The sequence below is a fragment of the Erwinia pyri genome, assembly GCF_030758455.1.
Taxonomy (GTDB): domain Bacteria; phylum Pseudomonadota; class Gammaproteobacteria; order Enterobacterales; family Enterobacteriaceae; genus Erwinia; species Erwinia pyri.
Genome location: NZ_CP132353.1, coordinates 743,284 through 800,141 on the forward strand (window position 1 = coordinate 743,284; position 56,858 = coordinate 800,141).

52 protein-coding genes (1 of these 52 running past the window's edge) are annotated in these 56,858 nt (G+C 57.6%); 29 read left to right on the forward strand and 23 right to left on the reverse strand.

Annotated features, from left to right (window positions below; genetic code table 11):
* Position 1: 1 nt before the first annotated feature.
* Both Q3V30_RS03500 and Q3V30_RS03505 read left to right on the forward strand, forming a co-directional pair.
* Positions 2-2,128: a putative bifunctional diguanylate cyclase/phosphodiesterase gene (locus tag Q3V30_RS03500; protein ID WP_306210513.1), complete on the forward strand. Its 2,127-nt coding sequence runs from the start codon at positions 2-4 to the stop codon at positions 2,126-2,128.
* Between the two features lie 57 nt (positions 2,129-2,185).
* A complete protein-coding gene (locus Q3V30_RS03505; RefSeq protein WP_306210515.1) occupies positions 2,186-3,595 on the forward strand; it encodes an aminotransferase-like domain-containing protein in 1,410 nt (469 codons plus the stop codon).
* A 90-nt stretch (positions 3,596-3,685) separates the two neighbouring features.
* Here Q3V30_RS03505 and Q3V30_RS03510 read toward each other — a convergent pair whose 3' ends face one another.
* On the reverse strand, positions 3,686-4,168 hold the full coding sequence (locus Q3V30_RS03510; protein WP_306210518.1) for a YlaC family protein: 483 nt from the start codon (positions 4,166-4,168) through the stop codon (positions 3,686-3,688).
* Between the two features lie 291 nt (positions 4,169-4,459).
* Here Q3V30_RS03510 and Q3V30_RS03515 point away from each other — a divergent pair, with 291 nt between their 5' ends.
* The 5 genes from Q3V30_RS03515 to Q3V30_RS03535 all read left to right on the forward strand — a co-directional run bounded on the left by Q3V30_RS03515 (position 4,460) and on the right by Q3V30_RS03535 (position 9,122).
* On the forward strand, positions 4,460-5,047 hold the full coding sequence (locus tag Q3V30_RS03515; protein WP_306210520.1) for a cupin domain-containing protein: 588 nt from the start codon (positions 4,460-4,462) through the stop codon (positions 5,045-5,047).
* Between the two features lie 191 nt (positions 5,048-5,238).
* On the forward strand, positions 5,239-6,675 hold the full coding sequence (locus tag Q3V30_RS03520) for a circularly permuted type 2 ATP-grasp protein (RefSeq protein WP_306210521.1): 1,437 nt from the start codon (positions 5,239-5,241) through the stop codon (positions 6,673-6,675).
* On the forward strand, positions 6,669-7,598 hold the full coding sequence (locus tag Q3V30_RS03525) for an alpha-E domain-containing protein (RefSeq protein WP_306210522.1): 930 nt from the start codon (positions 6,669-6,671) through the stop codon (positions 7,596-7,598). The genes Q3V30_RS03520 and Q3V30_RS03525 overlap by 7 nt, the downstream gene beginning before the upstream one ends.
* Positions 7,595-8,392, forward strand: coding sequence for a transglutaminase family protein (locus Q3V30_RS03530; protein ID WP_306210524.1), 798 nt, complete (start codon positions 7,595-7,597; stop codon positions 8,390-8,392). The genes Q3V30_RS03525 and Q3V30_RS03530 overlap by 4 nt, the downstream gene beginning before the upstream one ends.
* 19 nt (positions 8,393-8,411) lie before the next feature.
* On the forward strand, positions 8,412-9,122 hold the full coding sequence (locus Q3V30_RS03535) for a proteasome-type protease (protein WP_306210526.1): 711 nt from the start codon (positions 8,412-8,414) through the stop codon (positions 9,120-9,122).
* Positions 9,123-9,229: 107 nt separating this feature from the next.
* Here the strand turns inward: Q3V30_RS03535 and Q3V30_RS03540 are convergent, their stop codons facing one another.
* Positions 9,230-10,426, reverse strand: a complete 1,197-nt coding sequence (locus tag Q3V30_RS03540; protein ID WP_306210528.1) for a serine hydrolase domain-containing protein — start codon at positions 10,424-10,426, stop codon at positions 9,230-9,232.
* Between the two features lie 217 nt (positions 10,427-10,643).
* Positions 10,644-11,381: a phosphate/phosphite/phosphonate ABC transporter substrate-binding protein gene (locus Q3V30_RS03545; RefSeq protein WP_306210530.1), complete on the reverse strand. Its 738-nt coding sequence runs from the start codon at positions 11,379-11,381 to the stop codon at positions 10,644-10,646.
* 381 nt (positions 11,382-11,762) lie between these two features.
* Here Q3V30_RS03545 and mdcA point away from each other — a divergent pair, with 381 nt between their 5' ends.
* The 8 genes from mdcA to mdcH all read left to right on the forward strand — a co-directional run bounded on the left by mdcA (position 11,763) and on the right by mdcH (position 19,037).
* A complete protein-coding gene (gene mdcA / locus Q3V30_RS03550; RefSeq protein ID WP_306210532.1) occupies positions 11,763-13,418 on the forward strand; it encodes a malonate decarboxylase subunit alpha in 1,656 nt (551 codons plus the stop codon).
* A complete protein-coding gene (locus Q3V30_RS03555; RefSeq protein WP_306210534.1) occupies positions 13,418-14,278 on the forward strand; it encodes a triphosphoribosyl-dephospho-CoA synthase in 861 nt (286 codons plus the stop codon). Before mdcA ends, Q3V30_RS03555 begins: the two co-directional genes overlap by 1 nt.
* A 9-nt stretch (positions 14,279-14,287) precedes the next feature.
* Complete coding sequence (gene mdcC / locus Q3V30_RS03560) at positions 14,288-14,587, forward strand: malonate decarboxylase acyl carrier protein (protein ID WP_306210536.1); 300 nt, start codon at positions 14,288-14,290, stop codon at positions 14,585-14,587.
* Entirely contained in the window at positions 14,580-15,413 is an 834-nt protein-coding gene (locus Q3V30_RS03565) for a biotin-independent malonate decarboxylase subunit beta (protein WP_306210538.1), read from the forward strand. Before mdcC ends, Q3V30_RS03565 begins: the two co-directional genes overlap by 8 nt.
* Positions 15,413-16,213 (forward strand): biotin-independent malonate decarboxylase subunit gamma, encoded by an 801-nt coding sequence (gene mdcE / locus Q3V30_RS03570; protein ID WP_306210540.1) that lies wholly within the window; start codon positions 15,413-15,415, stop codon positions 16,211-16,213. Before Q3V30_RS03565 ends, mdcE begins: the two co-directional genes overlap by 1 nt.
* 132 nt (positions 16,214-16,345) lie before the next feature.
* Positions 16,346-17,305 carry an AEC family transporter gene (locus Q3V30_RS03575; protein ID WP_306210542.1) on the forward strand — a complete coding sequence of 320 codons (960 nt, stop codon included), beginning with the start codon at positions 16,346-16,348 and terminating at the stop codon, positions 17,303-17,305.
* Position 17,306: 1 nt separating this feature from the next.
* Complete coding sequence (locus tag Q3V30_RS03580; RefSeq protein WP_306210544.1) at positions 17,307-17,921, forward strand: malonate decarboxylase holo-ACP synthase; 615 nt, start codon at positions 17,307-17,309, stop codon at positions 17,919-17,921.
* A 210-nt stretch (positions 17,922-18,131) separates the two neighbouring features.
* On the forward strand, positions 18,132-19,037 hold the full coding sequence (gene mdcH, locus Q3V30_RS03585; RefSeq protein WP_306210545.1) for a malonate decarboxylase subunit epsilon: 906 nt from the start codon (positions 18,132-18,134) through the stop codon (positions 19,035-19,037).
* On the opposite strand, the gene Q3V30_RS03590 is transcribed toward mdcH, so the two are convergent.
* A complete protein-coding gene (locus Q3V30_RS03590; RefSeq protein WP_306210547.1) occupies positions 19,012-19,950 on the reverse strand; it encodes a LysR family transcriptional regulator in 939 nt (312 codons plus the stop codon). The genes mdcH and Q3V30_RS03590 overlap by 26 nt on opposite strands.
* A gap of 212 nt (positions 19,951-20,162) precedes the next feature.
* Between Q3V30_RS03590 and Q3V30_RS03595 the strand changes: the two genes are divergently transcribed.
* The 5 genes from Q3V30_RS03595 to Q3V30_RS03615 all read left to right on the forward strand — a co-directional run bounded on the left by Q3V30_RS03595 (position 20,163) and on the right by Q3V30_RS03615 (position 26,423).
* Positions 20,163-21,236, forward strand: coding sequence for an ABC transporter ATP-binding protein (locus Q3V30_RS03595; protein ID WP_306210549.1), 1,074 nt, complete (start codon positions 20,163-20,165; stop codon positions 21,234-21,236).
* Positions 21,237-21,258: 22 nt separating this feature from the next.
* Positions 21,259-22,239, forward strand: coding sequence for an ABC transporter substrate-binding protein (locus tag Q3V30_RS03600; protein ID WP_306210551.1), 981 nt, complete (start codon positions 21,259-21,261; stop codon positions 22,237-22,239).
* Between the two features lie 3 nt (positions 22,240-22,242).
* Positions 22,243-23,982, forward strand: coding sequence for an ABC transporter permease (locus tag Q3V30_RS03605; RefSeq protein ID WP_306210553.1), 1,740 nt, complete (start codon positions 22,243-22,245; stop codon positions 23,980-23,982).
* Positions 23,970-25,040, forward strand: a complete 1,071-nt coding sequence (locus Q3V30_RS03610; RefSeq protein ID WP_306210555.1) for an MBL fold metallo-hydrolase — start codon at positions 23,970-23,972, stop codon at positions 25,038-25,040. Before Q3V30_RS03605 ends, Q3V30_RS03610 begins: the two co-directional genes overlap by 13 nt.
* Positions 25,041-25,151: 111 nt before the next feature.
* Entirely contained in the window at positions 25,152-26,423 is a 1,272-nt protein-coding gene (locus Q3V30_RS03615; RefSeq protein ID WP_306210557.1) for an acid phosphatase, read from the forward strand.
* A gap of 35 nt (positions 26,424-26,458) precedes the next feature.
* Here the strand turns inward: Q3V30_RS03615 and abgT are convergent, their stop codons facing one another.
* The 3 genes from abgT to Q3V30_RS03630 all read right to left on the reverse strand — a co-directional run bounded on the left by abgT (position 26,459) and on the right by Q3V30_RS03630 (position 29,551).
* Positions 26,459-27,988: a p-aminobenzoyl-glutamate transporter gene (gene abgT, locus Q3V30_RS03620; RefSeq protein ID WP_306210559.1), complete on the reverse strand. Its 1,530-nt coding sequence runs from the start codon at positions 27,986-27,988 to the stop codon at positions 26,459-26,461.
* Between the two features lie 106 nt (positions 27,989-28,094).
* Complete coding sequence (locus Q3V30_RS03625) at positions 28,095-28,235, reverse strand: hypothetical protein (protein WP_306210561.1); 141 nt, start codon at positions 28,233-28,235, stop codon at positions 28,095-28,097.
* Positions 28,235-29,551 carry an amidohydrolase gene (locus Q3V30_RS03630; RefSeq protein WP_306210563.1) on the reverse strand — a complete coding sequence of 439 codons (1,317 nt, stop codon included), beginning with the start codon at positions 29,549-29,551 and terminating at the stop codon, positions 28,235-28,237. The genes Q3V30_RS03625 and Q3V30_RS03630 overlap by 1 nt, the downstream gene beginning before the upstream one ends.
* 270 nt (positions 29,552-29,821) lie before the next feature.
* Between Q3V30_RS03630 and Q3V30_RS03635 the strand changes: the two genes are divergently transcribed.
* Positions 29,822-30,745 carry a LysR family transcriptional regulator gene (locus tag Q3V30_RS03635; RefSeq protein WP_306210565.1) on the forward strand — a complete coding sequence of 308 codons (924 nt, stop codon included), beginning with the start codon at positions 29,822-29,824 and terminating at the stop codon, positions 30,743-30,745.
* Between the two features lie 92 nt (positions 30,746-30,837).
* Complete coding sequence (locus Q3V30_RS03640; protein ID WP_306210567.1) at positions 30,838-31,338, forward strand: GNAT family N-acetyltransferase; 501 nt, start codon at positions 30,838-30,840, stop codon at positions 31,336-31,338.
* Positions 31,339-31,487: 149 nt separating this feature from the next.
* Here the strand turns inward: Q3V30_RS03640 and ftnA are convergent, their stop codons facing one another.
* The gene (ftnA, locus tag Q3V30_RS03645; protein WP_306210569.1) at positions 31,488-31,997 is read right to left on the reverse strand and encodes a non-heme ferritin; all 510 of its coding nucleotides are present in this window, start codon (positions 31,995-31,997) and stop codon (positions 31,488-31,490) included.
* A 644-nt stretch (positions 31,998-32,641) separates the two neighbouring features.
* On the reverse strand, positions 32,642-32,860 hold the full coding sequence (locus Q3V30_RS03650; RefSeq protein ID WP_306210571.1) for a helix-turn-helix domain-containing protein: 219 nt from the start codon (positions 32,858-32,860) through the stop codon (positions 32,642-32,644).
* 126 nt (positions 32,861-32,986) lie between these two features.
* Between Q3V30_RS03650 and Q3V30_RS03655 the strand changes: the two genes are divergently transcribed.
* Entirely contained in the window at positions 32,987-33,202 is a 216-nt protein-coding gene (locus tag Q3V30_RS03655) for a helix-turn-helix domain-containing protein (RefSeq protein WP_306210573.1), read from the forward strand.
* Between the two features lie 86 nt (positions 33,203-33,288).
* Here Q3V30_RS03655 and Q3V30_RS03660 read toward each other — a convergent pair whose 3' ends face one another.
* Positions 33,289-34,494: an MFS transporter gene (locus Q3V30_RS03660; protein ID WP_306210575.1), complete on the reverse strand. Its 1,206-nt coding sequence runs from the start codon at positions 34,492-34,494 to the stop codon at positions 33,289-33,291.
* Positions 34,495-34,589: 95 nt separating this feature from the next.
* Between Q3V30_RS03660 and Q3V30_RS03665 the strand changes: the two genes are divergently transcribed.
* On the forward strand, positions 34,590-35,525 hold the full coding sequence (locus Q3V30_RS03665; RefSeq protein ID WP_306210577.1) for a LysR family transcriptional regulator: 936 nt from the start codon (positions 34,590-34,592) through the stop codon (positions 35,523-35,525).
* Between the two features lie 105 nt (positions 35,526-35,630).
* Here the strand turns inward: Q3V30_RS03665 and Q3V30_RS03670 are convergent, their stop codons facing one another.
* The 8 genes from Q3V30_RS03670 to Q3V30_RS03705 form a co-directional block, all read right to left on the reverse strand.
* Positions 35,631-37,286: a methyl-accepting chemotaxis protein gene (locus tag Q3V30_RS03670; protein WP_306210579.1), complete on the reverse strand. Its 1,656-nt coding sequence runs from the start codon at positions 37,284-37,286 to the stop codon at positions 35,631-35,633.
* 167 nt (positions 37,287-37,453) lie between these two features.
* A complete protein-coding gene (gene pqqF / locus Q3V30_RS03675; RefSeq protein ID WP_306210581.1) occupies positions 37,454-40,108 on the reverse strand; it encodes a pyrroloquinoline quinone biosynthesis protein PqqF in 2,655 nt (884 codons plus the stop codon).
* A gap of 2 nt (positions 40,109-40,110) precedes the next feature.
* Positions 40,111-41,250, reverse strand: coding sequence for a pyrroloquinoline quinone biosynthesis protein PqqE (gene pqqE / locus Q3V30_RS03680; RefSeq protein WP_306210583.1), 1,140 nt, complete (start codon positions 41,248-41,250; stop codon positions 40,111-40,113).
* Positions 41,237-41,521: a pyrroloquinoline quinone biosynthesis peptide chaperone PqqD gene (gene pqqD / locus Q3V30_RS03685; RefSeq protein ID WP_306213058.1), complete on the reverse strand. Its 285-nt coding sequence runs from the start codon at positions 41,519-41,521 to the stop codon at positions 41,237-41,239. The genes pqqE and pqqD overlap by 14 nt, the downstream gene beginning before the upstream one ends.
* Positions 41,521-42,288, reverse strand: coding sequence for a pyrroloquinoline-quinone synthase PqqC (pqqC, locus tag Q3V30_RS03690; RefSeq protein WP_306210584.1), 768 nt, complete (start codon positions 42,286-42,288; stop codon positions 41,521-41,523). The genes pqqD and pqqC overlap by 1 nt, the downstream gene beginning before the upstream one ends.
* Before the next feature lie 10 nt (positions 42,289-42,298).
* Entirely contained in the window at positions 42,299-43,210 is a 912-nt protein-coding gene (gene pqqB, locus Q3V30_RS03695) for a pyrroloquinoline quinone biosynthesis protein PqqB (protein WP_306210586.1), read from the reverse strand.
* Between the two features lie 55 nt (positions 43,211-43,265).
* Entirely contained in the window at positions 43,266-43,337 is a 72-nt protein-coding gene (gene pqqA, locus Q3V30_RS03700; protein ID WP_071822147.1) for a pyrroloquinoline quinone precursor peptide PqqA, read from the reverse strand.
* 182 nt (positions 43,338-43,519) lie between these two features.
* Positions 43,520-44,566, reverse strand: a complete 1,047-nt coding sequence (locus tag Q3V30_RS03705) for a dipeptidase (protein ID WP_306210588.1) — start codon at positions 44,564-44,566, stop codon at positions 43,520-43,522.
* Positions 44,567-44,800: 234 nt separating this feature from the next.
* On the opposite strand from Q3V30_RS03705, the gene yghX reads away from it, so the two are divergent.
* The 3 genes from yghX to Q3V30_RS03720 all read left to right on the forward strand — a co-directional run bounded on the left by yghX (position 44,801) and on the right by Q3V30_RS03720 (position 47,495).
* Entirely contained in the window at positions 44,801-45,688 is an 888-nt protein-coding gene (yghX, locus tag Q3V30_RS03710; RefSeq protein ID WP_306210590.1) for a YghX family hydrolase, read from the forward strand.
* Positions 45,689-45,794: 106 nt separating this feature from the next.
* Positions 45,795-46,739 (forward strand): extracellular solute-binding protein, encoded by a 945-nt coding sequence (locus Q3V30_RS03715; RefSeq protein ID WP_306210592.1) that lies wholly within the window; start codon positions 45,795-45,797, stop codon positions 46,737-46,739.
* A complete protein-coding gene (locus Q3V30_RS03720; protein ID WP_306210594.1) occupies positions 46,740-47,495 on the forward strand; it encodes a molybdate ABC transporter permease subunit in 756 nt (251 codons plus the stop codon).
* Between the two features lie 113 nt (positions 47,496-47,608).
* Here Q3V30_RS03720 and Q3V30_RS03725 read toward each other — a convergent pair whose 3' ends face one another.
* Positions 47,609-48,583: an AraC family transcriptional regulator gene (locus Q3V30_RS03725; protein ID WP_306210596.1), complete on the reverse strand. Its 975-nt coding sequence runs from the start codon at positions 48,581-48,583 to the stop codon at positions 47,609-47,611.
* A gap of 110 nt (positions 48,584-48,693) precedes the next feature.
* Between Q3V30_RS03725 and Q3V30_RS03730 the strand changes: the two genes are divergently transcribed.
* Entirely contained in the window at positions 48,694-49,881 is a 1,188-nt protein-coding gene (locus Q3V30_RS03730) for an MFS transporter (RefSeq protein ID WP_306210599.1), read from the forward strand.
* Positions 49,882-49,990: 109 nt separating this feature from the next.
* On the opposite strand, the gene Q3V30_RS03735 is transcribed toward Q3V30_RS03730, so the two are convergent.
* From Q3V30_RS03735 to mrdA, 3 genes are all read right to left on the reverse strand, one after another.
* The gene (locus tag Q3V30_RS03735; protein WP_306210601.1) at positions 49,991-50,272 is read right to left on the reverse strand and encodes an Rdx family protein; all 282 of its coding nucleotides are present in this window, start codon (positions 50,270-50,272) and stop codon (positions 49,991-49,993) included.
* A 119-nt stretch (positions 50,273-50,391) separates the two neighbouring features.
* A complete protein-coding gene (locus Q3V30_RS03740; RefSeq protein ID WP_306210603.1) occupies positions 50,392-52,533 on the reverse strand; it encodes a putative bifunctional diguanylate cyclase/phosphodiesterase in 2,142 nt (713 codons plus the stop codon).
* A 245-nt stretch (positions 52,534-52,778) separates the two neighbouring features.
* The gene (gene mrdA, locus Q3V30_RS03745; RefSeq protein ID WP_306210605.1) at positions 52,779-54,674 is read right to left on the reverse strand and encodes a penicillin-binding protein 2; all 1,896 of its coding nucleotides are present in this window, start codon (positions 54,672-54,674) and stop codon (positions 52,779-52,781) included.
* A gap of 260 nt (positions 54,675-54,934) precedes the next feature.
* Between mrdA and Q3V30_RS03750 the strand changes: the two genes are divergently transcribed.
* Positions 54,935-56,035 (forward strand): NADH:flavin oxidoreductase/NADH oxidase, encoded by a 1,101-nt coding sequence (locus Q3V30_RS03750; RefSeq protein ID WP_306210606.1) that lies wholly within the window; start codon positions 54,935-54,937, stop codon positions 56,033-56,035.
* A 36-nt stretch (positions 56,036-56,071) separates the two neighbouring features.
* Here Q3V30_RS03750 and Q3V30_RS03755 read toward each other — a convergent pair whose 3' ends face one another.
* Positions 56,072-56,858, reverse strand: partial view of a mandelate racemase/muconate lactonizing enzyme family protein gene (locus tag Q3V30_RS03755; RefSeq protein ID WP_306210608.1) — the 3' portion only. It continues 377 nt past the right edge of the window; only the last 787 of its 1,164 coding nucleotides appear in the window; the start codon falls outside the window, past its right edge; the stop codon is at positions 56,072-56,074.

The window sequence follows — 56,858 nt, forward strand, 5'->3', positions numbered from 1 at the left end:
TATGCTTATGAGCTCCTACGACCAGCTGCTGGTCATTGTCTCCATTTTTGTTGCCTTCCTGGCTTCCTATACCGCGCTGGATATGGCGGGCAGGGTCGCCACCTCGACGGGCAAAGTTGCTCAAATCTGGCTAATCGGCGGCGGGTTCGCTATGGGTGTGGGCATCTGGTCGATGCATTTTATCGGCATGCTGGCGATGAATATGGCGATGGTGATGAGTTACGATCCCACCTTGACCATTATATCCATGGTAATTGCCGTAGCGGCCTCCGTCTTCGCGCTGTGGATTGTCTGTTATGGCGAGCTGCCGCTTCACCGTCTGATGATCGGGGCGCTGGTACTGGGTAGCGGCGTAGTCGCCATGCACTATACCGGCATGGCCGCACTGATGTTTGAGCCGGGTATCGTCTGGAACTGGAACTGGATCATCCTTTCGGTGGTGATTGCGCTGGTCGCCTCCACGGCCGCTTTGTGGCTGGCATTTAAGCTTCGCCAGGGCGGCGGCGGGGTGGCCCTGCTGCGCGCTGGCGCGGCGACGGTGATGGGCGCGGCGATTGCAGGGATGCACTACACCGGCATGGCCGCGGCCTCCTTCCCGATGGGGAGCCAGGCAACAGAAATGGGCGTCAACAGTAACTGGCTGGCGGTGGTGGTAGTGGTGGTCACGCTGTCGATTCTGGGTATCACGCTGGTTGTCTCCACCCTGGATGCGCGGCTACAGGCGCGGACGTCGGTGCTCGCTTCATCGCTGGCGGATGCTAACCGTGAGTTGGCTCAGCTGGCGCTTCACGATAACCTTACCCGTCTGCCAAACCGCATCCTGCTGGAAGACCGGCTCGACCAGGCGATAAATAAAGCCGTGCGGGAAGGCACCTCCTTTGCGCTGATGTTTATGGATCTTGACGGCTTTAAGGCGGTCAACGACGCTTTTGGTCACCATATTGGGGACAATCTGCTGGTGGCCGTCACCGACAGAATGAAAAGTCTGCTGAAAGAGCATCACACGCTGGCAAGGCTTGGCGGTGATGAGTTTGTGCTGCTGGTGGAGATCAACGAGCCCAACGATGCAGCCACCACTGCCGATATGCTGGTAAAAGCTATTGACCGGCCGTTTGCTATCTCCCGTTATGAGCTGGTGGTGTCGCTGAGTATCGGCATCGCCGTTTTCCCGGGCGATGGCGAAGATGAACGCGAGCTGATGTTCAACGCCGATGCGGCGATGTACCACACCAAAAATAATGGCCGTAATGGCTACAGCTTTTTCCAGCCCTCGATGAACACCCTGGCGCAGAACCAGCTTCAGCTGATTAACGATCTCTGGGCGGCGCAGCAGCATAACGAACTGCGTCTCTTCTACCAGCCAAAGTTCTGTGCACCGCAGGGTCCAATTCTGGGCTTTGAAGCGCTTATCCGCTGGGAGCATCCGCAGCGCGGCCTGCTCTCTCCGGACGTGTTCCTGCCGATTGCTGAAAAAACCGGTCTGATCGTCAGCATTGGCAACTGGGTGATCAATGAAGCCTGCCGTCAGCTGCGCGTCTGGCATCTGCAGGGCAACCCGCACTGGTCGGTAGCCGTCAACCTCTCAGCGCTGCAGTTTGAGCAGCCGGGGCTGGTAGAGACGGTGTTGAAGGCGCTGGAAACGCACCATATACCTGCGGAATTGCTGACGCTGGAAGTGACTGAGACTACCGCCATGCGCGATCCGGATGAGAGCATTCGTATTCTTACCCAGCTTACCGACCTGGGCGTGAAGGCTTCGATCGATGATTTCGGCACCGGCTATTCGAGTCTGTTGTATCTGAAACGTCTGCCGGCAAGCGAGCTGAAGATTGACCGCGCTTTCGTGAACGAACTGCAGGCGCACAGTGAAGATGCCACCATTGTCACCGCCATTGTGGCTCTGGCGCAGACGCTGAATCTGAAAGTGGTGGCCGAAGGCGTGGAAACAGCGGAGCAGCAGGCTTTCCTGACCAGCCTGGGCTGCAATTCGCTACAGGGTTATCTGCTGGGAAGGCCGATCCCGCCTGACCAGGTCCCTGATCTGAAGCACTACGTCGGTGAAACGGAGAGGGAAGTCCTGCCTTCGCTTAAAAAAGAGCGGGTAGCAACGATGCAGGACGCTGTTTAATCTGCCGCATCGCACCTATAATAGTTGCCGGATACCCGACCTGGATATGTAACAGTTTTGGCAAAATACCAGCAGCTTATCGATCGGCTCCAGCAGCAGATTTCTCAGGAAATCTGGCTGCCCGGGGAAAAACTGCCCTCCCTGCGTGAGCAAGCCGCCCTGAGCGGCATGAGCCTGATGACGGTGATGCACGCCTATCAGGTGCTGGAGAGCCAGGGCTGGATCCAGTCCCGGCCGCAGTCGGGCTACTACGTGGCCCCGCGAGCGGAGTTTCTCAGCCAGCCCGCCAGCCACCAGAAGGTGCAGCTGGCGGAATCGGTCGATATCAACGAATTTATCTTTGATGTGCTGCAGGCGTGCCGCGATCCGCATATCCTGCCGTTTGGCTCCGCCTTCCCCGATCCCGAACTGTTTCCGCAGCGCCAGCTTATGCGCTCGCTCTCTGCCGTTTCCCACACGCTTAAACCAGCCGATGCGCTGAATAACCTGCCGCCCGGTAACGAAGCCTTGCGCAAAACGCTGGCGCAGCGCTATGCCCTGCAGGGCATTCAGGTTTCGCCGGAGGAGATTGTTATCACTAACGGCGCAATGGAAGCGCTGAATCTGAGCATGCAGGCGGTCACCGAACCTGGCGACTGGGTGGCCATTGAGAACCCCTGCTTTTATGGCGCGCTGCAGGTAATAGAACGGCTGAAGCTGAAGGCGGTCGCTATTGCCACCGATCCGCAGCACGGCATGGATCTGGAGGAGCTGGAGCGGGCGCTGGAGCGCTGGCCAGTCAAAGCCTGCTGGATGATGACCAACCAGCAGAATCCTGTGGGGCATACGCTCAGCAAAGAGAAGAAGCAGCGGCTGGTCTCGATTCTGACGCAGCATCAGGTGACGCTGATTGAAGATGATGTCTACAGCGAGCTCTGGTTTGGCAGTGAAAAGCCGCTGCCGGCGAAAGCGTTTGAGCAGCAGCAAAGCGTGCTGCACTGCTCCTCATTTTCGAAAAACCTGGTAGCGGGCTTTCGCGTTGGCTGGGTAGCGGCCGGGCAGCACGCACAGCGTATCCAGCGTCTGCAGCTGATGAGCACCCTCTCTACCAGCGCGCCGATGCAGCTGGCGCTGGCGAACTATCTGATGACCCGCAGCTACGACAGCCATCTGCGCAGGCTGCGGCTGGTGCTGGAGCAGCGCAAGAATCAGGCGCGGCAGTCGCTGAAGCGTCATCTGCCCGGCGAAGCCAGAATCAATGATTCCCAGGGCGGCTATTTTCTCTGGATTGAGCTGCCACGACAGGTCAACACCACCGAACTCTATTACCGCGCGCTGGATCTTAATATCAGTATTGCACCCGGTAAGATGTTCTCTTCTGGCGAGCAGTACGCCAACTATTTCCGCTTTAATGCCTCCTGGGAGTGGGGGGAGACGCAGGAAGCGGCAGTGGCTATGTTAGGCGGGTTGATCGCGGAGATGCTCTGAGTGCGGGCTGAGCCATGACGTTGTTGTTATGACAGGCAGGTTTCAGGGAAAGAGGATAGCAACAGGGCCAGCAAGCTGGCCCTGACGGAATCAGACGGTAGAGGCGCGTTTCTGACCCCAGGTGAGGTGGTAGACGTCATAAAAATCGACTTTGCCCTTCAGCGAAAGCAGTTTTTTAATGCCCTGCTTAACGGAGTCGGTCACTTTGCTGCTGGTAAGGATCTCCTGCACCGCTTGTTCGGAAAGCGTACGGTCATAATACCATTCGCCGTTGTAGCAGACGCGCAGATCCAATGTGTCGATATCCTCAAACCGGTAGCGCGGATTGACGTCCAGCAGCATCAGGCCGCTCATCAGCAGGACAAAAATCGTCGCTCCCCAGAAGGCAGGCCAGCCGAGGAATTCCGTGGTGAAGATCAGCGCCACGGTCAGCGCATAGCAGACATACATTGATGCCCACAACCCGGGATGATTTTTAAGAAACGTAAAGCTAAAGCGCGGCTTGTTATCGCGCTTCTCTTCGCGGTTTAACGTGTCGATCTCGCGCAGTAATATCTGTTTTACATCTTCCATTTTTTTCACCTCATTCGTGACTACCGCCAGTAGACCACAAAACGCAAACCCTTAGCAGTCACAGTTATTCACCATCTGGCTATAACAGTTTATCGGTTTCTGTTCTGAACCCGCAGCGGCAGAAGCGTCTCGGCAACAAAGCGGGAACGCCAGAAGCGCGTTAACGGGATTGATTTGAGTTAAGTTCCGTTAAATTAGTGAGTTATGTGATCGCTCCTCTGCTGGCGACGTTGCAAATCCTCTATTATTTGCCACAATTGATTAACACTTTCCCCCTGCAGGAGACGGCGTATGCTGCCGCAATCTGGTTGTTTGCTTACTCTGATGTCGTTTGCCGCCGGAACCTTCTCGTCCGGGACCTCGACTAATCCGCAATATATGACGTTTCAGCCTGCCAGCGGCGTACCCAATAATCCCCTGCCGCTGATCATCTATCCTCAGGTCGCCTCTGAGGAAGTGGAAGATATGGCCCGCTTTTTTGAAGACCTTTTCGCCAGCCATCAGTGGCTGCCACGCTGGCGCTATCCGATTTTCCCCTATACCCACTATCATCCCAATACCCATGAACTGCTGGGCATTGCCGCCGGATGGGCGCAGATCCTGTTTGGCGGAGAAACGGGCAGGGCGGTAACTCTCTATGCGGGCGATGCGGTGCTGATCCCGGCAGGCGTTGGTCATCAGCAGCTGGCCGCCAGCGAGGATTTCTTTGCCGTAGGCGCTTACCCACGCGTAATGCAGCCAGAAACCCGCCGTGACGAGCAGGAACCGCTGGACCAGGCTGTAGCAGAAATTAAGCGGGTTCCCATGCCTCAGCACGATCCCATTACCGGTGGGGAAGGTGCCGTCACCGAAATCTGGCACCCGCTGGAAACCCATTAATCGCCGCAGCGGAACGCACTGATTTGGTGCGCTTCTGCTTTTTCACTCTGTTCCCACCTTTACGTCAGACCTCCTGACGCCAAAATTAATCAGCAAAGTGTTGCAGCCGCCACAGACTTGCGCCTTCTGCCCGGCAACTGGCACGGTTTGTGCAATTCAGTAATGAGTTCACCGACAGTGGAAGGGAAATCATGAATCAAGGCTATCAGGCAGCATCCCCCTTTTATGATGAAATGCTGCTGGGAAACGGTCAGCATCGCCCGCACTATCGCGACTACTGGCACTGGCTGCAAAAAGCCGATCGGGAGGCTATCGCCCGCAAGCGGGAAGAGGCTGAACTGCTGTTTCACCGCGTAGGGATCACCTTCAATGTCTATGGCCAGGATGGCGGTGCCGAGCGGCTGATCCCGTTTGACAGCGTGCCGAGGATCATCCCCGCCAGCGAGTGGGCGATGCTGGATAAAGGCATCCGTCAGCGCGTTCAGGCGCTTAACGCCTTTCTGCACAACATCTATCACGATCAGCAGATCCTCAAAGCGGGGATCGTTCCGGCGGAGCAGGTGCTGGTAAACGATCAGTATCAGCCCTGTATGCAGGGCATTAACCTGCACCGTGATATCTATGCCCACATCTGCGGCGTCGATATGGTTCGCAACAGCGATGGCGAATACTACGTGCTGGAGGATAATCTGCGTACCCCCTCCGGCGTCTCCTACATGCTGGAAAACCGCAAAATGATGATGCGGCTCTATCCGGAGCTGTTCGCGCAGCAGCGTATTGCCCCCGTTGAACGTTACCCCTCGCATCTGTTGCAAACCCTGCGTGAAAGCTCGCCAGTAAACGATCCGATAGTGGTGGTACTGACGCCGGGCCGCTTTAACAGCGCCTATTTCGAGCACAGTTTCCTGGCGCAGCAAATGGGCGTTGAGCTGGTAGAGAGTGCCGATCTCTTCGTGAAGGATGGCGCCGTGATGATGCGTACCACCGCAGGCCCCTGCAAAGTGGACGTGATCTATCGCCGCGTGGATGATGCTTTTCTCGATCCGCTCGCCTTCCGGGCCGATTCGATGCTGGGCGTACCGGGGCTGCTTTCCGTTTATCGCGCCGGAAACGTGGTGCTGGCAAACGCTATCGGCGCTGGCGTGGCTGATGATAAATCGATCTATCCTTACGTGCCGGATATGGTGAGGTTTTACCTTGCGGAGGAGCCGATCCTGAATAACGTGCCAACCTGGCAGTGCCGTCGGCCTGACGAACTCTCCTGGGTGCTGGCAAATCTGCCAAAATTGGTGGTGAAGGAGGTTCACGGCGCTGGCGGGTACGGCATGCTGATTGGCCCGGTCGCCAGCCAGAAGCAGCTTGAGGCGTTTCGCTCGTTGCTGATTGCCAGGCCGCAAAACTACATTGCGCAACATACCCTGGCGCTCTCTACCTGTCCCACGTTTGTGGCGCAGGGGTTGGCACCGCGCCATATCGACCTCAGACCTTTTGCCCTCAGCGGCGCGGAGATCCGTCTGGTGCCGGGCGGGCTGACCCGCGTGGCGCTGACGGAAGGGTCGCTGGTGGTGAACTCATCGCAGGGCGGCGGCACGAAAGATACCTGGGTTCTGGAGGATGACGCATGCTGAGTCGCACAGCCAGTGGCCTCTACTGGATGGCGCGCTATTTAGAGCGTGCCGAAAATATAGCGCGGGTGCTCGACGTGACCAACCGGCTGTCGCTGATGCCGGTTCGCAGCACCCATGATGACGAACTGCGCGTTCCGCTCAATCTCACCAGCACCGGCGAGCTGTTCTGGACGCTGAATGACCGGCTGGCGATGCCGCAGCTGTTCAACTTTTTTGTGCTGGATGAGCGCAACCCTGGCAGTATCTTTTGCTGCTGGGAAGCGGCGTGGAATAACGCTCATGCGGTACGCGGCAGCCTCTCATCCGAGGTGTGGGAAAGCATTAACTCAAGCTGGATAGAGATGCGCAAGCTGCGGCGGCAGGGGGTCAGCAGCATCGGTGCCGATGCGTTTTTTGACTGGGTAAAAGAGCGTTCGCACCTGTTTCGTGGCGCGATGTTTGGCACGCTGATGCGCGGCGATGCCATGAGCTTTATCCGGCTGGGCACGCTGCTGGAGCGGGCTGACTGTACCGCGCGCCTGCTCGACGTCACGCATGCGCTTACCGAACAGGATGACGATTCGGTGCGGGAGTACTACCGGCTGGATACGCTGCTGCGATCCGTCTCGGCCCGCGAGGCTTATCACACCATCTATAAACAGGCGTTAGTCAGCGACAGCGTTAACGAAATGCTGATCCTGCGCGAAGAGAGCCCGCGATCCCTGCGATCCTGTATCGACGAGATCGCCAACCAGCTCAATCTGATTGGCGGCAGCGGAGAGAACCGTCCCCGGCGGCTGGTCACTGTACTGGATGCCGGGCTGCGCTTTACCTCTTATGAATCGCTGGTCAGTGAAGGGATCCACATCTGGCTGCGCGATTTTCTGGGCGATCTGGGCACCATTGCGGAGAGCATTCAACAGACCTACCTGGAGGCGAAATGAAACTCGATATTGCGCATAAAACCTGCTTCAGCTATCAGACGCTGGTGAAGCAAAGCACGCAGTACCTGCGGCTGACGCCGCAGAACTCCGTGCATCAGCAGATCCTCTCCTGGGATCTGGTTCTGCCCGATCGGGCGATCTGTACCACGGATACTTACGGCAACGTGCTGCATGTGCTGACGCTTGATACGCCGCACCAGTCGATTGAAATTGAGGCGCGCGGGGTGGTGGAAATCACGGAGGAGGAGAGGTCACCAGAACAGGACAGCTGTCTCTCACCTCTGGTGTTTCTGCGCATCACGCCGCTGACTCAGCCCGATGGCGCCATCCGCGATTTTGCTCTGCGCTATTTCCGGCCTGAAGCCCCGCTGGCCGCGCTGGAAAGGTTAATGGGTGAGCTGCTGGTTAAAATGCCCTATCAGCCCGGCAGCACCACGGTGACCGACAACGCCGCAAAAGTCTTTGCCGCAGGCACCGGCGTTTGTCAGGATCACAGCCACGTGTTTCTGGCCTGCTGCCGCAGCCTGCATATCCCTGCTCGCTATGTAAGCGGATACCTTTATACTGATACTGTTGAACATGTAGCCACGCATGCCTGGGTAGAGGCTTGGGTGGATGGCAGCTGGCACAGTTTTGACATCACCAATAATACCCGCAGCACGCGTCAGCATCTCAAGCTGGCGGTGGGCGTGGATTATATGGATGCCTGCCCGGTGCGGGGTATGCGGCTGGGCGGAGGCAGTGAAGAGATGTCAGCGGTGGCTGCGGTGCACCTGGTGAATTCGCAGCAGTGATTATTTTATCGGGCAAACTATGACTTACTGTGTGGCAATGCGTTTAGCGTCAGGGATGATTTTTGTTTCCGACTCCCGTACCAATGCGGGCGTTGACCATATTTCCTCCTTCCGCAAGCTTCATGTTTTCCAGCAGGATGATGAGCGCACGCTGGTTCTGCAAAGCGCTGGCAACCTCGCCACCACGCAAAGCGCCCTCAGCCTGCTGCGGCGCGGGTGTGAAGATGCCAGAAGACCCAACCTGATGAGCTGCAAAACAATGTATGACGTCGCTCTGCTGGTCGGGGAGACACTGCGGGAGGTGATTAAGCGGGATGGCGAAGAGTTTGGCGGAACGCTGATGCTGGGCGGCCAGATCAGGGGCGAAGAGCCGCGCCTGTTCCAGATCTATCCTCAGGGCAACTTTATTGAATCCAGTACCGACACGCCCTATTTCCAGATTGGCGAGAGCAAATATGGCAAGCCGATCATCGACCGCGTCCTGCGTTTTGATACGCCGCTGGACCAGGCGATGCAGTGCGCGCTGATCTCAATGGACTCCACGCTGGCGAGTAACATCTCGGTGGGGCTGCCGTTAGATGTGATGATCTACCCGGCGGACAGTTTCAGCACCGCTCAGCAGTACCATCTGACCGATAAACATCCCTACTATTCCCAGATCCGCCAGCTCTGGAGCGCGGGCTTACTCAGCGTGTTCGCCCAGCTTCCGCCTTTGCAACTGGACGACTGATCCTCCGCCAGCATCCATCTCTGTTCAGGTCGCGCTGTTTGTATCCGGCGCTGAACAGAATCGCTTTCCCGGGGCGCTATGCCGTCAGCGTATCTGGCACCCCCTCTTCAGGGCTGGCAGGCCGCCTGGCCATCGTCACTGCTGGCCAGCCGCAGCAGCATGCGGTGGCCGATATCGTTGTCCCAGTTAAAGCTGTTTTGCAACACCACAATAGCGGTTTTATGCCTGATATCCATACCGATATAGCTGGCGAAGCCGCCAATAAAGCCGGACTGATAGAGCAGGCTCTGAGCGTTAAAATCATTGCTCAGCCAGGCCAGCGCGGAGGAGTCATACTCGGGCTGTCTGAAGCGCACAGTGGTGGCGTCCTTAAAGGCGCGGTCCAGGCTGGCGTCGCCGCTGCCGTTGAGATGGGCAGCAAGATAGCTCAGCAGATCGTTGGCGCTGGACCACAGCGAAGCGGCACCCACCATATAGCCGGTAAAATGCCAGTCCGGCACCGCCTCACCCCGGCGCATAAATTTAGGCTGATCCCCGGCATGTCCCCGGGCGCGTGACGGGTAGCCTGGCAAAATTTCAGGATGGTAGCCGGTATGGGTCATGCCCAGCGGGGCAATAATTTGCTGGCGGGCGATCGCCTGCGGCGTCTGGCCGCTCTGCTGAGTAATGACGTAATCCAGGATGGAGTAGCCCAGATTGGAGTAAACTACCTCGTGATGAGCAGGGCGCTGAAAATCCGGCAGATAATCCAGAAACTCGCCGCGATCCAGATCGTCATAGAAGGGATGGCCGGTAAACAGATAGTCGCTGAGTCTGCTCAGCATATGCAGCGTGGTCATCTGCCGTGGCAGGCCGGAGGTGTGGGTAGCGAGCTGCAGCAGAGTGATCTGCCCGGCATCGCGGCTTAACGACACCTCTTTACCGATTGTTTCACGCAGCGTGCTGCTCCATTTCAGCTTACCTTGCTCCACCAGCAGCGCGGCGCTCTCCGCCGTAAACCCTTTGGTTACCGATCCAACGGCGAACAGCGTGTCACCACTCATGGGGATAAGGCGATCGGTATCAGTAAAGCCATAGCTGAACACCTGACGCTGCCCATGATGCAGTAATGCGACCACCACGCCGGGCGTGCGGTGACTGTTGATCAGCGGCAGGGCCAGCGCATCAATCTGCTGTTTAACCGTTACGTGGCAGGTCGCCACCAGGCTTGCCTGTGGAGAGGAGTCGATACTGTTACTGGAGAGGGAGGCACAGCCGCCCAGCAGCAGAGACCAGCACAACAACAGGGGTTTCAGGGGAGTCATAATCTATGCCGTACTGATGATTTCGGCTGCCGCGTGCTTTTTAGCTTCATCAATAAGACATCGGCACGATTTTCCACGCCAGATTTCCGTTAATGCCAAAGATAAACGTCTGCAGGTGAATAAAATTATTAATAAAAATAATGATTTATATAGCGAGGCATTTTACCCTGGCGACATTGTGTACGGCAAGAATAAGGCGCATTTCGTGCGAAAATTCTTACCTTGGTCGAAAAAGCTGTTGCCAGGCGGAACGCGGGAGTGGCTCAAAATCGGCGATCAGCAGCGCCGCAAGCAGCGCACGATTTGCCGGATCCCGCACGACCTGAGTCAATGCCTCACGCAGATCCTGCAAATGTTCAGGCGGGGTCGCGGCGGCGGTAATCAGCGGCAGGCCCGGCACGCTGGCCGTCTGGCCAATAATCTTTAAACCATCGACCTCTTCAGTGAAATCTCGCTTCAGCAGTGCCCAGCTGACACAGTCGATGGCGGCAATATCCGCTCTGCTGCTGCGTAGCAGTTGCAGGGACCGGCGGTGGCCGCCGGAGGCGACGGCTGAGCAGAAGAACGCCGGGCCACCGGTGATGTTCATCAGGCTGTGATAGCCGGAGTACGAATCTTGGCTGTTGAATACCAGTTTTCGTCCCTGAAAATCTGCCAGCGTCTGGCCGCTCTCCTGTTCCCGCACCGCTATCCAGCTGCGATAGTTCGGCCCTTCGCAGCCCGGGGCTGAATAGTGAAACGCCCCCACCACCTGGACTTCCGGCAGCAGCGTCATCAGCGGATAACCGCAGGTCTGGCTCAGCAATAAATCGGTATGCTGCCAGTGCGGCAGCAGGGGATCGGGCCAGCTCAGTGTTTCCGGCAGGGGGCGTGAAGAGAGAGCAGCACGCACCTTCTGCCAGAATGCTTCGACATCCTGAGGCGTGAAGGAGTACATCGGCAGGGACGCTAACATCGGGAGGCCCTTTTTCTGGCTGAAACAGGAAAGCATAGACTCAGAGCATCCTTCTGCAAGCAGCCAGAAAGAAGAGTTCCTGGGCGACTGTTTATTACCGTGTGATTTAATGGAAACAAAAGCATGGCCAACAAACCAGATAACCGACCGCAGGCGTATGACATATCTGTTTAGCCGCGATGAACTCTTTATTTCACCCGACATTCTTGTGAACCAACCTGGCCGGAAAGCAGATTAATCTACTGATTTTAATAGAGTATTAAAAAACGTTACTCTCAAGCTAACGTTCCTGCCCCCCGCTTTATTGATGCCTCCCCGCCTGAAGCTCAGACTTGCTAACCAGACCCTTATGACAAATCAGGGACCTTACTGGAGGCAACTATGTTATCTGGACAACCATCCACCCGAGCCTGGGACAGCCGCCGCAGCGAAAAACGGCGCCGCATCGACTCCCTCGGCCTCAGCGGCAAAGTACTGCCGACTGACGATCTGGTGGCTATGCTCGAAAAACTGATCGCCCCTGGCGACCGCGTGGTAATGGAAGGCAACAATCAGAAGCAGGCCGATTTCCTTTCGCGCTCGCTGGCTGAAGTTAACCCCGCTGTACTGCACGATCTGCATATGATCATGCCAAGCGTGGGCCGCAGCGAACACCTCGATATTTTTGAAAAGGGCATCGCCCGCAAGCTCGACTTCTCCTTCTCCGGCACGCAAAGCCTGCGCATCTCGCAGCTGCTGGAAGATGGCCTGCTGGAGATCGGTGCGATCCACACCTACATCGAACTCTACTCTCGCCTCTATGTGGATCTGGCGCCTAACGTGGCGCTGATTGCCGGTTTCAAAGCGGACCGCAAAGGCAATCTCTATACCGGCGCCAGCACCGAAGATACGCCAGCGCTGGTTGAGGCCGCCGCGTTTCATGACGGCATCGTCATTGCTCAGGTGAATGAGCTGGTGGATGAGGAGTGCGATCTTCCCCGCGTGGACATTCCCGGATCCTGGATCGACTTTGTGGTGGTGGCAGACAAACCGTTCTTTATTGAACCGCTGTTTACCCGCGATCCCCGCCTGATCAAACAGGAGCATGTGCTGATGGCGATGCTGGCGATCAAAGGGATCTATGCCGAGCATCAGGTGCAGTCACTGAACCACGGCATCGGTTTTAACACCGCCGCCATTGAGCTGCTGCTGCCAACCTACGGCGAACAGTTGGGCCTGAAAGGCAAAATCTGTAAACACTGGACGCTGAATCCGCACCCGACGCTGATCCCCGCCATTGAAAGCGGCTGGGTCGAGAGCGTGCACTGCTTCGGGGGCGAACTGGGGATGGAGAAATATGTCTCTGCCCGCCCTGACGTCTTCTTTACCGGCGCTGACGGCTCCATGCGTTCCAACCGCGCGTTCTGCCAGATGGCAGGCCAGTACGCGGTCGATATGTTTATTGGCTCCACCTTACAGATAGACGGACTGGCAAACTCCTCAACCGTTACCCGTGGCCGTTTATCTGGCTTCGGCGGTGCGCCAAATATGGGCCACGATCCGCACGGGCGCCGTCATGCCACACCAGCCTGGCTGGCGATGATCAACGAGCCGGATCCGCTGGCGCGTGGCCGCAAGCTGGTGGTGCAGATGGTGGAAACCTTCCAGGCCGGGGCTAAACCGACCTTTGTGGAGAAACTGGAAGCGGTAGACGTGGCGAAAGCCTCCGGTATGCCGCTGGCGCCGGTAATGATTTATGGCGATGACGTCACCCATGTGCTGACAGAGGAGGGCATTGCCTATCTCTACCGGGCGAAAACGCTGGAAGAGCGCCGGGCAATGGTCGCCGCCGTGGCGGGCATCACCGATATCGGACTGGGCGTGGATGCTAAGCGCGTGGCGCAGCTGCGTCGCGAAGGCAAAGTCGCCTTCCCGGAAGATCTCGGTATCCGCCGCACCGACGCCAGCCGCTCTCTGCTGGCAGCCGGCAGCGTGGCCGATCTGGTCGAATGGTCTGGCGGTCTCTACAACCCGCCAGCGAAATTCCGGAGCTGGTAATGAGCAGACTACCGCAGGTTTCGCTGGCTGGCATCGAGCTGAAAGCTGAAAAACTGGCGGCTCTGGCTACCCGTTGCCTGATTGATGAGGCGCGCCTCAGCCCAAAACCGGGGCTGGTCGACAGCCGCGGCAGCGGGGCGCATCTGGACCTGTCGCTGGCGCTGATGGAGCGTTCTGCCCACAGCCTGAGCCACACCTTCTACGCGCTGGCGCTGCACTGCTGGAACCGTCCGGCGGATGTTGCGCTGCGGCAGCTGGTCGGCAGGCTTGGACGTGAAGGTGAGCAGGCGATGATGCAGGCCACCGGTGGCGTCAATACGCACCGTGGCGCAATCTGGGCGATGGGTCTGCTGGTCAGCGCCTGCGCGATGCTGGCAGGCGAGCGCGCGCCAGCACGGGTGGCGGAAAAGGCGGCACAGCTTGCCAGGCTGCCCGACGACGCCGCGCCAAAAATGTTCAGCAAAGGCTTACGGGCTACCCAGCGCTATCGGGTGCCGGGCGCGCGCGAAGAAGCGCAGCAGGGCTTTCCGCATATTATCCAGCTCGCCTTACCGCAGCTGCAGCAGAGCCGCCGGGAAGGGGCCAGCGAGACGCAGGCCCAGCTGGATGCGCTGATGGCGATCATGAGCACGCTCAGCGATACCTGCGTGCTTTCCCGCGCGGGTGCGCCGGGTCTGCATACGATGCAGCAGGGTGCAAAAGCCGTTCTGGCCGCCGGAGGCACAAAGTCTTCCGCCGGGCAGCAGGCGCTCCGCTGGCTGGATGCAGAGATGCTGGCGCGCAACGCCTCACCCGGCGGCGCAGCCGACCTGCTGGCCGCCACCCTATTTACAGACCGTTTAGGCGATCTCACTTTTTAAGAGGACGTTATGGAACAGATCACAATTTCCCTTCCGGCTACGCGCCAGCTCAGCGGTAAAGCGCTGGCGGGTGTGGTGGGCTCCGGGGATATGGAAGTGCTGTTTGTTGCCGATGGCAGCCAGCAGCTTACCGTCACGCTGACCACTTCCGTCGATAACAGCCAGGCACGCTGGCAGGCCCTTTTCAACCGTCTGGCTGAATTTGGCGAGCTTCCGGCAGGGCAGATGACCATTCACGATTTTGGCGCCACGCCGGGCGTGGCCCGTATCCGCATTGAGCAGGTATTTGAGGAGGTGGCTGATGCGTAACGACAGCAGCTTTATTGAACTGAAAGCCCGTCAGCGCGCGAAACTGCTGCTTGACCAGGGCAGCTACCGCGAACTGCTGGATCCCTTTGCCGGCATCATTTCTCCGTGGCTCGGCCCGCAGGGTATCGTGCCGCAGTCCGATGACGGCATGGTAGTGGCGAAGGGCACCATTAACGGGCAGCCCGCCGTGATCGTCGCGATTGAAGGCGCGTTTCAGGGCGGCAGTATGGGCGAAGTCTCCGGGGCCAAAATGGCCGCTGCGCTGGAGCTGGCGGCAGAAGATAATCGCAACGGCATCCCAACCCAGGCCGTTCTCTGTCTGGAAACCGGCGGCGTGCGCCTGCAGGAAGCCAATCTTGGTCTGGCGGCGATTGCCGATATCCATGCGGCGATTGTCGATCTCCGTCGCTATACGCCGGTTATTGGCATCGTGGCGGGTACCGTAGGCTGCTTTGGCGGCATGTCGATTGCCGCCGCGCTCTGCAGCTACCTGATCGTTACCCGCGAGGCGCGACTGGGGCTGAACGGCCCGCAGGTTATCGAGCAGGAAGCGGGCATTGAAGAGTATGACTCCCGCGATCGGCCCTTTATCTGGAGCATGACCGGCGGGGAAGTCCGTTATCAAAGCGGGCTGGTGGACGCGCTGGTAGAGGATGGTCAGCAGGCGGTGAAGCAGGCGATGAATGCGGCTCTTGCCAGAGGTGTTCCGGCACAGCACCGCACCGATAAGTATGAGGATTTTTTGTCGCGCCTGAGCCAGTTCGACACAGCAAAACAGGCCGACAGCGAACAAATCAGGGCGCTTTTTGCCCGGGAGGATCAGTAATGAGCCAGAAAATCAGCCGTGGTGAGCAGTGGCTCGCCCTGCTTACCCACAACGCACCCCGCCTGAGCGGACTTTGCCCCTCAGTGCAGGTGGCCGACGGGGAAATTAATGGCCAGCCAGCGCGCTTTGTGGCCGTGATCCCGGACGCGCAGAACCACTACCCACGAGCCGCCAGAGGCGAAGTGGGGCTGCTGGAAGGCTGGACGCTGGGAAAAGTGGTCAGTGAAACCGTGGCAGAAGATGCAGACAAGCCGCAGAAACGCGCAATCGTGGCGGTTATCGACGTGCCAAGCCAGGCCTATGGCCGCCGCGAGGAGGCGTTCGGCATTCACCAGGCGCTGGCGGCAGCGGCAGCGGCTTATGCCAACGCGCGCCTGGCAGGCCATCCGGTGATTGGGCTGATAGTGGGGAAAGCGATGTCCGGGGCGTTTCTGGCCCACGGGTATCAGGCAAACCGGCTGATCGCCTTTAACGATCCCGGCGTGATGATCCATGCGATGGGTAAAGAGGCGGCGGCACGCATCACGCTGCGCAGCGTGGAGTCGCTGGAAAAACTGGCAGAAACCATTCCGCCTATGGCCTACGACATCGCCAACTATCAATCGCTGGGGCTGCTGGAGAGCCTGCTGGATATCAGCAACCCGGATGCCCCTTCCGCCGACGACCTTGCCACCGTTGAACAGACGCTGAGTGACGCCGTCAACACTGCCCGCCAGGATCCGGGGCTGAAAGCGCGGTTAAAAGCGAAAAATCGTCACAGCTCCGCACTGGTACGCGAGAAAATGCGCGCCGCCTGGTAAAGAGCGTTCAACAACTAATAAGACAAACCTGCCAGGCCGCTTTTTGAGCACGCCATTGCGTGCTCAAAAAGCGGCCTGAAAAAAATAATAATCATCGCGCCTGTGCTTCTCTCAACTTCTACAGGTGATGTTATGACTTACGTAATAGTACATGCTCTGGCACCGATCTTCGTCATTATGCTGCTGGGCTTTTATGCCGGTAAAGCGAAGATGGTGGACAATAAAAATGTTTCCCTACTCAATATTTTTGTCATGGATTTTGCGTTACCGGCGGCGCTCTTTACCGCTACCGTCCAGACTCCCTGGGCCGGGATTGTTGGCCAGTCACCGCTGATTGTGGTGCTGGTGCTGTCGATGTGGGTGGCGTACGCCGCGTTCTATTTTTTATGCATTAAAGTGTTCCACAAGTCACCGCAGGATGCAGCAGTGCTGACGCTGACGGTTGCCCTGCCGAACTATGCCGCGCTGGGCCTGCCGATCCTGGGTAGCGTGCTGGGGGAAAGCTCCGGCACCTCACTCTCCGTCGCGGTCTCTATCGCCTGTGGATCGGTACTGATGACGCCGTTCTGCCTGCTGATTCTGGAGCGTGAAAAGGCGCTGGCGGCGGGTGGCGAACACAAATCGAGCCTGGCGATGCTGCCGGTGCTGATGTGGCGTTCGGTAACCAAACCTATTGTCTGGGGTCCGCTGCTGGGCGTGGTGCTTTCAGCGCTGGGTATTCGTATGCCTGAGCTGCTGCTCTCCACCATCAAACCCCTGGGTCTGGCTGCCACCGCGGCGGCGCTGTTCCTGACCGGGCTTATTCTGTCAGCACGTCAGCTGAAAATGAACAGCGCGGTAGTGGTCGCCAGCCTGACCAAACTGCTGATCCAGCCGTTAATCGCCTGGGGACTGGTGATGGCACTGGGCCTGCACGGCCAGATAGCGATTACCGCTATTCTGATGATTGCGCTCTCAGCCGGTTTCTTTGGCGTGGTGTTTGGTAACCGTTTTGGCGTCTCTTCGCCGGATGCGGAAGCGGCTCTGCTGATCAGTTCAGTATTGTGTATCATTACTTTACCGCTGTTTATCTCGTTAACTTCAGGAATGTAAGATGGTTTTCACCCTCCGCGCGCACGATCTGCTCTGGCTTGCCAGCGCTAACCACCTGCAGGGCGAGCTGCCTGAGTGGGTCAGCAGCCAGTGGCGTTCGGCCCTGCCGCTGGTGGTGCGCCGGGACCAGGATGCCGCCGGGCGGATTCCGGTAGGCATCCGGGGGCTACGCCGCGACCAGCGCGCGGCAGCCTGGGTATCAGCGGATACGGTACGCCGCTGCGTAACGCCGGAGTCGCTCAGCGAGAGTGAGCTTCTGCTCGGTTCGCCCTTTGTCTCACTGCCGCCGGTACAGGCCGCTATCCAGCTGGCGCAGCAGCGCTGGAGCTGGCAGTGGGGCATTACCGGCAGCGTGGGCTATGCGCTGGCGACCGAAGTGCCGGTGATGCATGCCGGAAGCGATCTCGATCTGGTTCTGCGTTGTGACGAGGCCGTTGCGGAAAACGAGCTGGCGAGCTGGCAACAGTTCACCCGGCAATTACCCTGTCGGGTGGATACCCAGGTGGAGACGCCGCAGGGCGCATTTGCGCTGGCGGAATGGCTGCGTGAGGGACGGGTGATGCTGAAAACGAACCGCGGGCCTCGCCTGACGGCGCAACCCTGGCGCGCTGAATAACCAGCCTGACGGTAAAGCCGCAACGCTTGGGGAGCGTCGGATAACCGGCATGATAAAGCCAGCCCCTTTGCAGCGCAGGATAACTGGCATGATAAAGCCAGCACCTGTTTGCAGCGCCGGATAATCAGCATGATAAAGCCGGTGCTTATTAAAGTGCTGTGTGAACAGCCTGACGATGCCGCTAAGGGCTTAACATCGGAGAAAGTCCGGATGAATATTTTGCTTACTTTTCCCGGCCAGGGACCGCAGCGTGCAGGCATGCTGCAACAGCTTCCGGCAGGGGATGAGATTTTACGCCAGGCCAGTGAGGTGCTGGGCGAAGAGGCGGCAGCGCTGGACAGCGCAGAAGCGCTGCGCCATACCCGCGCCGTACAGCTCTGCCTGCTGATTGCGGGCGTGGCGCATGCACGTGCGTTACAGGATCGGGGATTGTTTGCGGATATGACCTGCGGCCTCTCCATTGGCGCCTATCCCGCGGCGGTCATCGCCGGGGCGTTAGCGTTTGAGGATGCACTGCGGCTGGTCTCTTTACGCGGTGAGCTGATGGAGCAGGCTTATCCGCACGGCTATGGCCTGACGGCGATTATCGGGCTGACGCTGAGCCAGCTTGAGCCGCTGCTGGATGAGCAAAGCTGGATCGCCAACATCAATGCCGAACAGCAGCTGGTGATTGCCGGTAGCGATGCCGCCATGCAGCGGGTGGCAGAAAAAGCGCTGGCTGCCGGGGCGCAGAAAACACATCGTTTGGCGGTAAGCGTGCCTTCCCACTGCGCGCTGCTTGCTAAGCCTGCGGAGAAGCTGGCAGAAGCGTTTAAAAGCATCACGCTCTCCCGTCCACGCTGCGCCTATCTCAGCGGCAGCAGCGGCAGGGTAGTGTGGCAGCCGGAACAGATAGCGGACGATCTCGCGTTTAACATGTCGCGCACGGTGCGCTGGCATGAAGCGATGATTGCGGCCAATGAACGCGAAGTTCGTCTGGCCATAGAAATGCCGCCTGGCGTGGTGCTGACCGGGCTGACCCGGCAGGCGTTCAGCGAGGGAGAAGCCCTGTCGCTGGAACAGGGCGGAAGCGATCTGGCGCTGACGCTGGCTAAGCGACTCCGAAACCAGCAGTAGTCCGCTGGCGGCTGTACATCCTGCCCTCTGCCGCCAGGGCCAGCAGATTCGGATCGCGTTCGCGGTTGCGTTCAAACACAATCGCCAGCGTTTGCCGCATCTGATAGGGCGGTGCCAGCTTCAGCAGCTGGACCGAATTTTCATACACCCGTTTCATCCTGCCGGGGATCAACGTCAGCCCCACGCCCGCCTGCACCAGACTCAACATGGAAAAAATATCGTTTACCCGCATCACAATATCCGGCTCGAATCCGGCGATATTAAACGCCTCCTTAAAGCCGTGATAGGTGGCAAACCCCTCAGCCAGCGCCACGAACTTCTGCTGACGAAAATCGCGCAGATCGGCGGGGTGACGGGTATCAAAACCTGACGAGGCAGGCGCAGCCAGGAAAATATCATCTTCAAACAGCGGCAGAGCAACAAAACGGTTAAGGTCGATTTCACTGTCAGTCTGTGAAATCAAAATGGCGTCCAGCAAGCCCTCTTCAAGTTTACTGAGCAAGGCCTGGTTAGAGCCCATCATTAAATCGAGCTCCAGGTCGGGACGGCGTATTTTCATCCCCATGATCAGCTGAGGAATGGTTTCCAGCGTCAGCGAATAGAGGGTACCCAGCCGTAACCGGCCCTGGCCCACGCCTGCCGTTTTGCGCGTCTCTTCAATTCCCCGTGCCATCAGACCCATGACTTCCTGACTGTATTCGCACAGCGTATGCGCGGCAGGCAGCGGAACCAGGTTACGCCCCTGATGGATAAACAGCGGGCAGCGCACGTTCTCTTCCAGCGTGTGCAGGGCGCGATGTACGCTCACGCTGCTGATCCCCAGCGCCTCGGCGGTGCGGGCGATATTGCCGCGCTGCATAAAAGCCATAAAAATATCCAGCTTGCGAAAAGTAATATCCGCATCAATTTTCATCGTTCCGACCTGTTCGTTACCTGAACCAGCAAGAATAGTAGTCCGTTAACCCGCCCGGGGATAACGCATTGATGCGAAAGGGAGGCAAACCTCGCGAATGTGCCACTCAGATCAACTGCAGAGCGTCCGCTGCTCATTGTCACCGCATTGTCATCTGCACAGGGTAGGGTCATTACCGTGACAAACCGCCCAGACGGGAGACCACACGCGCTATGTCCGCGATCCATATTCATCGCCTGACCAAATCGTTTGGCGCACACACCGTGCTGAACAACATTTCGCTGGAGATCCAACACGGTGAATTTATCGCCATTCTGGGTCCTTCCGGCTGTGGCAAAACCACACTGCTGCGAACGCTGGCGGGGTTTGAAACGGTCGACAGCGGTACCATCACCGTGGGTGAAGATCTTTACTCCTCCTCCAGCAGCCACCTTCCGCCCGAAAAGCGCGATTTGAGCATCGTTTTTCAGAGCTATGCGCTCTGGCCGCACATGACCGTAGCGCAGAATGTGGAGTACAGCCTGAAGGTGAAAGGGATCGCCCAGGCTGAGCGACGCCTGCGCGTACACGGCGCGCTGGAGACGGTAGGTCTGGCCGGCTTTGACGACCGCAATCCGGCGGAGCTTTCTGGCGGGCAGCGTCAGCGTGTGGCGCTGGCCCGCTGTCTGGTAGCCCGCCCGCAGGTGGTGTTGCTGGACGAGCCGTTAGCGAATCTGGATGTGCACCTGCGCGCCGCCATGGAGCAGGAGTTCAGCCACTTTCATCAACATTCCGGCGCTACCCTGATCTATATCACTCACGATCAGCAGGAAGCGATGGCCATTGCTGACCGGGTGGTGGTGATGGAGGCGGGACGGGTGATGCAGTTCGCCACCCCGCAAATGCTCTACCGCGAGCCCGCTAATGAGATGGTTGCGCGCTTTATTGATGATGGCCGCCTGGCCCCTGTGCAGCAGGTTGAACCTGACCATCAGGGTCGGGCCTGGGTAACGTTGTTGGGCGCCCGCTTCCTTGTGCGAGCCAGCCCGGATCAGCTCGCCGCGCCGTCGGGCCAGATTTGCCTGCACGCGGCAGACTTACGGCTGGCCGGGCCGGACGAGCCTGCTTTTCCGGTGGTGATACAACGCCTGATTTACCGTGGCGGCTACAGCCAGCTGGAGGTGGCCGCCGGGACGGAGCCTCCCATTCTTCTGACCTTCAACCTGACCGAAACCGCCGCGCTGCGTGCAGGCGACCGCCTGCTGCTGACGCTGCAGGATGGCTGGGTTATTCCTTCTCCACATTGAATAATTTAAGGACTTCAGGGATATGCGCAGACAAACTTTCAGCCTGACCGCTCTGTTACTGGCTACCTGCTCGCTTACCGCCGCCGCCGCTGAGGGCAAACTGGTTATTTATACTTCTCAGGCTCCCGAAATTGCGCAGCAGACCATTGACGCTTTTAAGGCCGCCAACCCCGGCATTGAGGTGGAGTGGACGCGTAACGGCACAACGCAACTGATGAACGTGCTGCGTACCGAAAAGATGAGCGGCCAGGTGAAGCCGGACGTGCTGCTGGTGGCGGATGCCATCAACCTCGGGGCGCTGAAAAAAGAGCAGATGCTGATGGCTTATCCTGACGCGCCGGTCAGCCATATCCGCGCCAACTATTATGATAAAGACAAAACCTGGTTCGGCACCAAAATCATCGCCACGGTGATTGGCTACAACACTAAAAATGCGCAGCCTGTCGACAGCTGGATGGCGCTGACCGCCCCGGAGAACAAAGGGCAGGTCGCCGTGCCGAGTCCGCTCTACTCTGGCGCTGCGCTCTATCACCTGCATACCGCCATCAACACGCCGGAGATTGGCTGGGGCTTCTACCAGAAGCTGGCGGCCAACGGCGTAACGCCGGAGGGCGGCAACGGCCCGGCGCTGAAAGCCGTCGCCAGCGGCATAGCAAAATATGGGGTGATCACCGACGCGGATATTATCCGTGCCAGAAAGCAGGGCTCGCCCATCGACCTGATCTACCCGAAGGAGGGCGCATCGTTTGTTACCGAGCCAGTGGCGATCCTTTCCGGTGCGCATAACGTACCGGCGGCTAAAGCCTTTGTGGATTTTATGCTCTCTGAGAAAGGGCAGCAGCTGGTCACGCAGCAGGGCAATCGTCCGATTGATAACCGCGTGGCTGCTCCAGCAGGGTTTGCCCCACTCGACAGCATCAAACTGCTGACGCTGGATGTGGATAAAGCGGTGGCGGACGATCGGCAGGTGCGCGACAGATTTACCGAAATCTTTGGTGGATAAGCGATGAGCGTCCTGCCGCTGGTGTCACGTAAGAGACCGGGAAAAGGGATCCGCTGGCCTTCCGGTGAGCAGGGGATCCTCTGGCTGCTGACCTTGCTGATTGGCCTGCTCTCTGTCGCGCCCCTTGGCCGTCTGCTCTGGACGGCGATCGCCCCGGAAGGGGTGCCGGATCTTACGCGCCTGCAGCAGCTGACTGGCACAACGCGGGTTCTGCGGGCAACAGGAAATACGCTGACGATCGCGCTCTCTGCGACGGTTATCGCGGTGGTGGTGGGGACGCTGGCGGCCTGGCTGGTGGCACTGAGTGATATGCGGGCAAAACAGGCCTGGGTCTTTGCCTTTATTCTGCCCCTGATGATCCCGCCGCAAATCACCGCGCTGGCGTGGCTGCAGGCGCTCTCACCTTCCGGGATGATCCTGTCAGGCCTAAAGGCGCTGGGTATGCCGATCTTTTTGCAGGGCGGGCAGCCGCTCTACTCCATGTCGGGCATTATTGTTCTGCTCGGCCTGCACAACGCTCCGCTGGTGTTTCTCTCCGTGCGGGCTGGCCTGCGCCGTCTGCCTGCTGATTTGGTCGAGGCAGCGCGGATAACCGGAGCCTCTTCCCTGCGGGTGATGGTGACGGTGGTGCTGCCGCTGGCTCGCCCGGCTATCTTTGCCGGGGCCGCGCTCTCTTTTGTCGCCGCAGCGGGAAACTTTGGCATTCAGGCGATGCTGGGGATCCCTGGCCGCGTGCCGACGCTGATTACGCTGGTCTATCAACAGCTCAACAACAGCGGCCCCGGCTCGCTGCCGGATATGGCGGTGCTGTCGATTCTGATTGCCGCCATCACGCTCGGCGGCCTGCTGCTGAGCGGGTTTCTTGGCGGCAGGCATGATGTGCGGGTGACCGGCACGCCGCGTCGGCTCCAGCAGCCGCTGAACCGCTGGCGGCTGCCGGTGGAAATGGTGGTGTGGACAGCGATTGGGTTGACGCTGATCATGCCGCTTTCTGCCCTGCTGACCACCTCGCTCACCAGCGGGTTTGGTCAGGCGCTGAACTGGCAGTCGCTGACCTTAGCCAACTACCGCAACGCGCTGTTCGACTATCCCGCCGTTCGCCACGCCTTTTTCACCAGCCTTGGACTGACGATCGTGGCGGTAGTGATATTGACGGTTGTCGCATTGTTTATGGCTTTCTTCCTGACCTGGCAACGTACCCGCCTGGTCGGCCTGCTGCATCTCTCCAGCGAACTGGCTTATGCCCTGCCGGGGATTGTGACCGGCATCGCCGCTATCCTCTTCTTTCTGAAGCCGCTCCCGCTGCTGAACGTCAGCCTGTACGGCACGGTGTGGATTATCCTGGCGGCCTATCTGTCGAATTTCCTCGCGCTGGTGCTGAGGCCGACGCTGGCCGGATTCGCACAGATAGAGCGTTCGCTGGATGAAGCGGCGCAGCTGGCCGGTGCGGGATTCCTGCGGCGTATGCGCGATATCCTGCTGCCGCTGGCGGCACCCTCGGCGCTGGCCGGTGCCATTCTGGTCTTTCTTACCGCGCTGAATGAAATTCAGGTTTCCATTTTGCTGGTCACCGCCAACTCGCAAACGCTGGGGCCAATGATCCTCTTTCTGGATGAGGGCGGCTCGTCAACCCTGGCGGCTGCGGTGGGCTGCCTGATGATCGTTATCGTCCTGCTCTTTATGCTGCTGGCCACCCGGCTGGCAAGAAGATTGCCCGAGGGGGTATTGCCATGGCAAGCGTAACGGTAATCAGCGGCGTGGGAGAGAAACTCCCGGCGGCTTTTCTGGTAGAGAATCATGGCTATCGTCTGCTGTTCGATCTGGGCGAAGGGCCGCAGCCTGGCGTGCGGCCAGATATTCAGGCGATTGGCCGGGTGGATGCTATTTGTCTGACTCATTCGCACGGCGACCATATTGGTTCGCTGCAGGCGCGCGAGGCGCTGGGCAATCCGCCGGTGTATGCCTCCAGGCAAACCTGGCAGCAGATCCCGGAGCAGTGGGTTGACGAACGCGACCGTTACGTGCTGCCGTTGAAGGGACATCTGTCGGTGGGACCGCTGCCTCTGCTCTGCGGACGGAGCGGACATGCACCCGGCGCCATCTGGTTCCATCTTCCGGACAACGGCGGGCTGACCTATATGGGTGACTGGAGCCGTGAATCACTGCTGCTGCCGTTCGATCCGCCGCCTGCCGCTAACCTGCTGATTACCGATGCTTCCTACGGCGACCGTACCGAACCGCTTGTCGATCAGATTGAGCAAATCGCACTGGCGGTCAAAGGCGGGGCGGTGTTGCCGGTACCGGTTAATGGCCGCGGGCCAGAGATGGCGCTGCAGTTGCTCTCACGCGGCATTCGGGTACTGCTCTGCCCGGAAATCCGTAAAGAGATCGCCGCCCTGCTTGCAGAACCCAGCGGCATCTGTTCCCGGCTGCAGCTTCAGCTGCTGGAGGTGTTGCACCATCAACCGGAGCAGCCTGATTACACCCAGGGGCAGGTCATTATCGCCACCGATGCGATTGCCGACAGCGGGCTGGCCGCAAAGCTGAGCCAGCGCAGGGGATTCCGCTTTATCTTCAGCAGCCATACGGCAGAGGGCACCCGCGCCCGCGAAATGCTGGATGCCGGACAGGCACGCTGGATCCCGTGGAACGTTCATCCGCCGCTGGGGGATCAGCTTGAACTGATCCGCGCCACGCGCGCCCGCAAAGTTATTGCTGCCTTTGTTGCGGAGCATGACGTCCGGCAGCTCGCGGCCCGCTCTCCGGCGCCGCTTATCTGGGAGCGGGAGATCACTTTTTAGTTCGCTTTGGCCTGCATTTGGTAACAAAATATGCTTTGCCACATTTCTGACATATTTCTCTTCCAGCATGGCTGCAGCTTACTCACGCCCCTGATTTTATAAGGAACGACAATGCGTTATCGTTACTCCCTGCTCGCTGCTGCCCTGATGTTAAGCCAGCTCACCCAGGCTAGAACTGCGCTCCCAGGTTTCGAAAGCATCCGCGCGCTCGTTGACAGCACCACGCCCGCCAGCGACAACGCAGAGTTCGTGACGTTTGACGCGGCGATCCAGCAGTCGCTGATCGACGCCCTGAAAGGCGATGCGGCGACCCTGACGCGTGACCAGCTGGAAGAGAGCAGGCAGAGTAAAAAGCTGGCGGATAAGAAGTGGCTGAAGGAGAGCGGCTATGACTTTATGAAGAAAGAGAATCAGCAGGCGGGCATTGCGCTGTTAAGTGCTTTTCCGGCGCTGCCGAAAAGCACGATTGCGGCCAGCCTGAAAACGGTGGAAAACATCAACCTGAACGCCACTCAGGGGCAGCGCACGCAGGCGCTGATTGACGCAGAAGGGCAGGATCACCTCTTTTTCCTTGCCGACGCGCTGGGACCAAAGCTGGGGCAGGCGTTCCTGAATGCTTATAACAAGGGTGAAATCGGTAAGGCCGCCGCGCTGATTAAAGCCAGCGAAGTCAGCACCAGCACCGCGAAAAAGCATTTTAATAATCCCCGTCCCTTCCTGATTGAGGGCAACAGGATCCACTTCGTGCCGGATACGGCCATTGTCAAAGGCAGCCAGCCTTATCGCGCAACCGAAGGCTCTTATCCCAGCGGGCACACTAATACGGCCTATACCGATGCGCTGCTGCTGGGCGAAATGGTGCCAGAGCGATTTGTGCCTTTAGTGGACCGCGCTGCTCGCTATGGCTATTCGCGTATGGTGCTGGGCGTGCATTACCCCATCGATCTGATCGGCTCGCGGATGGTAGCGCAGCGTAACGTAGCGCACTATCTCAACGACGCGAAATACCGCGGACTGTTTATCGAAGCCCGCGATCAGCTGCGTCAGGCGCTGGCGAAAGAGTGTGGTACGTCACTGGAAGCGTGTGCCAGACCTGCCGGTGCTGCCGATCCTTACACCTCGCCAGAGATGAAAACGTTCTACCGCTTCACCCTGACTTACTCTCTGCCGCAGCAGAAGGCGGCCTGGTCGCCGGTGGTGGTGCCGGAAGGGGCTGAAGTGTTGCTGAAAGGGCCATTGCCCGATCTGACCGATGCGCAGCGCCGTCAGCTGATGATCTCTACCGCGCTTGCAGGCGGTTATCCGCTCTCCGGCACCACGCCAGAGCAAAACTTCTGGCAGCGCCTGAATCTGCATGACGCGGTCACTGCGGCACAGCGGTAAGTTTTTCAGGGCGGCTTTCGTCGCCCTTTGAGTCGTTACTGCGCAGGCATGCCCGGCCAGACGCCGGGGCCAATCGGCAGGCCCAGCGCATACCACGCCAGCAGCAGCAGGATCCAGACGCTGAAGAACACCAGCGGATAGGGCACGATCAGCATGTAATAGGTACCCAGTTGGGCATCTTTACGGTAACGCTGCAGGAAGCCCAGGAACAGCGGCAGGAAAGGGGACATTGGGGCCAGCGGCAGCACCGAAGAGTCTGCAATACGGAAAATCATCTGCGCGAAAGCGGGATGGAAGCCCAGCAGCATAAACATCGGCACAAATATCGGCGCCAGAATCGACCAGATAGCGGAGCCGCTGGCGATAAACATACAGAGAAACGCCGAGAGGAACATCAGGCCGATAAACGCAGGCGCGCCGGTCATCCCTGCGGATTCAAGAATATCCGTCAGGCCTACCGCCATAAATTTGCCCATGTTGCTCCAGTTAAAGAACGCCACAAACTGCGACAGCGGGAAGACCATCACAATAAAGCCCGCCATGCTCTTCATCGGCTCGATCAGCTGGTGCGGAACGTCATCCGGACGCTGGATCTGCCTGGTCACCACGCCGTAGGTAATAGCCACCGCAAAAAAGAACAGAATGATCAGCGGTACAATGCCCTGAATAAACGGCGAGGGAATGATTGTGCCGCTGCCAGGCTGGCGCAGCGGAGCACCTTCAGGTACCACCAGCAGCGCCACCAGGCCGATAAAAATCAGCGCGGCCAGGCCGCTCATCAGCAGCCCACGGTTTTGTAACGGCGTCAGCTTTGCCAGCTTCTCTTCACGGTTGCCATGCCAGGCTGGCAGGCGCGGCTCAACAAATTTATCGGTTAACAGGCCGCCCGCAATCGTCAGCACCACCACTGAGGAAGCCATAAAGAACCAGTTATCCACCACGCTGACGTGCACCGTGTCGCTGACCGCTTTCGCCGCCTCGCTACTGATGCCGGAGAGCAGTACGTCGGTAGTGACAATCAGCAGGTTGGCCGTAAAACCGGAAGCTACCCCGGCGATAGCGGCCAGCAGGCCAGCAACCGGGTGGCGCCCAACGGCGATAAACATCAGCGCCCCCAGCGGTGGCATCACCACCAGCGCCGCATCCGAGGAGATATGGCTGAAGAAGGCGATGAACAGCACCATGTAGCTGGCATAACGGGCGCTGACAAACGACGCCATTTTATGCATCAGCGCCTGCAGCAGACCGACCTTCTCCGCCAGCCCGGCACCGATCATCAGTGCGAGGATCGATCCCAGCGGGGCGAAGCCGCTGAAGTTTTTGATGATATTCGGCAGGATCCACTGGATGCCCGCCACGCTGAGCAGATTCTTTACCCGGATCAATTCGCCGTTGGCCGGGTTTTTCACCGAGACATTCAGCCAGGAGAGCAGGGCGGTGGCTACCATCAGCACCACGATCAGATAGACGAACAGCAGGAACGGATTGGGGATTTTATTGCCGACGCGCTCAATCCAGTAAAAAATCTTGCCCGGGCTTTTTCCCGGAGTGGTTGCTTCACTCATGCATTACCCTCTGATCTTGGTTGTGTTTGCTTATGCTTATAATTTTAGGGCTGGGATCTTGCCCAGCCTCGGGTCTGACGGCGGTGCTAAGCCAGCGGCGAAGGGGCTACCCCAGCCGGGATCGGGCAGAGAAGGTTTCAGTGAAGCGCGTATCGGGATGCTCCCAGACAGCATCGTTCAGGGCGGTGAAGTGGGCCTGGTTCTGCTCAATGTAGTGCGCCATAAAGGCGCTGAATTCGGCAGACATTACGCCTCCTCCCGGAAGTCCTGAATGTTGAAGGCGAGCGCCGCCAGGGTTTTCACCGCGGTTGCCATTACCTGTTCATTGAAATCAAACTTCTCGTTATGGTGCCCGGCGCTCAACTCCGTGCCAAAAATGATGTAGGAAGCCTGGCCGCCCAGCTCTTTAACCCGTTCCATCATATAGGTGGCATCTTCCGAACCGGCTGCCTGCTCCCGCTTATCCACCAGCGAGGTGAGTTCCGGGATCTGGCCTGCCTGCTGGCGAATGAAGTTGACCCAGGGCTGCGTGGGCTGGCTGCTGCGGGCGGCGCCCATTAGCGCGATCTCGTGCTGAACGTCATACATCGCGGCGGCGCCAGCCAGCGCCTGAAGGGCTTTCTGGTAGATAAAATCGTTAATTTCATTGGTGGCGCCCCGGGTTTCCACCTTCATAAAGGCGCGGTCGGCAACCACATTCCGGCCTGTTCCCGCCTGCAAAACGCCTACGTTAATGCGGGAGCTGCCGCCGCTGTGCTGGGGTAGCGTGTGCAGCGCCAGCGTAGCCTGGGCGGCGGCAAGCAGCGCATTATTACCCTCTTCGGGACGGGCTCCGGCATGGGAGGCCACGCCGCGAAAGGTGACATCCAGCTTGGTGGTCGCCATAAAGCTGTCGTTTCCGCAAACCAGTTCACCCGCCGGAACGCCGGTGCCGATGTGGATAGCGGTAAAGAAGTCGACATCATCAAGCACGCCTGCGGCCACCATCGATTTAGCGCCGCGCGTACCCTCTTCGGCAGGCTGGAAGATCAGTTTAATTGTCCCGGTCAGGCGCGACTCAAACTGCTTCAGGACCTGCGCCAGGCCCAGACCAATAGTGGTATGCCCGTCATGACCGCAGGCATGCATCATCCCTTCATTGCAGGAGGCGAACCCTTCGGCAAAGGGGCGGTGCTCCGGTTCCTGCAGCTCGATTACGTCAAGGGCGTCCATATCCACACGAAAAGCGATGACCGGACCGGGGCGGCCCGTTTCCAGCGTGGCGACGATGCCGCAAAATCCGCCGGAGAAATGTGACAGCCACTGCGGCAGCGCGCCCTGACTCAGCGCACGCTGCTCCTGTTGCGCCAGCACTTCCGCAGAGGGCAATCCCATACGGCTCTGTGCATCAATCACCTCCCGGCCCAGCTTCAGGGAGTAGCCTAACCGGTGCAGTTCTTCTGCCACCAGCGTGGCGGTGCGGAATTCCAGCCAGCCCGACTCGGCAAATTTATGCAGGTCACGGCGTCGCTCTTGCAGAGCAGGGGTAATTTCACGGACAAAATCGGCAACAGCTTGATCCATTTTCTCTTCCTCGGAATGACAGGATAAATTTCGCAGGCAGCGAAACAGGCCCGAAATTTATCAGGGATGTAAAAAACGTGTTCTGGGTCGTAATACGGCAACTGCTGCGCCGCAATCAGTCAGTACGATGCTGCGTTGGGGAACATTTGGCCTGGAGAAAAGCCGGATGAAAACGGTCTCTTTTTTGACTTTACACAGTGGCAGCAGAGGTAAGAAGATGCCAATATCTTTTTACTGATAAACAGTGGTTATCATCCAGCCAGAGGATTTATGCCTGCTTCCATTAAGCTCCATCAGCTCCGTGCTTTTGTTGATGTTACCCGGGAAGGCAGCATTCGCGCCGCTGCCCGGGCGTCCGGTTTGTCGCAGCCAGCCTTAACAAAATCGATTCAGGAACTGGAGGAAGTCCTTGGCGCACGGCTGTTTATCCGCCGCAGGCAGGGGGTGGTGCTGACGGATATAGGAGATAACTTTTTCCAGCACGCCAGCCTGATCCTTGAGGAGCTGAGGGTTGCTCAGGAGGATATTCAGCAGCGTCTGGGGCAGGCTGGCGGGACGGTGAATATCGGCATAGGCGGCAGTATTGCACGCGCAATTATGCCGCAGGTGATAACTCAGTTTCATCGCCAGTACCCTAACGTAAAGGTCAGAATCGTGGAAGGGCAGCTGGTGTCGATGATCCCGGAACTGCGGCAGGGGGAGCTGGACTTCACCATCAATACCTATTATCAAAGCCATCTGGATAATGAGCTGAGCTACGAACGGCTGATGGATCGTGAATACCGGGTAGTGGTGCGCAAAGGGCATCCCTGCGAACACGCTACCTCGCTGGCAGAGTTGCAGCACTGCGACTGGACCATGCCGACACCTAAAGGGAGCTACTACCGCTTATTACACGAGCTGTTTACCGAGATGGGCATGGCCCCCTCTGTCAGCGTCACCTGTGAAACCTTTATGACCTGTATCAGCCTGGTGGCGCAAAGCGACTTTGTCAGCATCCTGTCGCTGGATGTTATCTCCGATCCTGTTCTCGGCAATCAGCTGGTCTCCCTGGCGATCAAGGAGAAACTGCCCAGGGCCACGTTTTATCTGATACAGCGCAAAGATATGACCTTAACCCCAATGAGCGCGCACCTTGCCAGACTGTTCCGTATGCATTGCCAGGGTGTAAAATTCCCGCTGGAGGAGCCGTAACCCCGGGATAAGATAGCGGCAAAATGAGGGGTAAATTTTGCGTGATTACGTGATACAGTGTTTTTTATCACCCCCTTAGCAAGAGAGCAGGCATGATGACGCAAACCGTGTCACTTCATCGCTATCAACCCCGTTTTCATCAGGGTGTCGTGGATCTGATTCTGCCGATCCAGACTCAGGAGTTTGGCATCGCTATCACCGCGCAACAGCAGCCGGATCTCAATGAGATAGAGGCATTTTACCAGCGCGGCATGGGCGATTTCTGGCTGGCCCTGGCGGGCGACAGAGTAGTGGGCTGCATTGGGCTAAAAGATATAGGGCAGCAGCAGGCTGCTCTGCGCAAAATGTTTGTGGCAAGCGACTTCCGGGGCAAATCTCAGGGAGTGGCGAATGCATTACTCAACACGCTGCTGGGCCATGCAAGCCAGCGAAAACTGGCGACCATCTGGTTAGGCACCACCGATAAATTCCTTGCCGCACACCGTTTTTACGAGAAAAACGGCTTCCGGGAAGTGAGCGTAACCGCTCTGCCAGAAGCCTTCCCGCTGATGGCGGTGGACAGTAAATTTTACTCTCTCTCTATGCCAAAATAGTCGCGCAGACCACCCGCTACTCGCTTGCAGTGGCTGTCAGAGAAGCAGGGCAGTAACCATTAAAAAAGGAGGCTTGCGCCTCCTTTTTTATAGCCACTTTTGCTGCTCATCCTGCGGTCTGTATCAGGCAGGGAAGTCAGCAATAATCCTTAAGCCTCTGGATTACTGGTGTTGCTCATCTTCATCAAATCTTTATCCACGAAGAACATACCCTGACCACCGGTACCAACCAGCGCCAGCTTATCCAGCACAGATTTGAACAGCTTCTCTTCTTCATGCTGCTCAGAAACGTACCACTGCAGGAAGTTAAAGGTGGAGTAGTCCTGTGTGGTCATCGCTGCGTGCGCCAGTTCGTTGATTTTGCCGGTGATCAGCTTCTCGTGCTCATAAGCCTGCTCCAGCACTTCATTCAGTGAGTTAAACGTCACTGGCGGTGCAGCAATGCTGCCCAGGACCGGCATGGCGCCGGTGTCGCTCAGATAGTTGAACAGACGCTGCATATGCTGCATCTCTTCCACAGAGTGCTCGTGCATGAAGGAGGCAGCCCCTTCAAACCCCTTATCCGCACACCAGGCGCTCATCTGCAAATAGAGATTGGCAGAATAAAACTCCAGGTTTAACTGGTCATTCAGTTTAGCGATCATATCGGCAGTCAGCATAGTGGCTCCATCAGGCAAGAGAAATAAATTTAAAAGAGTAATTGGGCGTATTATGCACTTCTGTTGCGGAAATAAAAACCGTTTGTTGGAATTATTATGAGCGCATAACATTATGAAACTTAAGTGATAATTATTACGGCATGAATGTTACTTATTCCATTATTCAAATGGTTTTGATAACCATTCTTATTGTTATCTGGTGCGGAAAAACAGCGTCCGCTCGCGCTGTAAAAAGAGTAAAAATAAGTTTTCCCTTACTGAGTAAGGGAAAATATCACGATTCCATCATCAGAAGATCGAGAATAGCCAGGGCAGGGCTTCGCCGTGCTTTGGTACTTAACCACGTCTGAGAGTAAAGGAGTACCATTAACGGCAAGAGATAGATCTTACGATGGCCTGATGGCAGCAGAGTATGGCGTGCTATGGCAAACCTGGTTTTGCGCAGGCTCAACTGATGGAAGCCTTCAACGCGAAACGCTGCTCTTTCCGCAATACCGGCGATAAAATTCGGGGAAATATTATTTTTTTTGCAATTAAAAGGAAAATATATTTTTTTAAAAGCGCGGAGAGGAAATTATTTTAATTTATGGGCAACAGAATGAATTAACTCAATATAAAAAATTAAAAATATTTAATCTTTGCCATTAAAACTCAATCAGCGTTTTCATTTCAGTGCCAAGGCCTGCGGCCAGAACAGCAATAACTTCCAGAGTAGGGTTCCGTAAACCTCGTTCAATACCAGAAACATAGGTCCGATCCAGCCCGCATTTTAATGCGAATGCTTCTTGCGACAAGCCTGCCTGCAGTCTGAGTTGTTTAACTCTTTTTCCAAAAAGAACTTTGGTGGTGTTTAGCTTTTCCATGCGCCCAGCATTGCGCTTTGCAGCCTATTAGTCCACGGACTATTAGTCACAATTGAAAAATAACGTGATATGATTATGACTCATAGTCTACATGCAGGGCTTTAACCAGGAAAAAAGAGAGTCATTATGAATAATGAGGACTGGCACCCTGCCGATATTATTGCTGCATTAAAGAAACAAGGGACGACTTTATCCGCGCTGTCCCGAGAGTCCGGGCTGGCTTCTTCAACATTATCAAACGCTCTGCGCCGTCCCTGGCCGAAAGGCGAGCAGCTGATCGCGGCTGCGCTGGGCAAACAGCCTGAAGAGATCTGGCCAACCCGGTACAAAAGAAAAAAATAGCTTCCTGCCGCCTTCTTCTCTCTACTTTTTGCAGCATATTCAGCTCTGCGTCCCTCTCTCATTCTGAATTCCTGCGCCCTGCGTTGTTAAGGATGTAAGTTTTTACTCATCCAGCGCACCACCATACTGCCGAATCCGGCCAGCGTCAGCAGCATCACCACTCCCTGCCAACCCGCCAGTTCAAGGATCACGCTGCCCAGCGCCGATCCTGCAGCCATACCGACAAACACGCCGGTGAACATCAGCGCATTCAGGCGACTGCGTGCTGCCGGCTCCAGGCTGAAAATAATCGACTGGTGTGATACCAGCGTGGACTGCACGCCGAAATCAAACCCCACCGCAGAAACCACGATCAGCGCGAGCTGGTAAGGCACGGGCAACAGCGGCAGCAGAAACATCAGCGCAAACGAGACGGTCGCCAGCGTAGTGCCGATGCGGGTCACCAGTTCCGGTCCGCGACGGTCAGCCAGTGAACCTGCAAGCGGTGCGGCCAAGGCTCCTGCCGCGCCCGCCAGCCCGAACAGGCCTGCGGTGGCGCTGCCCAGATGGTAGATCTCATGCAGCATAACGGCCAGGGTTGACCAGAAAGCGCTGAATCCTACCGAAAGCAGCGCCTGCGCCAGAGTGGCTCTGCGCAGCGCTTTATAACCACTCCACAGATGACGCATGGAGGCCAGCAGTGCCGGATAACTCATGGTGGTACTGGCAGGAATAGCAGGCAGGTTGCGCCAGATGATCAGAGTGATGGCCAGGACCATGAGCGCTGCGGCACCAAACATACTCCGCCAGCCAAAGAATTCCGCCACAAAGCCACTCAGCACCCTGGAGAGCAGAATGCCCAGCAGGAGGCCGGTCATCACTGTGCCGACCGTTTTACCCCGCCGGGCAGCAGGAGAGAGGGTAGCCGCAGCGGGAACAATGTCCTGAGCCATAGTTGCGGTGATGCCAACCGCCAGACTCGCCACCAGCAGCATCGTGATGCCGTTGCTGAAGGCGCTCAGCAGTAAAGCCAGCGTCAGCAGAAGCCCTTTAAGAATGATGATCTGACGACGATCGTGACGATCGCCCAGCGGGGCCAGCAGCAAAATACCCAGCGCGTAACCAATCTGGGTAAGGGTGGGAACCAGCCCAACCGTACTGACGCCCGCATGCAGTTCGTTAACCAGGATCCCCAGCATCGGCTGGCTGTAATAGATGGCGGCGACGGCAAAGCCTGCGCCGGTAGCAAGCATAAAGACGGTACGGCCTGTCAGGCCATTTTCCTGCAGGGAGGCGGTTTCAGCTAAGGACATGATGTTGGCTCATTGAGTGATGATGATCACATTTTTACCCTATTCTCCGGCAATGGGTAGTCCTCTGGCGGGTAAAACTGTTATACGCTGGACGCATGAAAGAAACCCTCTTGTCAGGCATTGACCGTATAGCGTTAATGCAAACCTTTGTGCTTATCGTCGAAGCAGGTAGCCTCTCTGCGGCGGCGCTGCGTCTGGAAACCTCCCAGCCTACAATCAGCCGGAGGCTACAGTCACTGGAACGTCTGCTGGGCGTGAAGCTGCTGCAACGTACCACGCACGTGATGAAGCTGACCGATGATGGCGAGCGCTGTTTTGCCCATGCCAAAGCCCTGGTGGAGCAGTGGCAGGCGATAGAGGACGATCTGCAGGGTGCCGCGCAAGAGCCGAAAGGTCTGCTGCGGGTGCTGGTGCCGCATGCCTTTGGTCAGGATCAGATGATTGGGCCGCTGCAGGAGTATCTGCAACGCTATCCCAAAATGCGGGTGGAGTGGATGCTCAGCGACAGGCGACCAGACTTTATTGCTGAAGGCGTTGACTGCGCCGTGCACGTCGGTATGGTGACCGATCCTTCTGTGGTGGCGCTGCTGGTGGCTGAGATCCCGCGCATTGTGGTAGCCGCGCCACAACTTCTCGCTTCCGGTCTTGTGGTTGAACATCCCGCCGGGCTGGCAGAGTTACCCTGGGTGGCGCTGAGTACCTTCTATCGTCAGCAGGTTACCCTGACCTGCGAGCAGCAAGAGACGCAGCATATTGCTATCCATCCTCAGCTGCTGACAGACAGTCTCTATGCCCTACGCAATGCAATGCTGGCAGGTATGGGGGCGGGCATCGCCTCATCCTGGGCGGTGAAAGAGGATATTGAGCAGGGGCGACTGCTGCACCTCTGCCCGGAGTGGCATGCGGCACCGCTACCCATTTATCTGGTTTATCCTTATGCCCGCTTCTATCCCGCCAAGCTGCGACGCTTTCTGGAGATGATGCGTGAAGTGCTGCCTATTATCGGCGGCACGCAGGCACCGGTAAAATAGCGCGCTTACCGACAGCCCCTGTCAGACAACCTCATCATCACTCCAGCGGAAAATTCTCTCCGCCAGCCCGGCCCTGTCAGCTTGCGACAGGGCCGGAGAAACAGATTAAAACGTCTCCCAGTTTCCTTCTTCAGCACTCACCGCCAGCGCTTTACGTGGCGCGGGAGCTTTCAGCGTTTTTACCGGCTTGCTGACGGGCGTCGGCTGACCGATTTTAAATACTGCAACGGCCTGTGAAAGCCGGCTTGCCTGCTCCTCCAGCGAAGCGGAGGCCGCCGCAGATTCCTGTACCAGCGAGGCGTTCTGCTGCGTTACGCGGTCCATCTCTGTCACCGCCAGCCCAATCTGATCGATACCGCGGCTCTGCTCATCTGAAGCTGAGGCGATTTCGCCCATAATGTCCGTCACGCGCACCACGGCATTAACGATATCGTGCATGGTTTCGCCAGCGGTGGCGACCTGCAGCGATCCGGCATCCACACGGCTGACCGAGGCCTCAATCAGCGTTTTGATCTCTTTCGCAGCCTGCGCGCTGCGCTGCGCTAAATTACGCACTTCACCGGCAACTACGGCAAAACCACGCCCCTGTTCGCCCGCGCGTGCAGCCTCCACCGCTGCGTTCAGTGCCAGAATATTGGTCTGGAAAGCGATGCCGTCGATAACGCTGGTGATATCGGCAATTTTCTTTGAGCTGCCGGCAATTTCGCTCATGGTTTTCACCACACCATCCACTACCTTACCGCCTTTCTCTGCGGTATCGGAGGCGCTTTTCGCCAGTTGGGAAGCCTGACGGGCGTTTTCAGCATTCTGCTTCACGGTGGCGGTCAGCTCTTCCATACTGGCGGCGGTTTGCTCCAGTGAGGCCGCCTGCTGCTCGGTGCGGGAAGAGAGATCGTTATTACCGAGGGAGATTTCGCTGGCACCGGTAAAGATAGCATCAGAGCTTTCGCGGACATGGCCCACGGTGACAATCAGCGACTGCTGCATGGCGGTGAGATTGCTGGCGAGCAACGCCATCTCACTGCGGCCTTCTACCGCCAGCGTGGTCGAAAGATCGCCCGCCGCAATGCGCTGAATATGAGCCAGAAGCTGTTTCAGTGGCGTCAGCAGCACGCGCTTAATCACCACCCACACGGAGATAACCAGCAGCAACAGCACCACCACCACGGTTGCCAGCGTCCACATCATATGCGTGAACCCGGTCTGATTCTCTTTCATCCCCACGGCCAGCAGCTCACTGTTCTGTTCCCGCCAGCGATCGTAGCTGTTTTCGAGTTCGTCCTGCGCTTTCTGCGCATCCAGATTACCGTAGGCCTCGTAGTTATTGGCGCCCAGATACTGAATCGACATCTTCATCGTATCGGCCATCTGCTGGTAGCGATCGCTCACCGCAGTCGCTAACTCACCCTTCTGGCCGCTCTGCTGCGGTGCCTGCTTATAGTTAGAAAAGTGGAAGGCCGCGTCATCCAGTGTGGTAGAGGCGGTGGCAAGCAGTTTAGTGATGCCGGCAAGCGTTGCGGGGTCGGTCTGCTTCTTCAGGATACGGATGGCGGCACGGTTAATGGTGATGCGGGTTTTGAGCAACGTCTGTACAGCGTCACTGAGCTGCCCCTGCTGCTGGGTCAGTACGCTGGCACGCACAAAGTTATTTTTATCCTGGCTGATGGCGTTAAAGGAGAGGCCGCTGGAGAGCAGCAGCAGCGCACTGAAGACGATCAACATAATGAGAATGCTGGTAACGACTTTAATATTTTTAAGCATGGTGCTGACTCTGTAGGGGAAGATAACCTGGTAAAAAGGTTATCGGTACAAAGTGGCTGAACTTTAAGCACTCTCAGGGGCAGATTGAAGACCGTTGTTATTACTTACGATCCTGCTCTCAGCCGCCCGGCGAAGTTTCAATCCTTTTCACGGAAGAGCGTTCTGAGTTACTCAGCCCAAATCCAGCCCGAACGCTCTGTGGCCAACCGCCGGGAATAGTGGCGGAGTTTATCCGGGGAGAAAGCGGCAAAGATAGAGGAGGTTAATTCGGGTAAATTCAGCTGCTGTTGCTGCCAGTGCGCCATGCATTGGGCTGCGGTATTCATTGCCTGGGCGGGAAGGGCGGCAATCAACGCAGCGGATTTATTTCGTAGATCTTCTTCGGTGAGATCGGCAATAACATCGGTCATATCGCGGATAAAATTCACGATATGAGCTTTAAGCTGATGGGTGTTCAGCGTGGGCGACTGAAGCGCAAACAGCAGGCCTGCCTCACCGGCAGAGTGATGATAGCGGCAGCTCACCACGTAGCCGATATTCAGCTCAACCCGCAGCCGCTGGAAAAATTCCGGCTCGTAGAGCGCAGCCAGCAGTTGCCAGGCGGCCAGGCACTCTGCCGTGCGATCGATCAGCGGGCAGAAGAGTAGCAGGGCGGCCTCTTCGCGGGTTGTCGCCGCAGGCAGGGGACTCTTTGCCAGCAAAGCAGAGTCTTTATCATCTCTCTTCACTGAGGCTGGCCGGACCGGCTGTTGCGACGTATGTGGCGCTTCCGGCAACTCCCCATGCGGCCAGCGGGAAAGCAGCCTTGAAATCGCCTCCTGCAACGCTGCATCGCCACCGTACAGCGTGCCCTGCCACAGCAGCGCCGCCAGGCTGGAGGCAGTGGCCTCACTGTAAGAGACGGGCAACGGGCCGGTCTCACTCCGGCTTGCGGGCGCTGACTGAGGATCGCCGACACCCTCCTCCGCCATTCTGCTGGTCATCGCTTTTGAAGGCGAACTTATCAGCTCAGGCAGACGGGCCAGCAGCACGCGGACAGCAATATCCGCCGACTGCGACTGCATCGCCTGATGGTAACGTCGCTTGCCCTGGGAAATCATCGCCGGGGAGAGCGTACCGAGCGCGTCGATCGCAGCGGCCAGCATTGTCAGCAACAGATCCGGCTTTGCGCTGAGCTGAAGCAGCCAGATCCCCTGCTGTTGCGCAAAACTCAGTTCGCCGCCCTGGTGCAGGCATTGGCCGATAACCGGCTGCAACGCCGCCTCCACAAGCGCGGCGGCCTGGCGAGAGAAGGAACCAGCCGCAGGTTTCAACATTAGCACAGGCTGGCATAAGGCTGGGAAGTGCAGCAGAGGAGCCTTTTCATCCGGCAGAGCGGGAAGCCTGCCAGCTTCTCCCGGCGTATAAAACGCCATCTCCGGCCCGTTGCCGGGAAGGCTGGATCGCCAGTCGATGGCACCGGTCTGCAGCGTGAAACCTTGGAGCTGTACAGGGCTGGCGTCAACGTGGGATGAGGTCCAGAGTGCCGTCAGCTTTTCCGGCTGAAGCTCTGACAACAGGGCCTGCCACCCTTCTGTCAGCGGCACGTCTCGCGTGGGAGGAACAAAACCAAAGGCGCGCGCCCGCAGCTGATCCAGCGCAGAAAGCTGCGCAAAGCGACGCCGTGCCAGGGCCGCGTAATGGCTGAGCAGATCCTCATTCAGCGTTGCCAGCTGCTGCAGCCAGCGGCTGAACAGCGCTTCCACGGCTGAAGGCAGGGAGCCTGCCGGTGAGGCCAGCGCACTGCAGATGGCTCCGCCTTTACCCGATACAGTTTCAATGGCTGATGGCGTGAATTCGGTTGATGAGGCCAGCGCACTGCGGATCGCCTCACCTTTGACAGGGGCAGATTCTGTGGCACAGAGTTCAAACTGCACGCTGATTACCGACTGGCGTGGAGCGCGGTAAGGTTCGAGCAGCGCTACCTCATCGGCCAGCCCCAACTCACGCAGCGTTGCCAGCAGGCTGCGTTCAGCCCTGTCCGTCAGCAGTTCGCGCAGCACAGCAAGCATTTCCGGCGTGGCAGAGAGCGCTGCGCTGAGCTGAAGGCGCTCTGCGCTGGCGAGATGCAGCCCGTAGTGGCGAGGCGAATTCAGCGTGAGCGGCTGAATTTCCGGTTCGCTGGCGGCAGGCGCAGAGGAGAAGATCGCGCCCACCTCTTCAGCAAGCTCAGCCAGCGCTGCAGCGGACTGCGGCCCCTGTAGCCACAGTTCCAGCTTTTCAGCCCGGAAAAAGCGCTGATGATAAGCCTGTAAAGCCTGCTGCAGCGCCGCGTCATCTTCACCAAAGGCAGCGCGATTGCCGACATGAAATGCCTGAAAGGAATGCGGCGTGGTAAATGCCTGGCTCAGCGCGGCTTCACACAACGTCTCTGTATGGCGGGATAAGAGCTGGAACTCGGCATCAATGACCGTGGCTTCCCGGCGTACCGACTCCCGGCTCAGCAAGGGGCTGGCAAGCATATCTGTCAGCCGCCGCAGGCCCGGCCTGAGTTTTTCCGCTGCGATTTCAAAAAACCAGGCGGTGTGGTGAGCATGCGTGGTGGCGTTAAGCCGGGCACCGTTAGCCGGCCCCCAGGCCATCAGCCGCTGCTGCTCCTGATACTTTTCGCTACCGGCAAACAGCACATGCTCCAGCAGATGCGCCAGGCCTGGCCACTCGCGTGGGCCGTCATGACTGCCCGCAGCAAGCTGGATCAGTGCGGCGGCACGGCTGGCATCGGGATCGTGGATCAGGTTGACCCGCAAGCCGTTCGCCAGAGTGATGCGCCGCACTGCCTGCATCTTCAGGCGCCCGTTTTGAAGATCAGCTGGGAGTTGGTGCGGTTGCGGAACTGAAGATGGCTGATCTGCATATTGGTGCAGTTGGCCTGTTCACGCGCCTCCAGGATCTTGCCGTGATGCGGAGATTTGGAGCAGACCGGATCGGTGTTATCGGCGTTGCCGGTCAGCATAAAGGCCTGGCAGCGGCAGCCGCCGAAATCCTTCTCTTTCTCTGAGCAGGAGCGGCACGGCTCCGGCATCCAGTCAAAGCCGCGGTACTTGTTGAAGCCGAACGACTCATACCAGATTTCCTGCAGCGAGCTTTCCAGCACCGAAGGGAACTGTACGGGAAGCTGTCGGGCACTGTGGCATGGCAGGGCAGTGCCTTCCGGCGTCACGCTCAGGAAGATGGCACCCCAGCCGCCCATGCACCCTTTGGGCCGCTCTTCATAGTAGTCGGGGGTGACAAACAGCAGGTTTGCCAGGTTGCCGCTGGCGCTCATTTTCTCGCGATACTGATGTACCACCTCTTCGGCGCGGGCAATCTGCTCACGCGTGGGCAGCAGGCCTTCCCGGTTAAGCTGCGCCCAGCCGTAGAACTGACAGGTCGCCAGCTCCACGTCGTCCGCTTCCAGCTCAATGCAGAGCTCAATAATGCGATCAATCTGATCGATATTGTGGCGGTGCAGCACAAAGTTGAGCACCATCGGATAGCCATGTGCCTTCACGGCTTTGGCCATCGCCAGCTTGGTCTGGAACGCTTTTTGTGAGCCAGCCAGCGCCGCATTCAGCGTCTCATCGCTGGCCTGAAAACTGATCTGAATATGATCCAGCCCCGCTTCGGCAAAGGCGTCGATCTTCTTCTCAGTCAGGCCAATGCCGGAGGTGATCAGGTTGGTGTAAAAACCGAGATCCCGCGCGGCACGGATCAATTCCGGCAGATCCTTACGCACCAGCGGTTCGCCGCCGGAAAAGCCCAGCTGCACGGCACCCATCTGGCGAGCCTGTCTGAAGACCTCAATCCATTGCTCTGTGGTCAGCTCCTTCTCCTGCTGGGCAAAGTCCAGCGGGTTAGAGCAGTAAGGACACTGCAGCGGGCAGCGGTAGGTCAGTTCTGCCAGCAGCCAGAGCGGCGGATTGACCTGAGGATTAAGCTGGGTCACGGAAGATTATCCACTTTTGTTCGTAAGCCTGAGCGAAAAACTCTTTCACATCGTCATCCACGCCGCCAGCGTCAGGAAACTGGGCGTTCAGCCCGGCAATCAGCTCGGCAACTGAACGTTTGCCATCCACCAGCTGTAAAATAGCCGTGGCGCTCTCGTTCAGTTTTGCCATGCCTTCCGGGTAAAGGATGACGTGGCAATCCTGCGCCTGTTCCCATTGCAGGCGGTAGCCGCGACGGAAGGCGGGGATCTGCTGCTCGTTAATGTCCATCACAGTAATCTCTCTTTATGCCAGGACATCTTGTCGGTCACGGTGTGATAAGGCGGGCGATGCAGCTCATAGGCCATGGTCATCGCATCCAGCATGCTCCAGAGAATATCCAGCTTGAACTGCAGGATCTCCAGCATCCGCTGCTGTTTTTCCACGGTGGTGCAGTAAGTCAGCGCCAGCTGCAGGCCGTGCTCAACATCACGGTTAGCCTGGCTCAGGCGGCCACGGAAATAGCCGTAGCCTTCCGCTTCTATCCACTTGTAGTGCTGCGGCCAGCTATCCAGGCGCGACTGGTGGATCTGCGGGGCAAACAGCTCGGTGAGAGAGCTGCAGGCCGCTTCCTGCCAGACTGCACGACGGGCAAAGCTGACGTAAGCATCCACGGCGAAACGCACGCCGGGCAGCACCATCCGCTCCGAGAGCAGCACATCACGCTTCAGGCCCACCGCTTCGCCAAGACGCAGCCAGGCCTCAATGCCGCCTTCACTTCCTTCCTGACCATCGTGATCCAGAATTCGCTGAACCCACTTGCGGCGGGTTTTTGGATCCGGGCAGTTCGCCATGATCGCCGCATCCTTCAGCGGAATGCTGGTCTGGTAGTAGAAGCGGTTCGCTACCCAGCCCTGAATCTGTTCACGGGTGGCATGGCCGTTGTGCATCGCAATATGGTACGGGTGGTGGATATGGTAAAAAGCGCCTTTGGCGCGCAAAGCCTGTTCAAACGCTTCGGGCGTCATCGGCTCTGCGGGGAAATTATCTGACATCATCTTCATCTCGTTAAAGGTCAATCACCATGCCGTCCCAGCTGACTTCAATGCCCAGCTGCGTCAGCATCTGACGTTCAGCGGACTCTTCATCCAGGATCGGGTTGGTATTATTGATATGAATAAGAATTTTACGCTCTGCCGGCAGAGAGGCGAGCAGGGCGATCAATCCCTGCTCCTCCGCCAGCGCCAGGTGCCCCATATCTTTGCCGGTGTTGCGGCCCACGCCGGTGGTGGCTAACTCATTATCCTGCCACAGCGTGCCGTCAATCAGCAGGCAGTCCGCTTTTTGCAGCCAGCCCATTAGCTCGCCGTCCGGCTCACCCAGACCGGGCGCATACATCAGCGTCTTACCAGTGCGGGTATCTTCAATAAACAGCGCGATATTGTGGCCAGGCAGCGGCTTTCCGCGATACGCAGAGTAGGGCGGGGCGTTGCTGAGCAGAGGAATAGCGATAAATTTCAGCGCCGGACAGACGGCCACGGAGAAGGCTTCGCCCGGCGTGATGCCATGATGGATCAGGCCGCCGTTCCAGTGCGTCAGCATGGTGAACACCGGAAAACCAGTGGTCAGGTCATCATGCACTTCTGGCGTGCACCAGACCTGGTGCGGACAGCCTTCGCGCAGGCTCAGCAGCCCGGCGGTGTGGTCAATCTGGCTGTCGGTCAGAATAATCGAGCCAATCGCCGTGCCGCGCAGCACATCTTGTTTAATTAACGCCGGCGTGGCGGCCAGCTGATGGGCAATATCGGGAGAGGCGTTGCACAGCACAAAGTTGATGCCGTCATCACTAAGCGCTATCGAAGACTGGGTCCGCGCCGAGGTTTTCAGGGTGCCGTTACGCACGCCCTGACAGTTTCGGCAGTTGCAGTTCCACTGTGGGAAGCCGCCACCCGCCGCCGAGCCGAGAACGTTAATCTGCATGTGTAGACCAGGAAAAGAGGAGAAGATGCCCACAGCAGGCCGTGGGCATAAGGGATTAACGGTTGGAGATGTACAGCGTCACTTCCAGACCTAAGCGTAAATCAACAAATTTAGGTTTAGTCCACATGGCGGGATCCTCTCGGTGTTAATGAAAAAGCAAACGTTCTGCCCTGTTAAGTTCGGCAGGTAATGCGCTTGTTGTCAAATATCGAAGATTTGGCGCATAAATGTTGCGCCTAAGCTTATACGATATCAACCCTGTAAGCAGCAGGGGTACCGGGAGAATGAGCACATAATGTTCCATGTGGTTCATTCACCCCATGTTTTTCTGAGTACGGCTACCCAGTTGCGCCAGCAGATTTTTTCAATCAGCGTGGCGGAGTAACCTGCCGATTCCATGGCTTCGATCAGGCGCGGCAAACCCGCTACGTCCTGTAAGCCTTCCGGCACGCTGATGCCATCAAAGTCTGAGCCAAAGCCAACGCGCTCCTCCCCAAGGATAGCCATCAATCCTTCAAGGTGACGGAGTATCTCTCCCAGCGGCGTATCGGCGTCGCGTTTACCATCGGCACGCAGGAAAGCGTTGCCAAAATTGACGCCCACAAACCCGTCGCTTTCCGCAATGGCCCGCAGCTGAGCGTCAGTAAGATTACGCGGCTGAGGACAAATTGTATGGACGTTGGAATGGGTGGCGACCAGCGGCGCGTTGCTGTGCTCCGCCGTTTGCCAGAAGGCTTTTTCATTCATGTGGGAAAGATCAATCAACAGTTTTTTCTGGTTGCAGGTGCGCAGCAGCTTCAGCCCCAGGGGGGTCAGCCCTTCGCCGCTGTCGGGCGAGCCGGGAAAACTGCCGGTGACGCCTGTGCCGAAGCGGTTCGCCAGGTTCCACAGCGGACCTATGCTGCGCAGCCCTGCCGCCATCCAGCTCTCCAGCTGACTGAGCTCTTCATCCAGCGCCTCTGCCCCTTCAATATGCAGCACCATCGCCAGCACGCCCTGCTGAATGCACTGCTCAATCTCTGCCGCCGTCCGGCAAATTTTCGCACTGCCTGCGCTTTCCGCGGCAATTCTCTGCAGCAGGGCGATTTGCGCTTCAGTGATGGCTAACGGATCGTGCCGCGCCTCGTCATAAGCTTCACTGCCTTGCTTAACGAACTGCGCGGGTGGGACAAACACCGCAAAAAGTCCACCGGCAAAGCCGCCCTGCCGGATACGGGCCATATCCAGGTGCCCTGAAAGCGATCCGTGCAGAAAATGCGCTACAGGATCCTGTTCAGCAGGCAGCCAGAGGCGCAGCAACAGATCGTTATGGCCGTCAAAAACCGGCAGGCGTGGGGCGGGGTAGAGAGTGGTCATAGCTTATAGGCGGCTCGGTAGCGTGCGGTGATTCAGGATAATCTGCCAGCGATCATACGCATTTTTCACCAGCCTGCGTCGTTAAAAAGTGCGATGGTAGCCAGCCAGAACGTAAATTAAAGGTAAATTTTCCACCAGCATAACGGGATGCGGCATGCTGGGTTCAGGGCTGACGCGACGTCAGGCCGCTAATGAGCCTTACTTCCCTTGTTCTTACGTGAAAGGAGCACCGTTATGGCCCGGCTGACCGCGAAAGATTTCTCCCCTGAGCTGCTCGAAATTTACGACTATTACGTTCACGGCAAAATTAATAAGCGCGAGTTTCTCTCGCTGGCGGGTAAGTTCGCCGTCGGAGGGCTGACGGCCGCCACGCTGTTGACTTCGCTCAGCCCCAACTATGCGCTGGCTGAACAGGTAGAGTTTACCGACCCTGATATCCTGCCTGAGTACATCCATTATCCTTCACCGAACGGTAATCAGAGCGTGCGCGGCTATCTGGTCCGGCCTGCTAAAGCCACCGGCAAGCTGCCTGCGGTGGTGGTAGCCCATGAGAACCGTGGCCTGAATCCCTATATTGAAGATGTGGCGCGACGCCTGGCCAAAGCTGGCTTTATTGCGCTGGCACCAGACGGACTGAGCGTGCTGGGAGGCTATCCCGGCAACGATGAAAAGGGGCGGGAGATGCAGGCGCAGATCGATCCTGCCAGACTGATGAACGATTTCTTCGCGGCGATAGAGTTCATGATGCAGGATGAGCGGACCACCGGGAAAGTGGGGATCACCGGCTTTTGCTACGGTGGCGGCGTGGCGAATGCGGCCGCTGTGGCTTATCCCGAACTGGCAGCCGCCGTGCCATTCTATGGTCGTCAGCCGCAGGCGAAAGAGGTCGCCCGCATTAAGGCACCGCTGCTGATCCATTACGCCGGGCTGGATACGCGCATCAATGAAGGCTGGCCAGCTTACGAGGCGGCGCTGAAAGCGGATAACAAAGTTTACGAGGCGCATATCTATCCGGAAGTGAACCACGGCTTCCATAACGACTCTACGCCACGCTATGACAAAAAAGCTGCCGATCTCGCCTGGCAGAGAACGCTGGGCTGGTTTAATAAGTATCTGGTTTAACGCTGGCTTATTTTAGTCAGGGCAAGGCTTGTTGAGCCGAGGTTTATTGATCTCTTCGGGAAAAGGCTTATCGTAATGTAATATTTTATATAACGATGAGATCATCATGCCCCTATTCTCTACCCCTTCCGCTGCGGCAAAGCTCTCCTGTGCTGCTGTTCTGCTCTGTTCCTTTACCGCCTCCGTTGCCCACGCAGCGGAGGATTTTCGTGTGACCTATGCCGGTTCGATGGGCGTGGTGATGGACAAGGCGTTAGGCCCCGCCTTTGCCCGGGCGCATCAGGTTAACTATCAGGGCCAGGGACAGGGTGCCTACGGCATGGCGAATCTGCTGGCGTCGAAAAAAGTGGTGGCGGACGTTTTCGTCTCCATTACGCCAGGCCCGATTGCCATACTGCAAAAAGCGGGGCTGGTAGAGAAGGCGCAGCCCGTAGCCAGCACCAGCATGGTCATTGCCTATAACCCGAAGGGGAAATACGCGCAGGCCTTTGACGCTATCCGCACAGGAAAAGCGGGCGCGCAGCCCTGGTGGAAGGTACTGCAAACGCCAACGCTGCGCTTTGGCCGTACCGATCCGGCAACCGATCCTCAGGGGCAAAACATTATTTTCACTATGCTGCTGGCAGAGCGCTATTACCAGCAGCCCGATCTCGCTAAAACCGTTCTGGGCAGCACGCAGAATCCGCAGCAGGTGTTGGCGGAAGGGGGTCTGCTGACCCGTCTGGAGGCGGGACAGGTGGATGCGGCATCTGGCTATGAGAGCGCAACCCGTTCCGCGGGCCTGCCTTACATCAGCCTGCCGGATGAAATTAACCTCAGTAACCCCGCTATGGATCACGACTGGTACAGCAAAGTCAGTTTTGACATTACCGACCCGAAAGGAGAGCAGAAAACCCTGCATACTCAGCCGCTGGTGTTTTACGCCGCCGTGCTGAAAAATGCGCCGCATCCTGAACTGGCGAAACAATTTGTGCAGTTTATGCAAAGCGCGGAAGGTCAGGGGCTGTTTGCGAAAAATGGTTACGGTCAGCCAAAAGGTGGAGCGATGTAAGTGCGGGCTTTCTGGCTGGGGGTGCCGGCGCTCTTGCTGCTCGGCCTTCCTTTCATCACCCTGGCGTGGATCACGCCCTGGTCTGGTTTCCATCTTGCCTGGGGAGACGGGCAGGCTATTGGCGTTTCGCTGGGCCTGAGCATGATTGCCCTGCCGTTGATCGTGCTTTGCGGATTACCGCTCTCCCTCTGGCTGGCAAGAACCGGTTCGCGCTGGCGGAGCATCATTGAGATAGCGGTACTGGTGCCGTTGCTGGCTCCGCCGCTGGCCATGGGGATTCTGCTGGTATCGGTATTTGGTCCTTACGGCACGGTAGGCGAGGTGCTCTCCGGCATCGGTATCTCCCTCAATAACAACCCTGGCGCATTTGTCGTGGCGCAGTTTTACGGTGGCTTGCCCTATTTTGTACTGTCGGCGCGGTCGGCGTTTGAGCATGTGCCTGTTGAGGTGGAAGAGGCCGGAGAGACGCTGGGCGCCTCCGCCTGGCAAATTTTCTGGCGACTGACGCTGCCGCAGGCAGGACGCGGACTCGCCGCTGCGCTGGCTATTACCTGGGTCAGGATCGTTGGTGAGTTCGGCATCGTCCTGGTGTTCAGCTACTTCCCGCAGGGGATCCCGGTTAAGTTGTTTATTAATTTGCAGAATGAAGGGGTAGAGGCGGTATATGCTCTGCTCTGGATCCTGCTGATTACCACGCTGCCGCTGCCACTTTGGCTGGTGATGCGGGCAGGCAGAAAAGCCCACCCGGCAAACTGAGTCAGATCCCGCTGGTGCGTTCCCGGGCCAGGCCGCTATTTGAGTGGCATTTCGTTAGCTCGTTCCCGCGCTGAACAGCCATCTGCCTGGTATATCGTTGGCCCGGCTCCGCGCTAAACGGCCATCTGCGTGGTATTCCGCTGGCTCTGTTCTGCACGAAGCGCGCCGGGCGTTTTCCCCACGGTGCGCTTAAAGGCGCGGCTGAAGGCGGCCAGGGAGCCGTAACCCAGACGCCAGGCGACCGTTTCAATCGCTTCACCATCCCGTCCGATCCACTGTACCGCCAGCTGCATCCGCAACTCCGTCAGATAGCGCACCGGGGTCATCCCTGTCACCGCCAGAAAACGCTCGGCAAATACCGATCTGGAGCTGCCCATCTCCGCCGCAAGTTTGGCTACGGTCCAGTTTTTACCCGGTTCCCGGTGTAGCGCAACCAGCGCTTTGCCCAGACGCGGGTCGCGCAACGCCTGAAGCCAGCCCCCGGCATCGCCACAACCGGACTCCACCCAGCCCCGCACGATAAACGAAGCCACGACGTCTGCCAGGCGGGAGAGGATACTGGCGTATCCTGCCCGCCGGCTTAACGATTCGCGCTCCATCGCTTCCAGCATCGGCTGCACCTCAGGGTATTTATGCATCAGCGTATCGGCCAGCAGCACCTCTGGCATCGCGCTGACCAGCATCTGCATGCCGCCCAAATCAAACTCCATGCAGCCGCTGAAAACCAGGGCTGCTGGCTCATCCGGCGACTCCTGCGCGCACGCCTTCACGCAGCAAACGTTGCCGCAGACCGGCGTACTGCTGAAGGCATGAACATCCTGGCAGGGAACATCAGGGGAGGAGAGCAACACGTGGTCAGTGCCGTGGGGCAGCAGTAACGCGTCGCCGGTATTCAGCACATAGAACCGGCCGCTGTGGGTGCGCAACATCACCGGCCCGCGGCTGACAAAATGAAACTGCGCCCGGCCCGGCGCGCTGTCAAACCCCACGCCAAACGGGGCCGCCAGCTCAATGCGGCGATACTGTACGCCCAGCAGGCGCATGCCTGAGAGCAGTTCGCTGGCAAGATCGTGCGTTTCCGCTGGCATGGCTTCCTCCCTTTCCGGACGATTAATCAATAATTACGGATTATACATCATAGACCATCCGGGTCGAGCCTTATACGCTGTACGCTATTCACCTCCAACGGAAGCAAACCATGAACGCAGTGCAACAGGCCAGTACGGCACAGGAAAAGCCCCAGTGGGGCGCAGTATTTTCGATGGCGCTTGGCGTGTTTGGGCTGGTGACGGCAGAATTTCTGCCCGCCAGTCTGTTAACGCCGATGGCCGCCAGCCTCGGTGTGACGGAAGGTGTGACCGGACAGGCCGTTACCGTAACGGCCATCTTCGCGCTGCTCACCAGCTTCTTTAGCGCCTCCGCCACCCGCAAGCGCGATCGCCGTGGCGTGATGCTGCTGTTTTCGCTGATGCTGATCATTTCTAATTTGCTGGTGGCTTTTGCTCCCAACCTAACGTTTATTCTGGTGGGCAGGGTGCTGTTGGGCATCGCGCTGGGCGGCTTCTGGACGCTGGCGGCAGCTACCACTATGCGGCTGGTACCTGAAGCGATGATCCCGCGCGCGCTCTCAATCGTGTTCAGCGGCGTGTCGGTGGCAACGATTGTGGCGGCGCCGATGGGCAGCTATTTTGGTCACCTGATCGGCTGGCGCAATGTGTTTTTTGCCGCTTCGCTCATTGGCGTGGTGGGGCTGCTCTGGCAGATTATCGCGTTGCCCAAAATGCCGCCGCATCTCTCAGGCAACGGCAGCTCGCTCTTCTCGCTGATGCGCCGTCCGGGCATGCAAACCGCGCTGCTGGCTATTATTCTGGTCTTTTCCGGACACTTTGCCTTCTTTACCTATCTGCGTCCCTTCCTGGAGAGCGTGTCCGGCGTAGGCGTTAATGGGCTCTCCGCCATCCTGCTGGGCTTTGGCGTGGCGAACTTTGCCGGAACGCTGATTGCAGGCGTGCTGCTTGAACGAAATCTGCACCGCACCTTGATTGCTATGCCGCTGGCGATGGGCATATTGGGCGTCGGCCTGGTAGCGATGGGTTCCGCTCCGCTGGTGGATGCGGTGCTGGTCGCGCTGTGGGGGATGGCGTTTGGCGCGGTGCCGGTTGGCTGGTCAACCTGGATTACCCGTACCATGCCGGATGAAGCGGAGAGCGGCGGCGGCCTGCTGGTTGCTTCTATTCAGCTGGCCATTACCATTGGCGCGGCAGCGGGCGGGGTGATCTTTAACGTCACCGGCGCGAAAGGGGTATTTATGGGGAGCGCAGTGGCGCTGTTAATTGCCACCCTGACCATCTACGCAGCCTTAAGAGCCAAACCGGTTATGGCATAAAGAGCGCTGTGCGGCAGTGAGGAGAGTTCCCGCTGCCGCACTACTTATCTCCGGCAACAAAATCCCTTCTGCGCCAGCCACTGCACCTTAAATCACTGCCATAGCGGCGTTATTTCTTGTCGATATGCCCCAAATCCCGCTCCGGGAAACAGTAGTTCCGCACCCGCTGCTTCAGCTCTTTAGCTTCCGGAAAGCCGCCATCAGTTTTGCGATCCCAGATGATCTGCTCATCAATTTTAATCTGATAGATGCCGCCCGTACCGGGCACCAGGGTAACGGAGCCTAAATCCGTACTGAAGGTATGTAGCAGCTCTTGTGCCATCCAGCCTGCACGCAGCAGCCAGTTACATTGAGCACAGTAGTGAATAGTAATGGCGGGTGCGGTTTTCATAACAATGCCCTGATGCGGGAAAGGATCGCTATTTTCCGGCGGCCAGCCTCTCACTGTCAAGATGGCCTTGTAAGGCCAGAAAATCATACACATTCATTTTAGTGTTGCGACAAGACCTTTCATGCTTCGGCTGAGGCCGCGAACAGCACCCCCGCTGGCTGCGGGCGGCTCAGCAGGAAGCCCTGCAGTTTGTCGCAGCCCGCTTCCGCCAGCGTCAGGCGCTGCTGCTCGGTCTCAACGCCCTCTGCGGTCACCGACAATCCCAGCGAGTGGCCCAGCTTGATCACCGAGGAGACGATGGTGTCCGCCTGCTCCTGAATGCCAAGCAGCTGGATAAAGCAGCGATCAATTTTGAGCGTGTCGACCGGGAACTGGGTGAGGTAGCTCAGGCTTGAATAGCCGGTGCCGAAGTCGTCGAGCGCAATCCGGAAGCCTGCTGCTCTTAAGGTCTGAATGGTTTGCAACGCCTGCTGGTGATCTTCCAGCATTACCCCTTCCGTTATTTCCAGCTCTATCTGTCTGGGGTCCACGCCCTGCTGCTGCACAATTTCCTGCAGACGTTCAATAAAATTACCCGCCAGGAATTGCAGGGGGGAGACGTTCACCGACATACGCAGATGCGGGCAGCTTTTAGCTCGCATGAGAGCCTGCTGCAACACCCAGTCGCCCAGCGGAATAATCAGGCCAGTCTCTTCAGCAATCGGAATAAAGTCTGCCGGCGAGATCGGCCCCAGCGCAGGATGCTGCCAGCGCAGCAGAGCTTCAATCCCCAGCATCGTCTTGCCCGTGATATCCATAATGGGCTGATACCAGAGCGCCAGTCCCTGCGCGGTATCCAGCGCCAGGCGCAGCTCCTCCGCCAGCAGCTGACGCTTCATCAGCGTTTCGCCCAGCACCGGCGTAAACATATGGCAGCGCCCACGCCCTTCAGATTTAGCAGCATAAAGCGCGATATCAGCTTTACGCATCAGCTCCTGTCGCTCACTACCCTGTTCTGGCGCCACGGCAATACCGATACTGACCCCCACCCACAGGCGATTGCCTTCCAGCATCACCGGCGACGTGAGCTGTTCAATAATTTGCTGACAGAGCTGAATAAGCTGCTGCTCATTTTCCGGGTGATTCACCATCACCACAAATTCATCCCCGCCCAGCCTGCCAACCGCATCTTCAGGATCAAGCAGCGTGGTAAGCCGTTTACTCACCTCAATAATTAACTCGTCGCCAATATGATGCCCGTAGGTATCGTTGATCATCTTGAAGCGATCCAGATCCAGCAGCAGCAGAGCCACGCTGTCGCCGTCCGGGGCGAGCGTACTTAACCGTCTGTTGATCTGTTCTCTCATTGCGGCGCGGTTAGGCAGGCCTGTCAGCACATCCTGCATCGCCAGCTTTTGGGCATGGGCTTCGCTGGCTTCCAGTTTTATTACAGACTCTGACAGCCTGAGCGAAGAGAGCCACAGGCGGCGCGTCATTTTGATGCCCATCAGCGTTATCGCCATCATCGCCAGTAACACCAGCGGACCGGTCACCATCAGCATTTGGCTGCCAGGCCGCATGGGTTGCCAGGAGACGTAGCTGACCGGAATTTTAAGGTGCGATTGCAGTAAAAAACCGGCGCTGTTGAGCCGATTTTCATCGCTGGGGATAAAGCGGAAGTCAGTGACCACGCCACGGTGTTCCAGGAAATCTACAAAGCTGTAATGCAGATAACGGAGAAAAATGAGTTTCTGACCGCCGCTCTCCGGCACTTCACCCAGGGCGATTTCCGCTACGCGTCCGTTAAGGCGAATAAAATCAGCGGTAAATGCAGGAGAGGAAAGGGAAGAGAGGCGGGAGAGGCTTTCAAGCCAGGGAGAGAGTTGATGCTTAACGTCGAGGTAATGATCTGATGCTACCTGTCTCCCCTCCAGCCAGGCCATCAAAGGCTGATTTTCTGCATTCAGCAGATAGACTTCATCATCCCCTGCCAGGGTGTTAAGCCAGTAGCCAAATCGATTGCCTCCCTCCTGTAACTGCGCGGTAAGCTCAGGCCAGGCAAGCAGGCTCTGATGCTGATGCAGATAGTCATCCAGGTGCTGAGAAAAAATGTTTTCAATCACCTGCTGCTGCTTTTCCAGCGCTTTGGCATTGCTCTGCGTGGTGACCCACCACGCGGTGAAACCACAGGCGAGAAACGTAAACAGGATCACCAGGATCATCGGCGTCAGCACGTTGCGGAAGAAGTGGCGCCTTAGCGCCTGGCCGTGTTCGTTAATCATTTACTTTCCAGCAAAATCGATTCAGTCGCCATCTGAGACTGGCCTCACGAAGGTAAGACATTACCTCATTGTCGTTTATCGGCAAGCGATAACGCCTTCTTTAGTGGAGATTTTTTATTAACCGAATTTTCTTTTACCGGTGAGAGCAGGGCCAGCATAATTGCTGGCGGCCTGAAAAGGCCGCCGGAAGAGGAATAAAGGCGAATAACAACGCAAAAAAGCTGGTAATGCCTGCAGGAAAAGCGTTATTGCGCCGTCACATTACTTGATGGGTCCGCCGTAACCGGCATCGGTGCGACGTCTGGCGGCAGGAAAATATGGTCCATGATATTCCTGACCACAGGCGCGGCAGTCACCCCGTTGATCCCGCCGTTCTCAAGGATCAGCGCCATCGCAACTTTAGGATTATTAAACGGCGCAAAAGCGGTGTAGAAAATGTGGTCACGCAGGCGAATAGGGATCATTTTGGCGTTATAGACCTGGTTCTGCTTCAGGCCAAACACCTGCGACGTCCCGCTCTTGGCGGCAATGCCATAGGGCGCGGTGTGGAAATATTTATACCCCGTGCCGTTTGGCGCATTCGCCATACCAAACATCGCGTGGCGGATCAGGCTCCAGTAAGGTGAGTTAGCGTCACCAACCTGTTCGCGGGGCAGCGTCGGTTGCCACAGCCTGACGTTTTTTCCCTGCTTCTGCTCATAAAGCAGATGGGGCTGGATCACTTTGCCGTTGTTGATCAGCGTAGCCATCGCCTTCACCATCTGAATCGGTGTGGCGATCCAGTAACCCTGACCAATGCCCACAGAGACGGTATCGCCCTGATACCACCCCTTTTTATGCACCTTCTGCTTCCATTCGCGGCTGGGCAGCAGCCCGTTGTACTCTTCATTCAGGTCGATGCCGGTGGACTTACCGTAGCCGAACTGGCTGAGCATGGTGTGGATCCGATCGATGCCCATCATAAAAGCAACCTGATAGAAAAAGGTATCCGCCGACTCCTCAATCGCCCGCGTCACGTCCAGCATGCCGTGGCCCGATTTTTTCCAGTCGCGATATTTACGCTGTGTGCCGGGCAGCGTCCAGGTTGGCGCACCAAAGAAGGTGGTCTGCGGGGTAATGACATGCGTCAGCAGAGCCGACATCGCCATATAGGGTTTCACGGTTGACGCGGGCGGATAGAGTCCCTGAGTGACGCGGTTAATCAGCGGCAGGTCTTTGTTGGCTAACAGCTCTTTATACGCTTTATAACTGATCCCTTTTACAAACGGATTGGGGTCGTAACTGGGACTGGAGACCATTGCCAGCACCTGACCATCTTTCGGATTTTCAATAAGCATGGCGGCACGCTGACCGGCAAGCTGGGTTTCGACATACTGCTGAAGATGCAGATCCAGCGTTAAATAGAGGTTTTTGCCCGCCACAGGGGGGACTTCTTTCAGCACGCGGATCACCCGGCCGTGGTTATCCACTTCAACTTCCTGATAGCCGGTTTTGCCGTGCAGCACCGACTCGTAATAGCCCTCAATCCCCTGTTTGCCAATATTATGATCGGCCGCGTAGTTCTCGCTAACGCCTTCTTTATCCAGCCGTTTGTAGTCGTTGTCGTTGATTTTAGAGACGTAGCCAATCACATGTGCAAGGTCGGGACCATAGGGATACTGGCGATCTTCATAGCTGCTGACCTCCACGCCGGTAAACCGGTACTGATTCACCGAAAAGCGGGCGACTTCCTCATCGGAGAGTTCGGTTTTTAACACCACAGGTTTGTAGCGGCTGGCCGCATGCAGCGCCCGAGTGAAGGTATCGATATCGTCGGCAGAGAGGTCAACAATCGGCGTCAGCTCTTTGATAAGCGATTCTATATCTTTGACTTTGTAGGGGATGATTTCAATGTCATACCAGGTGACATTTTTTACCAGCGGAATGCCGTTACGATCGTAAATAATCCCACGCGTTGGGGCGACAGGGATCATCTTGATATCATTTTGATTGGAGCGGGTCTGATAATACTGGTTCTGCTCTATCTGTAAGTGGTAAAGATTAACAACCAGCGTAACGAACCCTGCCAGAACGATCCCAAAGGCGACCAGGGCTCTGCGAACAAACAGTTTTTCTTCTTCTGCAAAATCTCTGAATTTCATTACCAAACAATCGCATTATTTTTAGTCGTTTTGCCGCCACATGATAGAGATATCAGGGCAAATCACGACCCGAAAGATGCATATGCGGGCGCTAAAGTGTGACATTTATTGAAGATGTTTCAGCGATGACACCTGACTCTCCTCTCCGGCGTGGCTGCCAGCAGACTTATTTCGTGCAGGGCATTTCGTGCTACAGGAGGTGCGCAGCAGAGCAGGTAAAGTAAGCGCACGCTTTTTGCGATTCTACTACTGAGGATATTATGCCAGGGTTATTTTCCCCTTTTGAACTGAAAGATGTGACTTTACGCAACCGCATTGCGGTACCGCCTATGTGTCAGTACAGCGCCGAAGAGGGCGTGAGCAACGACTGGCACCGCGTGCATTACAACAGCCTGGCTCGCGGCGGCGCGGGACTGGTTATTGTCGAAGCTACAGCCGTTTCGCCAGAAGGCCGCATCACCCCGGGATGCCTGGGGATCTGGAACGACGAGCAGGCTGAAAAACTGGCGCAGATCGCCCGTGAAATCAAAGCGGCCGGTGCAGTGCCGGGGATTCAGATTGGTCATGCCGGCCGCAAAGCCAGCGCTAACAAGCCGTGGGAAGGGGACGACCATATTGTCAAAACCGATCCGCGCAGCTGGGAAACCCTCTCGCCTTCAGCCGTCGCTTTCGGCAGCAATCTGCCGCAGGTTCCTCATGAAATGACGCTGGAAGATATTGCCCGCGTGCGTAATGATTTCGCTCTGGCGGCACGGCGCGCCCGTGATGCCGGTTTTGAATGGCTGGAGCTGCACTTTGCACACGGTTATCTGGCGCAGAGCTTCTTCTCTGTGCACGCTAACCAGCGTCAGGATCAGTATGGCGGCAGTGCGGAAGGGCGTGGGCGCTTCCTGCTGGAAACGCTGGATGCGGTACGTCGTGAGTGGCCGGAAAACCTGCCGCTGACCGCACGTTTTGGCGTGATTGAATATGATGGCCGCGATGAAGAGACCCTGAGCGAAGCGATCGACCTGACCAAAAAGTTCCGCGCCAGTGGCCTGGATCTGCTCAGCGTCAGCATCGGTTTCTCAACGCCAGATTCCAACATTCCGTGGGGACCGGCATTCCTGGCACCGATTGCAGAACGCGTCCGCCGCGAGGCCAACATTCCTGTGGCGTCCGCCTGGGGAATTGATGCGCCGCAGATCGCGAACCGCACTATTGAAAACGGTGAGCTGGATCTGGTGATGGTTGGCAAGGCGCACCTGGCTAATCCGAACTGGGCCTATCAGGCGGCGCTGGCTGTGGAAAAAGAGCAGCCATCCTGGGTGCTGCCAGCACCTTATGCGCACTGGCTGAACCGTTATCGCGTCAGCGAGTAACGCTTTCGGGCAGGCCCTGGGTCTGCCCGTTGTTCATTACTCTGCCAGCTGCCGCATGACGGCTATCAAATCTGACTTCCCTTCAAAACCAATGCCCGGCAGTTCAGGCATTACGATGTGCCCCTCTTCAACCCGCACTGAGTCCGGGAAGCCACCATAAGGCTGGAACAGATCCGGATAGCTCTCGTTTCCTCCCAGCCCCAGGCCCGCCGCAATATTAAGCGATATCTGGTGCCCGCCGTGTGGAATACAACGAGATGGCGACCAGCCAAACTGCTCAAGTACTTCAAGCGTGCGCAGGTATTCGCACAGGCCGTAGGAAAGGGCGCAGTCGAACTGAAGAAAATCTCTGTCCGGACGCATGCCGCCATAGCGCAGCAGGTTGCGCGCATCCTGATGAGAAAAAAGATTTTCACCGGTAGCCATCGCGCCGGGATAAAATTCGCTCAGAGCAGCCTGAAGCGCATAGTCGAGCGGATCGCCGATCTCTTCGTACCAGAACAGCGGATAGTGCCGCAGCATTTTGGCGTAGGCGATAGCGGTTTCCAGATCGAAACGCCCGTTAGCATCTACCGCCAGCTGCGCCTGGGAGCCAATCTCCTGCAGCACCGCCTCAATGCGGCGCTGATCTTCTGCCAGAGAAGCACCGCCAATTTTCATTTTCACGACGTTATAGCCGCGGTTCAGATAGCTGCGCATCTCTTTGCGTAAAGCGCTCAGATCTTTGCCCGGATAGTAGTAACCTCCTGCTGCGTAAACGAAAACGCGTGGATTGGCCTCTACACCTTTCTTTTCTGCCAGCAGGCGAAAAAGCGGCTTCTCT

Coding starts and splice junctions, on each gene's coding strand:
- Q3V30_RS03500 (WP_306210513.1), top strand. CDS start 2: ATGCTTATGAGCTCCTACGACCAGCTGCTGGTCATTGTCTCCATTTTT.
- Q3V30_RS03510 (WP_306210518.1), bottom strand. CDS start 4,168: ATGGAAGATGTAAAACAGATATTACTGCGCGAGATCGACACGTTAAAC.
- Q3V30_RS03515 (WP_306210520.1), top strand. CDS start 4,460: ATGCTGCCGCAATCTGGTTGTTTGCTTACTCTGATGTCGTTTGCCGCC.
- Q3V30_RS03520 (WP_306210521.1), top strand. CDS start 5,239: ATGAATCAAGGCTATCAGGCAGCATCCCCCTTTTATGATGAAATGCTG.
- Q3V30_RS03525 (WP_306210522.1), top strand. CDS start 6,669: ATGCTGAGTCGCACAGCCAGTGGCCTCTACTGGATGGCGCGCTATTTA.
- Q3V30_RS03530 (WP_306210524.1), top strand. CDS start 7,595: ATGAAACTCGATATTGCGCATAAAACCTGCTTCAGCTATCAGACGCTG.
- Q3V30_RS03535 (WP_306210526.1), top strand. CDS start 8,412: ATGACTTACTGTGTGGCAATGCGTTTAGCGTCAGGGATGATTTTTGTT.
- Q3V30_RS03540 (WP_306210528.1), bottom strand. CDS start 10,426: ATGACTCCCCTGAAACCCCTGTTGTTGTGCTGGTCTCTGCTGCTGGGC.
- Q3V30_RS03545 (WP_306210530.1), bottom strand. CDS start 11,381: ATGTTAGCGTCCCTGCCGATGTACTCCTTCACGCCTCAGGATGTCGAA.
- mdcA (WP_306210532.1), top strand. CDS start 11,763: ATGTTATCTGGACAACCATCCACCCGAGCCTGGGACAGCCGCCGCAGC.
- Q3V30_RS03555 (WP_306210534.1), top strand. CDS start 13,418: ATGAGCAGACTACCGCAGGTTTCGCTGGCTGGCATCGAGCTGAAAGCT.
- mdcC (WP_306210536.1), top strand. CDS start 14,288: ATGGAACAGATCACAATTTCCCTTCCGGCTACGCGCCAGCTCAGCGGT.
- Q3V30_RS03565 (WP_306210538.1), top strand. CDS start 14,580: ATGCGTAACGACAGCAGCTTTATTGAACTGAAAGCCCGTCAGCGCGCG.
- mdcE (WP_306210540.1), top strand. CDS start 15,413: ATGAGCCAGAAAATCAGCCGTGGTGAGCAGTGGCTCGCCCTGCTTACC.
- Q3V30_RS03575 (WP_306210542.1), top strand. CDS start 16,346: ATGACTTACGTAATAGTACATGCTCTGGCACCGATCTTCGTCATTATG.
- Q3V30_RS03580 (WP_306210544.1), top strand. CDS start 17,307: ATGGTTTTCACCCTCCGCGCGCACGATCTGCTCTGGCTTGCCAGCGCT.
- mdcH (WP_306210545.1), top strand. CDS start 18,132: ATGAATATTTTGCTTACTTTTCCCGGCCAGGGACCGCAGCGTGCAGGC.
- Q3V30_RS03590 (WP_306210547.1), bottom strand. CDS start 19,950: ATGAAAATTGATGCGGATATTACTTTTCGCAAGCTGGATATTTTTATG.
- Q3V30_RS03595 (WP_306210549.1), top strand. CDS start 20,163: ATGTCCGCGATCCATATTCATCGCCTGACCAAATCGTTTGGCGCACAC.
- Q3V30_RS03600 (WP_306210551.1), top strand. CDS start 21,259: ATGCGCAGACAAACTTTCAGCCTGACCGCTCTGTTACTGGCTACCTGC.
- Q3V30_RS03605 (WP_306210553.1), top strand. CDS start 22,243: ATGAGCGTCCTGCCGCTGGTGTCACGTAAGAGACCGGGAAAAGGGATC.
- Q3V30_RS03610 (WP_306210555.1), top strand. CDS start 23,970: ATGGCAAGCGTAACGGTAATCAGCGGCGTGGGAGAGAAACTCCCGGCG.
- Q3V30_RS03615 (WP_306210557.1), top strand. CDS start 25,152: ATGCGTTATCGTTACTCCCTGCTCGCTGCTGCCCTGATGTTAAGCCAG.
- abgT (WP_306210559.1), bottom strand. CDS start 27,988: ATGAGTGAAGCAACCACTCCGGGAAAAAGCCCGGGCAAGATTTTTTAC.
- Q3V30_RS03625 (WP_306210561.1), bottom strand. CDS start 28,235: ATGTCTGCCGAATTCAGCGCCTTTATGGCGCACTACATTGAGCAGAAC.
- Q3V30_RS03630 (WP_306210563.1), bottom strand. CDS start 29,551: ATGGATCAAGCTGTTGCCGATTTTGTCCGTGAAATTACCCCTGCTCTG.
- Q3V30_RS03635 (WP_306210565.1), top strand. CDS start 29,822: ATGCCTGCTTCCATTAAGCTCCATCAGCTCCGTGCTTTTGTTGATGTT.
- Q3V30_RS03640 (WP_306210567.1), top strand. CDS start 30,838: ATGATGACGCAAACCGTGTCACTTCATCGCTATCAACCCCGTTTTCAT.
- ftnA (WP_306210569.1), bottom strand. CDS start 31,997: ATGCTGACTGCCGATATGATCGCTAAACTGAATGACCAGTTAAACCTG.
- Q3V30_RS03650 (WP_306210571.1), bottom strand. CDS start 32,860: ATGGAAAAGCTAAACACCACCAAAGTTCTTTTTGGAAAAAGAGTTAAA.
- Q3V30_RS03655 (WP_306210573.1), top strand. CDS start 32,987: ATGAATAATGAGGACTGGCACCCTGCCGATATTATTGCTGCATTAAAG.
- Q3V30_RS03660 (WP_306210575.1), bottom strand. CDS start 34,494: ATGTCCTTAGCTGAAACCGCCTCCCTGCAGGAAAATGGCCTGACAGGC.
- Q3V30_RS03665 (WP_306210577.1), top strand. CDS start 34,590: ATGAAAGAAACCCTCTTGTCAGGCATTGACCGTATAGCGTTAATGCAA.
- Q3V30_RS03670 (WP_306210579.1), bottom strand. CDS start 37,286: ATGCTTAAAAATATTAAAGTCGTTACCAGCATTCTCATTATGTTGATC.
- pqqF (WP_306210581.1), bottom strand. CDS start 40,108: ATGCAGGCAGTGCGGCGCATCACTCTGGCGAACGGCTTGCGGGTCAAC.
- pqqD (WP_306213058.1), bottom strand. CDS start 41,521: ATGGACATTAACGAGCAGCAGATCCCCGCCTTCCGTCGCGGCTACCGC.
- pqqC (WP_306210584.1), bottom strand. CDS start 42,288: ATGATGTCAGATAATTTCCCCGCAGAGCCGATGACGCCCGAAGCGTTT.
- pqqB (WP_306210586.1), bottom strand. CDS start 43,210: ATGCAGATTAACGTTCTCGGCTCGGCGGCGGGTGGCGGCTTCCCACAG.
- Q3V30_RS03705 (WP_306210588.1), bottom strand. CDS start 44,566: ATGACCACTCTCTACCCCGCCCCACGCCTGCCGGTTTTTGACGGCCAT.
- yghX (WP_306210590.1), top strand. CDS start 44,801: ATGGCCCGGCTGACCGCGAAAGATTTCTCCCCTGAGCTGCTCGAAATT.
- Q3V30_RS03715 (WP_306210592.1), top strand. CDS start 45,795: ATGCCCCTATTCTCTACCCCTTCCGCTGCGGCAAAGCTCTCCTGTGCT.
- Q3V30_RS03725 (WP_306210596.1), bottom strand. CDS start 48,583: ATGCCAGCGGAAACGCACGATCTTGCCAGCGAACTGCTCTCAGGCATG.
- Q3V30_RS03730 (WP_306210599.1), top strand. CDS start 48,694: ATGAACGCAGTGCAACAGGCCAGTACGGCACAGGAAAAGCCCCAGTGG.
- Q3V30_RS03735 (WP_306210601.1), bottom strand. CDS start 50,272: ATGAAAACCGCACCCGCCATTACTATTCACTACTGTGCTCAATGTAAC.
- Q3V30_RS03740 (WP_306210603.1), bottom strand. CDS start 52,533: ATGATTAACGAACACGGCCAGGCGCTAAGGCGCCACTTCTTCCGCAAC.
- mrdA (WP_306210605.1), bottom strand. CDS start 54,674: ATGAAATTCAGAGATTTTGCAGAAGAAGAAAAACTGTTTGTTCGCAGA.
- Q3V30_RS03750 (WP_306210606.1), top strand. CDS start 54,935: ATGCCAGGGTTATTTTCCCCTTTTGAACTGAAAGATGTGACTTTACGC.